This is a genomic window from Pseudomonas sp. GD03875, assembly GCF_029840585.1.
GTDB lineage: Bacteria > Pseudomonadota > Gammaproteobacteria > Pseudomonadales > Pseudomonadaceae > Aquipseudomonas > Aquipseudomonas paralcaligenes.
Window position 1 is genome coordinate 168,555 of record NZ_JAOCCV010000006.1, and the last position, 56,252, is coordinate 224,806.

47 protein-coding genes and 5 tRNA genes (2 of these 52 cut by a window edge) are annotated in these 56,252 nt (G+C 66.6%); 16 read left to right on the forward strand and 36 right to left on the reverse strand.

Annotated features, from left to right (window positions below; translation table 11 throughout):
* From xcpS to N5D30_RS07485, 4 genes are all read right to left on the reverse strand, one after another.
* On the reverse strand, positions 1-231 hold the 5' end (the start) of the coding sequence (xcpS, locus tag N5D30_RS07470) for a GspF family T2SS innner membrane protein variant XcpS (protein WP_220813297.1). It extends 987 nt beyond the left edge of the window; the window shows 231 of its 1,218 coding nt (coding positions 1-231); it begins with the start codon at positions 229-231; the stop codon falls past the left edge of the window.
* Entirely contained in the window at positions 231-1,742 is a 1,512-nt protein-coding gene (gspE, locus tag N5D30_RS07475; protein WP_279908425.1) for a type II secretion system ATPase GspE, read from the reverse strand. Before gspE ends, xcpS begins: the two co-directional genes overlap by 1 nt.
* Positions 1,743-2,078: 336 nt before the next feature.
* Positions 2,079-4,820, reverse strand: coding sequence for a peroxidase family protein (locus N5D30_RS07480; RefSeq protein WP_279908426.1), 2,742 nt, complete (start codon positions 4,818-4,820; stop codon positions 2,079-2,081).
* A 169-nt stretch (positions 4,821-4,989) separates the two neighbouring features.
* Entirely contained in the window at positions 4,990-7,623 is a 2,634-nt protein-coding gene (locus N5D30_RS07485) for a LuxR C-terminal-related transcriptional regulator (protein WP_279908427.1), read from the reverse strand.
* A gap of 276 nt (positions 7,624-7,899) precedes the next feature.
* Between N5D30_RS07485 and N5D30_RS07490 the strand changes: the two genes are divergently transcribed.
* Positions 7,900-8,553 (forward strand): type II secretion system protein N, encoded by a 654-nt coding sequence (locus N5D30_RS07490; RefSeq protein ID WP_279908428.1) that lies wholly within the window; start codon positions 7,900-7,902, stop codon positions 8,551-8,553.
* Positions 8,554-8,558: 5 nt separating this feature from the next.
* Positions 8,559-10,514 carry a type II secretion system secretin GspD gene (gspD, locus tag N5D30_RS07495; RefSeq protein WP_220813302.1) on the forward strand — a complete coding sequence of 652 codons (1,956 nt, stop codon included), beginning with the start codon at positions 8,559-8,561 and terminating at the stop codon, positions 10,512-10,514.
* A 506-nt stretch (positions 10,515-11,020) separates the two neighbouring features.
* On the opposite strand, the gene N5D30_RS07500 is transcribed toward gspD, so the two are convergent.
* The 14 genes from N5D30_RS07500 to leuC all read right to left on the reverse strand — a co-directional run bounded on the left by N5D30_RS07500 (position 11,021) and on the right by leuC (position 27,559).
* Positions 11,021-12,232 carry an O-succinylhomoserine sulfhydrylase gene (locus N5D30_RS07500; protein WP_279908429.1) on the reverse strand — a complete coding sequence of 404 codons (1,212 nt, stop codon included), beginning with the start codon at positions 12,230-12,232 and terminating at the stop codon, positions 11,021-11,023.
* A gap of 94 nt (positions 12,233-12,326) precedes the next feature.
* Positions 12,327-13,832, reverse strand: a complete 1,506-nt coding sequence (gene purF / locus N5D30_RS07505; RefSeq protein WP_279908431.1) for an amidophosphoribosyltransferase — start codon at positions 13,830-13,832, stop codon at positions 12,327-12,329.
* Between the two features lie 32 nt (positions 13,833-13,864).
* On the reverse strand, positions 13,865-14,428 hold the full coding sequence (locus N5D30_RS07510; protein WP_220813305.1) for a CvpA family protein: 564 nt from the start codon (positions 14,426-14,428) through the stop codon (positions 13,865-13,867).
* Between the two features lie 88 nt (positions 14,429-14,516).
* Positions 14,517-15,152 carry an SPOR domain-containing protein gene (locus N5D30_RS07515; RefSeq protein ID WP_279908433.1) on the reverse strand — a complete coding sequence of 212 codons (636 nt, stop codon included), beginning with the start codon at positions 15,150-15,152 and terminating at the stop codon, positions 14,517-14,519.
* Positions 15,136-16,434, reverse strand: a complete 1,299-nt coding sequence (gene folC, locus N5D30_RS07520; protein WP_279908434.1) for a bifunctional tetrahydrofolate synthase/dihydrofolate synthase — start codon at positions 16,432-16,434, stop codon at positions 15,136-15,138. The genes N5D30_RS07515 and folC overlap by 17 nt, the downstream gene beginning before the upstream one ends.
* Positions 16,431-17,333 carry an acetyl-CoA carboxylase, carboxyltransferase subunit beta gene (gene accD, locus N5D30_RS07525; protein ID WP_279908435.1) on the reverse strand — a complete coding sequence of 301 codons (903 nt, stop codon included), beginning with the start codon at positions 17,331-17,333 and terminating at the stop codon, positions 16,431-16,433. The genes folC and accD overlap by 4 nt, the downstream gene beginning before the upstream one ends.
* 131 nt (positions 17,334-17,464) lie before the next feature.
* Positions 17,465-18,085: a phosphoribosylanthranilate isomerase gene (locus N5D30_RS07530; protein ID WP_279908436.1), complete on the reverse strand. Its 621-nt coding sequence runs from the start codon at positions 18,083-18,085 to the stop codon at positions 17,465-17,467.
* Between the two features lie 56 nt (positions 18,086-18,141).
* The gene (gene truA / locus N5D30_RS07535; RefSeq protein ID WP_279908437.1) at positions 18,142-18,999 is read right to left on the reverse strand and encodes a tRNA pseudouridine(38-40) synthase TruA; all 858 of its coding nucleotides are present in this window, start codon (positions 18,997-18,999) and stop codon (positions 18,142-18,144) included.
* 3 nt (positions 19,000-19,002) lie between these two features.
* Positions 19,003-21,891 (reverse strand): FimV/HubP family polar landmark protein, encoded by a 2,889-nt coding sequence (locus tag N5D30_RS07540; protein ID WP_279908438.1) that lies wholly within the window; start codon positions 21,889-21,891, stop codon positions 19,003-19,005.
* Positions 21,892-22,045: 154 nt separating this feature from the next.
* Positions 22,046-23,047, reverse strand: coding sequence for an aspartate-semialdehyde dehydrogenase (locus N5D30_RS07545; RefSeq protein WP_279908439.1), 1,002 nt, complete (start codon positions 23,045-23,047; stop codon positions 22,046-22,048).
* 100 nt (positions 23,048-23,147) lie between these two features.
* On the reverse strand, positions 23,148-24,260 hold the full coding sequence (asd, locus tag N5D30_RS07550) for an aspartate-semialdehyde dehydrogenase (RefSeq protein WP_279902195.1): 1,113 nt from the start codon (positions 24,258-24,260) through the stop codon (positions 23,148-23,150).
* 54 nt (positions 24,261-24,314) lie between these two features.
* Entirely contained in the window at positions 24,315-25,397 is a 1,083-nt protein-coding gene (leuB, locus tag N5D30_RS07555; RefSeq protein WP_220813314.1) for a 3-isopropylmalate dehydrogenase, read from the reverse strand.
* Between the two features lie 74 nt (positions 25,398-25,471).
* Positions 25,472-26,119, reverse strand: coding sequence for a 3-isopropylmalate dehydratase small subunit (gene leuD / locus N5D30_RS07560; protein WP_220813315.1), 648 nt, complete (start codon positions 26,117-26,119; stop codon positions 25,472-25,474).
* A 12-nt stretch (positions 26,120-26,131) separates the two neighbouring features.
* Positions 26,132-27,559, reverse strand: a complete 1,428-nt coding sequence (gene leuC / locus N5D30_RS07565) for a 3-isopropylmalate dehydratase large subunit (protein WP_279908441.1) — start codon at positions 27,557-27,559, stop codon at positions 26,132-26,134.
* Positions 27,560-27,693: 134 nt separating this feature from the next.
* Between leuC and N5D30_RS07570 the strand changes: the two genes are divergently transcribed.
* Both N5D30_RS07570 and N5D30_RS07575 read left to right on the forward strand, forming a co-directional pair.
* Positions 27,694-28,572 carry a LysR family transcriptional regulator gene (locus N5D30_RS07570; RefSeq protein WP_279908442.1) on the forward strand — a complete coding sequence of 293 codons (879 nt, stop codon included), beginning with the start codon at positions 27,694-27,696 and terminating at the stop codon, positions 28,570-28,572.
* A gap of 117 nt (positions 28,573-28,689) precedes the next feature.
* The gene (locus N5D30_RS07575; RefSeq protein WP_279908443.1) at positions 28,690-31,605 is read left to right on the forward strand and encodes a bifunctional diguanylate cyclase/phosphodiesterase; all 2,916 of its coding nucleotides are present in this window, start codon (positions 28,690-28,692) and stop codon (positions 31,603-31,605) included.
* A gap of 52 nt (positions 31,606-31,657) precedes the next feature.
* On the opposite strand, the gene N5D30_RS07580 is transcribed toward N5D30_RS07575, so the two are convergent.
* Positions 31,658-32,113 (reverse strand): Hsp20 family protein, encoded by a 456-nt coding sequence (locus N5D30_RS07580; protein ID WP_279908444.1) that lies wholly within the window; start codon positions 32,111-32,113, stop codon positions 31,658-31,660.
* A gap of 351 nt (positions 32,114-32,464) precedes the next feature.
* Entirely contained in the window at positions 32,465-33,433 is a 969-nt protein-coding gene (locus tag N5D30_RS07585) for a tRNA-dihydrouridine synthase (protein WP_279908445.1), read from the reverse strand.
* Between the two features lie 93 nt (positions 33,434-33,526).
* On the opposite strand from N5D30_RS07585, the gene N5D30_RS07590 reads away from it, so the two are divergent.
* The gene (locus N5D30_RS07590) at positions 33,527-33,952 is read left to right on the forward strand and encodes a hypothetical protein (RefSeq protein ID WP_279908446.1); all 426 of its coding nucleotides are present in this window, start codon (positions 33,527-33,529) and stop codon (positions 33,950-33,952) included.
* On the opposite strand, the gene N5D30_RS07595 is transcribed toward N5D30_RS07590, so the two are convergent.
* From N5D30_RS07595 to N5D30_RS07630, 8 genes are all read right to left on the reverse strand, one after another.
* Positions 33,925-34,359 (reverse strand): thioesterase family protein, encoded by a 435-nt coding sequence (locus tag N5D30_RS07595; protein ID WP_220813322.1) that lies wholly within the window; start codon positions 34,357-34,359, stop codon positions 33,925-33,927. The genes N5D30_RS07590 and N5D30_RS07595 overlap by 28 nt on opposite strands.
* Complete coding sequence (locus N5D30_RS07600) at positions 34,356-35,006, reverse strand: bifunctional 4-hydroxy-2-oxoglutarate aldolase/2-dehydro-3-deoxy-phosphogluconate aldolase (protein ID WP_220813323.1); 651 nt, start codon at positions 35,004-35,006, stop codon at positions 34,356-34,358. Before N5D30_RS07600 ends, N5D30_RS07595 begins: the two co-directional genes overlap by 4 nt.
* Before the next feature lie 279 nt (positions 35,007-35,285).
* Positions 35,286-35,361, reverse strand: a tRNA-Glu gene (locus tag N5D30_RS07605).
* Positions 35,362-35,409: 48 nt separating this feature from the next.
* Positions 35,410-35,485: transfer RNA gene (locus tag N5D30_RS07610), tRNA-Ala, on the reverse strand.
* Between the two features lie 43 nt (positions 35,486-35,528).
* Positions 35,529-35,604 (reverse strand) — tRNA-Glu (locus tag N5D30_RS07615).
* 47 nt (positions 35,605-35,651) lie between these two features.
* A tRNA-Ala gene (locus tag N5D30_RS07620) sits at positions 35,652-35,727 on the reverse strand.
* Positions 35,728-35,882: 155 nt separating this feature from the next.
* Positions 35,883-37,367: a glutamate--tRNA ligase gene (gene gltX / locus N5D30_RS07625; protein WP_279908447.1), complete on the reverse strand. Its 1,485-nt coding sequence runs from the start codon at positions 37,365-37,367 to the stop codon at positions 35,883-35,885.
* Between the two features lie 27 nt (positions 37,368-37,394).
* Positions 37,395-38,309 carry a LysR family transcriptional regulator gene (locus tag N5D30_RS07630; RefSeq protein ID WP_279902203.1) on the reverse strand — a complete coding sequence of 305 codons (915 nt, stop codon included), beginning with the start codon at positions 38,307-38,309 and terminating at the stop codon, positions 37,395-37,397.
* Between the two features lie 107 nt (positions 38,310-38,416).
* On the opposite strand from N5D30_RS07630, the gene N5D30_RS07635 reads away from it, so the two are divergent.
* The 3 genes from N5D30_RS07635 to N5D30_RS07645 are packed head-to-tail and all read left to right on the forward strand — an operon-like array spanning position 38,417 to position 41,930.
* Positions 38,417-39,466 (forward strand): HlyD family secretion protein, encoded by a 1,050-nt coding sequence (locus tag N5D30_RS07635; RefSeq protein ID WP_220813326.1) that lies wholly within the window; start codon positions 38,417-38,419, stop codon positions 39,464-39,466.
* 49 nt (positions 39,467-39,515) lie between these two features.
* Positions 39,516-41,006, forward strand: a complete 1,491-nt coding sequence (locus N5D30_RS07640; RefSeq protein WP_279908469.1) for an MDR family MFS transporter — start codon at positions 39,516-39,518, stop codon at positions 41,004-41,006.
* 30 nt (positions 41,007-41,036) lie between these two features.
* The gene (locus N5D30_RS07645) at positions 41,037-41,930 is read left to right on the forward strand and encodes an EamA family transporter (protein ID WP_279908449.1); all 894 of its coding nucleotides are present in this window, start codon (positions 41,037-41,039) and stop codon (positions 41,928-41,930) included.
* A gap of 120 nt (positions 41,931-42,050) precedes the next feature.
* On the opposite strand, the gene uvrB is transcribed toward N5D30_RS07645, so the two are convergent.
* Complete coding sequence (gene uvrB, locus N5D30_RS07650) at positions 42,051-44,066, reverse strand: excinuclease ABC subunit UvrB (protein ID WP_279908451.1); 2,016 nt, start codon at positions 44,064-44,066, stop codon at positions 42,051-42,053.
* A gap of 187 nt (positions 44,067-44,253) precedes the next feature.
* Here uvrB and N5D30_RS07655 point away from each other — a divergent pair, with 187 nt between their 5' ends.
* Together N5D30_RS07655 and N5D30_RS07660 are read left to right on the forward strand one after the other, a co-directional pair.
* Complete coding sequence (locus tag N5D30_RS07655) at positions 44,254-45,450, forward strand: aspartate/tyrosine/aromatic aminotransferase (RefSeq protein WP_279908452.1); 1,197 nt, start codon at positions 44,254-44,256, stop codon at positions 45,448-45,450.
* A 72-nt stretch (positions 45,451-45,522) separates the two neighbouring features.
* Positions 45,523-45,598, forward strand: a tRNA-Asn gene (locus tag N5D30_RS07660).
* Between the two features lie 230 nt (positions 45,599-45,828).
* Here N5D30_RS07660 and cysB read toward each other — a convergent pair.
* From cysB to N5D30_RS07675, 3 genes are all read right to left on the reverse strand, one after another.
* The gene (gene cysB / locus N5D30_RS07665; protein WP_220813330.1) at positions 45,829-46,803 is read right to left on the reverse strand and encodes an HTH-type transcriptional regulator CysB; all 975 of its coding nucleotides are present in this window, start codon (positions 46,801-46,803) and stop codon (positions 45,829-45,831) included.
* Between the two features lie 138 nt (positions 46,804-46,941).
* Positions 46,942-47,427: a universal stress protein gene (locus tag N5D30_RS07670; protein ID WP_220813331.1), complete on the reverse strand. Its 486-nt coding sequence runs from the start codon at positions 47,425-47,427 to the stop codon at positions 46,942-46,944.
* 72 nt (positions 47,428-47,499) lie between these two features.
* Complete coding sequence (locus N5D30_RS07675; RefSeq protein WP_279908453.1) at positions 47,500-47,874, reverse strand: thioredoxin; 375 nt, start codon at positions 47,872-47,874, stop codon at positions 47,500-47,502.
* 10 nt (positions 47,875-47,884) lie between these two features.
* On the opposite strand from N5D30_RS07675, the gene N5D30_RS07680 reads away from it, so the two are divergent.
* Together N5D30_RS07680 and N5D30_RS07685 are read left to right on the forward strand one after the other, a co-directional pair.
* Positions 47,885-48,304 carry a PilZ domain-containing protein gene (locus N5D30_RS07680; RefSeq protein WP_220813332.1) on the forward strand — a complete coding sequence of 140 codons (420 nt, stop codon included), beginning with the start codon at positions 47,885-47,887 and terminating at the stop codon, positions 48,302-48,304.
* Positions 48,305-48,425: 121 nt separating this feature from the next.
* Entirely contained in the window at positions 48,426-49,502 is a 1,077-nt protein-coding gene (locus N5D30_RS07685) for a 3-deoxy-7-phosphoheptulonate synthase (RefSeq protein ID WP_279908454.1), read from the forward strand.
* A gap of 55 nt (positions 49,503-49,557) precedes the next feature.
* On the opposite strand, the gene N5D30_RS07690 is transcribed toward N5D30_RS07685, so the two are convergent.
* Positions 49,558-49,839, reverse strand: a complete 282-nt coding sequence (locus N5D30_RS07690; protein ID WP_220813334.1) for a GNAT family N-acetyltransferase — start codon at positions 49,837-49,839, stop codon at positions 49,558-49,560.
* Positions 49,840-50,352: 513 nt separating this feature from the next.
* Between N5D30_RS07690 and oprI the strand changes: the two genes are divergently transcribed.
* Positions 50,353-50,604, forward strand: coding sequence for an outer membrane lipoprotei OprI (gene oprI / locus N5D30_RS07695; RefSeq protein ID WP_003448337.1), 252 nt, complete (start codon positions 50,353-50,355; stop codon positions 50,602-50,604).
* Positions 50,605-50,724: 120 nt separating this feature from the next.
* Here oprI and N5D30_RS07700 read toward each other — a convergent pair whose 3' ends face one another.
* The 3 genes from N5D30_RS07700 to N5D30_RS07710 all read right to left on the reverse strand — a co-directional run bounded on the left by N5D30_RS07700 (position 50,725) and on the right by N5D30_RS07710 (position 52,694).
* Complete coding sequence (locus tag N5D30_RS07700; protein WP_279902207.1) at positions 50,725-51,675, reverse strand: L,D-transpeptidase family protein; 951 nt, start codon at positions 51,673-51,675, stop codon at positions 50,725-50,727.
* 76 nt (positions 51,676-51,751) lie between these two features.
* The gene (locus N5D30_RS07705; RefSeq protein ID WP_220813336.1) at positions 51,752-52,033 is read right to left on the reverse strand and encodes a hypothetical protein; all 282 of its coding nucleotides are present in this window, start codon (positions 52,031-52,033) and stop codon (positions 51,752-51,754) included.
* Positions 52,034-52,088: 55 nt separating this feature from the next.
* Positions 52,089-52,694 carry an arylesterase gene (locus tag N5D30_RS07710; RefSeq protein ID WP_279908455.1) on the reverse strand — a complete coding sequence of 202 codons (606 nt, stop codon included), beginning with the start codon at positions 52,692-52,694 and terminating at the stop codon, positions 52,089-52,091.
* Between the two features lie 10 nt (positions 52,695-52,704).
* On the opposite strand from N5D30_RS07710, the gene N5D30_RS07715 reads away from it, so the two are divergent.
* The 3 genes in view from N5D30_RS07715 to greB are tightly spaced (at most 36 nt apart) and all read left to right on the forward strand, a layout consistent with a single transcriptional unit that may run on beyond the window.
* On the forward strand, positions 52,705-53,388 hold the full coding sequence (locus N5D30_RS07715; protein ID WP_279908456.1) for an ABC transporter ATP-binding protein: 684 nt from the start codon (positions 52,705-52,707) through the stop codon (positions 53,386-53,388).
* Positions 53,388-55,880: an ABC transporter permease gene (locus tag N5D30_RS07720; protein ID WP_279908457.1), complete on the forward strand. Its 2,493-nt coding sequence runs from the start codon at positions 53,388-53,390 to the stop codon at positions 55,878-55,880. The genes N5D30_RS07715 and N5D30_RS07720 overlap by 1 nt, the downstream gene beginning before the upstream one ends.
* 36 nt (positions 55,881-55,916) lie before the next feature.
* A protein-coding gene (gene greB / locus N5D30_RS07725) for a transcription elongation factor GreB (RefSeq protein ID WP_279908458.1) crosses the window boundary here: on the forward strand, positions 55,917-56,252 show its 5' portion. 177 nt of this gene lie beyond the right edge of the window; 336 of the gene's 513 nt are visible here — the first part of the coding sequence; the start codon lies at positions 55,917-55,919; its stop codon lies off the right edge, out of view.

Here is a 56,252-nt window from a genome sequence, read left to right on the forward strand (position 1 = left end):
GGTCGCCAGCTGGCGGGTGACCAGGGCCAGGTCGCGGGCCGACAGGCCGCGGCGCAGGCTGAAGCCACCGCCACCCTCGGCCTGCTCCTTGCGGTGCACCGGCTCGACCTGCAGCGGCGCCAGCTGTTTCTCGCGCAGCAGTTGGCGCACCTGGCGCGCGCTGTCGGCCTCCAGTACGCCCTTCTGCTGGCGACCCCGGGGGTCCAGGGCGATGTATTCGAAGGCGGCCATCAGTCTTCCCTAGTGACCCGCAGTACTTCTTCCAGGGTGGTCACCCCTTCCAGCACCTTGCGCCGACCGTCATCACGGATGCTCGGGCCCAGGCTGCGGGCGTGGCGCAGCAGCTCCTGCTCGCCGACGCCGTTGTGCACCAGGGTGCGCATCTTGTCGTCGAAGATCACCAGCTCGTAGATGCCGGTCCGGCCGCGGTAGCCCTGCTGGTGGCATTCCGGGCAGCCCTTGGCGTGGTGGATCAGCGGCCGCTCCCGCGGGTCGAGGCCAAGCAGGCCGCATTCGGCGTCGTCGGCCGGGCGCGCCTCGCGGCAGTGCACGCAGAGCACGCGCACCAGGCGCTGGGCCAGTACGCCGAGCAGGGACGAGGACAGCAGGAAAGGCTCGACGCCCATGTCCACCAGGCGAGTGACCGCGCCCACGGCGCTGTTGGTGTGCAGGGTGGAGAGCACCAGGTGGCCGGTCAGCGAAGCCTGTACCGCGATGTCGGCGGTCTCCTGGTCACGGATCTCGCCGACCATCACCACGTCGGGGTCCTGGCGCAGGATGGCACGCAGGCCGCGGGCGAAGGTCATGTCCACTCGCGGGTTGACCTGGGTCTGGCCGATGCCTTCCAGGTAGTACTCGATGGGGTCTTCCACCGTGAGGATGTTGCGCGAACGGTCGTTGAGGGTGACCAGACCGGCGTACAGGGTGGTGGTCTTGCCCGAGCCGGTCGGCCCGGTGACCAGGATGATGCCGTGGGGCTTGCGCAGGTTGTCGTCGAGCAGGCGGCGGTCGCGCTCGCTCATGCCCAGGTGCTGCAGCGACAGGCGCCCGGCCTGCTTGTCAAGCAGGCGCAGCACCACCCGCTCGCCGTTGGCCGACGGCAACGTGGACACGCGGATGTCCACCTCGCGGCCGCCGACCTTGAGCGAGATGCGCCCGTCCTGCGGCACGCGCTTCTCGGCGATGTCCAGGCGCGCCATGACCTTGACCCGCGACACCAGCAGCGCGGCCAGTTCGCGGCGCGGCTCGATCACTTCGCGCAGGATGCCGTCGACGCGAAAGCGCACGACCAGGCGTTTCTCGAAGGTTTCCAGGTGGATGTCGGAGGCGCCGGCCTTGATCGCCTCGCTGAGAATGGCGTTGATCAGGCGGATGATCGGCGCGTCGTCCTCCTGCTCCAGCAGGTCGCCGGATTCGGGGGTGAGTTCGGCCAGGCTGGCCAGGTCCAGTTCGGCGCCTAGGCCCTCGGCCATCTGCCGCACCTCGGAGGAATCGCGCTGGTAGGCCAGGCTCAGTTCCTGCTCGAAGACCTCGGGCTCCAGCCACTGCAGCGGCAGCACCCGGCCGGCGAAGCGCTGGGCCTCCTGCACGGCGGTCAGGCTGGCGCCGCGACGCACCTGCAGCTGGGCGAGGCCGAATGGCTCGCGCAGCAACACACCGTGGCGCTTGGCGAAGGCGAATGGCAGCGGGCGCAGGGCCGGTTCTGCCGGGGCCGCTAGAGCGGCATGGGTATCGGTAGACATCTGCGGGCACGTTCCTGGAACAGAAAATCCATTTCGCTGTTGTTCTTGTTGTCGTTCTGACGGCACGTCCGAGGCGCCAAGTTAACGGATTTCAAGGGAATCTGCAGTGCAGATTTCGCACGCCCGGACAATGAAGCGACCACGTTAGCGGGGAATTGTTATGGCCGTGGGTCGGAATCCGCAATGTGGAGAAATTCATGGCGATGGCCGAGGTGGCGTGTACCGGCCATACATGGGCTTGCCGGTGCGCACGGCGCACCCTACCCGGAGGTGGATTTAGCGGGCCATAAACGAAGAACCCCGGCGGTTGCCGGGGTTCTCGTCTAGCGGTAGAGCTTACTTGTCTTCGCTGCGCTGGTGCTTGAAGAACACACCGTTGTCACCGAAGGACGAAGCGATGAAGGGCGAGGTCAGCTCCATCTCGCCGATCTTCACCGCGCTGTTGCGACGCTGCTGGGCGTAGCTGCGGTTGGTGGACGGCAGGATCGAGGTCTTGATCTCCATCGAGGTCGCGTAGACGTCATACAGCTTGGTGCCGGCGGCCAAGGTCACGAGATCGTTGCGGAAATCGTGGGCCGAGGTGGAGAACACGTTGCGCAGCTCCGGCTTCGGCACGAAGTAGATCTGCGTCGGCGACTTGACCGAGGATACCGCCTGGCCGGTCTGGGTCACTTCAGCCATGTCGTCGACCCGCAGCAGGGTCGGCTTCAGGCTGACCAGCGAGAACAGCAGCGTGGTGCCCAGGGTGTCGTTGGTCTCCGGCAGGACGAACTGGGAAAGCTCGTTGGCGAAGAAGTTGTGGTTGCTGCCCTGCCCGCTGAGGGTGTAGAGCGCCGACACGTTCTGCGACGGCTTGCCGTCGACGAAGGCCTTCCACGCCAGACCCGGCTGGAAGCCGTTCTTCGCCGGATCACCGGCCACCGACAGGCGCAGCAGGCCGTTCTCCGCGCCCTGGAACAGGCCGGTGTAGGGATGCCCGGCCACGGCGGTGAACTTCACCTTGGCCATCACGCCGTTGGGGTGCATGGCCTTCTCATAGCCGGCCGGCGCCACGTCGGACTTGGTCTGCACCTTCTTCCACAGCACCGAGCTGATCAGGCCGCCGACGTTGACCGGCGGGATGGCCGGCAGTTGGCCTTCGGCGTACTGGGTACGCATGGCGCCGTTGACCCACAGGTTGTCCTGCTTGGCCTTGGCCGGCCAGGTCTCGTAGTCGGCCGGGATGTTCAGCCCCCAGGGCTTGAACGCGTTCTGCACGCCCACCAGGCTGCTTTCCAGCTGCGGGTTGTGACGGCGGATCACGTCGACCATGGTGGTGTTCTCGACCCAGGCCAGGCCCTCGGGGGTGTAAATCTCCGGGCGATAGTCCTTGGTGTAGAAGCGGTCGGTCATCAGGCGACGCGAGGCGTTCATGATGAAGATCTGGAAGGCCGTCTCGCCGAAGGCGAAGCCGTCCGGACGCACGGTCTCGGCCAGCATGCCGACCAGGGTGTCGATCTTCTCGATGTCGTTGCCGTACACGCGCTTGAGGTTGGCCAGGGTGGCCGGGTCCTTGGTCAGGTCCTCGAACTTGGTGATCGGGTTGAGGCCGATCTCGCGGCGGAACTCGTTGTAGCGCGGCACGCCACGCTCGCGGTCACGCAGTACGTCGATGGTCGCCAGGTCGATGTTGCCGACCAGCGGAATCGAGAGATTGCGCAGGAAGTTCGGGTAGTTGTTGAGGGTCAGCGAACCCGGGTTGGTGATACCGAAGGAATACCACATGCGCTCCGGGTGCTCGCCGTTCAGCAGGTTCTCAGCATCGCGGTCACGAGTGTTCTGCAGCTGCACCGAGCGCGAGATGACGTTGGAGCCGATGTCATAGACGTCGACCTTGTCACGCATCAGCGGGTGCATGCGGTACACCGCGACGAACTCCTCGGTCAGCGTGTAAGGCACGCCGTAGTTGTTGGGGTTGGTAGAGCCGACGATACCGGCCAGGGCGTGGTCGATTGCCGAGCTACCAGCCCCGCTGCCGTCGATACCGAGGATGCGCAGGACGAAGGAGTTGGAGCTGGCCAGGTCGGCCTGCAGCATGCGCGCTTCTTCTTGGTACTTGTCGCGGTTCGGGCCGGAGCCCAGCAGGCCCCACCAGTTGGCGTACATGGCACGCTCGGTGACCGGGTTGGCGATCACCGCCGGGGTCCACTCCACGGTATGGATCTTGGCCATCAGCGCCGAGGTGACCAGACGCGCGCGGTCGTACAGCCACTGGTCGTCCTTGTCCGGGTACTTCTGCTTGAGCATGGCCGCGACGGCGTTGTGCTCCTTGGTGAACAGCTGGTGCAGCATGCTCAGGCCGACCCACCAGTTCTCGTTGAAGCCGGTGATCGGCTTGCCGCTGATCAGCTCGGTCGGCAGGGTGCCGTCGGCGTTGATCTTCAGCTTGCCGTCGACGAAGGCGCGCACCTTGTCGTTGGTGGCCTTGTCGCTGCCGTACAGCTGCGAGCCGTCCCACCAGTGGGTGTTGTGGTTGCGGTAGGCGGCCGGCTTGCCGGCTTCCGCCGCGGTGCGGGTCGGGTCGGCCTGGGTGCGGCGCACGGACATGGTGCCGGAGCCGAGCACGTCGCCGGCCGGCAGCGGGATCTGGATCGGGTTGGCCTCGGCGTTGGGGCCGTGCTCCACCCAGTCATGGACCATGAACTGGATCCACGAGGCGGCGATGAAGTTGAGGCTGGGCGCCGGCTTGAACTCGCCGCGGGACATCAGCACGTTACTGACTTCGCGCGGGTTGGGGCTGAGCAGCGTGTCGGCCTCGGTCTCGCCGTGGGTGACGTTCGGATTGACGTTGCGGCCGAAGCGACGGTAGACCGAGCCCTCGGCGGGATTGGAGAGGATGTTGCAGGTGCCATCCTCGGTGCGGGCCACCTGGCTGCGCGCATCGCAGGTGATGGTGGCGTTGGCGGCAGGCAGGTTGTCGACATCGAACAGGTTGTTCTTGAACAGCGCGTCGCGCTCCAGCGCGAGGGTGATCAGACCTGCATAGATGCCCAAGGTACCGAACTTGACCAAGCTCGGCCACGTGACCCAGACGGACATGGCGTATCTCCCGATTATTCTTGTACTAATTACGGTTGGAAGCCGGCGTTTCCGGCTGGCGGGAGATTAGGGATTCGCCGCTCGCCCTCCCCCCTCCTGTGGGAGGGGAAAGGGGAAAAGGGCGCTACCGTCGGTCGGTGCCAGGTCGGGTATCTGCTCAGGTAGCCGGTCAGGCGCCGCGCTGCTGCATGGCGAGGATGGCCTCGGTGCGGCCGGAGAGGTTGAGCTTCGAGTAGATGTTCTTCAGGTGCCACTTGGTGGTGGACAGGGCGATGCCGGTGCTGGCGCTGATCTCGGTGTTGGACAGGCCCTTGAGCAGGCAGGCGAAGATCTCCGCCTCCTTGTCGGTGAGCAGGCTCACCAGGTCCGGCAGCGCCGCCGAGGGCGCCTGGCTTTCAGCCAGGAGGAACTCGGCATAGGCCTCGCTGTAGGCCTCCGGCACCTGCAGCTGGCCGGAGCGCAGCAGGCCGAACACCGCCTCGGCGAAGCCCGGCGCCTCGTCGAACACCGAGCGATTGATGTTGACGATGCCGAAGCGCTCGACCAGCGCCAGCAGCGCCTTGATCTGCTGTTCCGGGCTCTGCTGCGGCGCGCTCAGCACCAGCAGATTGGCCTCCACCACCAGCGCCCGCGCCTTCATCTCGCTCTGCTGCAGCGATTGCGCCAGCACCTTGAGGATGCGGCAGGCGCGCGGCTGGGCGCCACGCATCACCAGCCAATAGACGGCGGCCAGGCCGTAGCGCTCCCAGCACTCGTCGTACGGGCGCACCCGCTCCCACTCGCCGGCCGCCAGCCGCTCCTCGATGCCCAGCCGCTGGGCCAGCGCGTCCAGCGCCGCCGGGCGGCCGTCCAGGTAGGCCTGGCGCATGCTTTCCTGCGCCGCCTGGCTGGCGAAGCGCTCGTAGTTGCCCAGCTGGAGTATCCGCGACAGCTGTTCGAGCAGGCGCCCCGCGCGGCCCTGGGACTGGCGCCGGTAGAGCAGCCGCGACAAGGTGATGTGCACGGTGGCGATGGTCTCGGTGGCCGACGACGAGGTGACCATCGCCATCAGGTCCTCGCACAGCTGCTGGGCCGCCGCCAGCTGGTTCTGCTCGTACAGCGCCACCACCATGGCGGTGGCCCGGTTGAGCCAGGCCGGCGACGAGCGCTCGGTGCGCTGGTAGTCGTGGCAGACGTCCTTGCGCGCGCTGGTGGCGCGCCCGGCGTTGCGGTTGCACAGGGCGATGATCAGGTCGGCGTAGCTCTCCAGGAACAGCTGGCCGGTGCGCGCCAGCAGCGCCTTGGACTCCAGCGCCATCTGGATCGACTGCTCCAGGCGCCCGTGCATCAGGTGGTGGTAGGCGAGGATGGTCAGGGCCAGGGCGCGGATGTCCGAGGCGATGCCCGGCGCCAGCAGCTCCGACCAGCGCTCGCCGGGGTCGAAGGCCAGGTCGTACTGGAACAGTTCGAGGTTGAGCGCAAGCAACTGCCGGGTCGGCGCGTCCAGGCCCGGCCGGTCGCCCTGGGGCAGCGCCAGTTCGTCCAGGCAGTAGCGCGCCTGGTGGAAGCGCCGCGACAGGGTCAGCGACAGGATCATCGGCACCAGCAGGCGCGGCTGGTCGCGCAGGCCGGCCTCGCTGAGCGGCTCCAGCCACTTCAGCACCTCGGCGAAGTGGCCGCTGTGCACCCACTGTTCGCAGGCCTCCTCCAGCAGGTTGCGGAACAGCGCCCGGTCGTCGCTGCGCTGGGCGTGCTGCAGGGCCTGTTCCAGGTCGCCGCGCTGGCTGAAGTGCAGCGCCGCGCGACGATGCAGCACGGCCACCTGCTGCGGCTGGTACATCGCCAGGCGCTTGGCCAGGAAGTCGTGCAGCAGCGCGTGGTAGCGGTAGTAGCCGGGATACTGGTCGACCGGCAGCAGGAACAGCTCGCGGGCGGCCAGTTCCTCCAGCAGCAGCGCCGAGCCGGTGCGCTCGAAGACCTTGTCGCAGAGTTCGCCGTCGAAACGCTCGAAGATCGCGCAGCTGAGCAGGAAGTCGTGCATCTGCGGCGACAGGCGCTTGAGCACCACGTGGCCGAAGTAGTCGACGATCTCCGGCTGGCTGCCGTTGAAGCGCTCCAGCGCCACGGTGCCGAAGCGCGCATAGGCCAGCAGGGCCACCTTCACCCCGGCCATCCAGCCCTCGGTCATCGCCATCAGGCTGTCGACGTAGGCGGGACTGAGGTCGGGCCCGCCCAGGTGGGCGTTGAGCTGCTGGATCTGCGCCGGCGACAGGCGCATGTCGTGCTGGTCGATGCACAGCAGCTTGTTCTCCAGCTTCAGGCGGCTGAGCGAGAAACCGGGGTGGTTGCGGCTGGAGAGGATCACCCGGGTGGTGGCCGTCAGCCGTTCGAGCATGGCCGACAGCACCTCGAGGATGGTGGGCTGGCCGATGAACTGGAAGTCGTCCAGGACGATGTAGAGGCCGCCGTCGATGCGGTTCAGCGCGTCCGCCAGGTACTCGCCCACCACTTCCGGCGCCTGGTACATCTCGGCGGCGAAGGGGTTGAACCAGGATACGTCGAAGTCCTCCACCCGGGCGCGGATGCCCTCGGCGAGGTGACGGAAGAAGCGCACCGGCTCGTTGTCACGCGCCTGCAGTGGAAAATGCACCACACTGCGCGTGAGCCTGCCCGCCTGCCACTGGGCCAGCAGCGTCGACTTGCCGGAACCGGCGGGCGCGAGCAGCACGGTCAGCGGAAACTGCTCGCAGTGGTTGAGCAGTTCCAGCAGTTCTTCACGGGCAAAACCCGCGACTGCCGGGGTAGTCGTCTTGCGATCATCCATTGCAGCGATCCGTCAGGCTTATTTTTATTGTTGAACGGGAAGCATGTGGAGGCCGATGATAGCGACTCGTTCCGAGGAAGTTTCGAAACGTTTCACGCTTCCGACTGCGACACGACGCACGGTAACGACAAGCGGCGTGCAGATGGATCAGACAGGCGCGCCACGCATGGAAGACTTGCGGTATGGTTGGCGGCGCCCGCAGAGTACGGGCCGATGCGATGCGAGCCGCTCAGAGCTTGCACGCCGGAATAAGAAGAAGACCGGGGGATTCATGTCTTGAGCGCTACCAGCATTCGCCCTCCCGCCTGGCTGCAGCGCCATGGGGTGACTCTCGCCTGCCTGCTCGTCGTGCTGCTCATCACCCTGAGCCTGAGCAAACAGAGCGTCGACTACCTGCGCCTGCTGCGCAGCGAGGCACCCGCCGGCACGCCGGCCCCCTCCGTTGCCGACCAGCCGCGGCAGGTGTCCAGCCAGCGGCTGCAGAACCTGTTCGGCGTGCCCGCGCGGCAGGCCGGCGACCAGAACGCGCCGCCCACCAAGCAGCAGATGACCCTGCTGGCCAGCTTCGTCAACCCGGACCCCAAGCGCTCGGCCGCCGTGATCCAGGTCGCCGGCGACAAGCCCAAGCGCATCGCGGTGGGCGACGAGGTCAACGCCAGCACCCGGCTGCAGGCGGTGCACCAGGACCGTGTGGTGCTCGACCGCGGCGGCAGCGAGGAAAGCCTGCGCTTCCCCGCCGTGCGCTCGCCCTCGCTGACGCCATACTCCGCCACGCCCTCGCCGTACGCCCCACAGGAACCCACCGCCCAACAGCTGGAGCAGTTGCAAGACGAGGACGTCCAGGCCCTGCAGCAACGCATCCAGCAACTTCAACAACGCATGGAAGGCGGCGAAGAAGTGCCGCAACCCGAAACCCCGGAAGCCGAATAGAACCCATGATCGACTCCAAATTCCTGTCGCGGAAGCACCTGCCCCTCGTCCTTCTGCTGACCGCGGGCTGCTTCGGCACCGCGTTGCCGCCGGCCTACGCGGCCGAGCCGGCGGCCGCTACCCAGGGTGCGGAAACCTGGACCATCAACATGAAGGACGCCGACATCCGCGACTTCATCGACCAGGTGGCGGAAATCTCCGGCGAGACCTTCGTCGTCGACCCGCGGGTCAAGGGCCAGGTCTCGGTCATCTCCAAGACCCCGCTGGGCCTGGAAGAGGTCTACCAGTTGTTCCTCTCGGTGATGAGCACCCACGGCTTCAGCGTGCTGACCCAGGGCGAGCAGGCGCGCATCGTGCCGATCACTGAGGCCCGCAGCGGCGCCAACAGCGGCCGCCGTGCGCCGGACGACGTGCTCACCGAGCTGATCCAAGTGCAGCACACCTCGGTCAACGAACTGATCCCGCTGATCCGCCCGCTGGTGCCGCAGAACGGCCACCTGGCCGCCGTGGCTGCCTCCAACGCGCTGATCATCAGCGACCGGCGCGCCAACATCGAGCGCATCCGCGAGCTGATCAACCAGCTCGACGCCCAGGGCGGTGGCGACTACAACGTGATCAACCTGCAGCACGCCTGGGTGCTGGACGCCGCCGAAGTGCTGAACAACAGCGTGATGCGCAACGAACGCAAGGACGGCTCGGGCACCCGGGTCATCGCCGACGCCCGCACCAACCGTCTGATCCTGCTCGGCCCGCCCGCTGCCCGCCAGCGCCTGGCCAACCTCGCACGCTCGCTGGACATCCCCAGCACTCGCTCGGCCAACGCCCGGGTGATCCGCCTGCGCCACAGCGATGCCAAGAGCCTGGCCGAGACCCTGGGCGACATCTCCGAAGGCCTGAAGAACCAGGAAGGTGGCGCGGACACCACCAAGAGCAAGCCGCAGAACATCCTGATCCGCGCCGACGAAAGCCTCAACGCCCTGGTCCTGCTGGCCGACCCGGACACGGTGGCGACCCTGGAAGACATCGTGCGCAACCTCGACGTGCCGCGCGCCCAGGTGATGGTCGAGGCGGCCATCGTCGAGATTTCCGGCGACATCAGCGACGCCCTCGGCGTGCAGTGGGCGGTCGACGCCCGCGGTAAGACCGGCGGCGCGGGCGGGGTCAGCTTCGGCAATACCGGCCTCTCCGTGGGCACCGTGCTGCGCGCCATGCAGGACAACGAGATTCCCGACAACCTCAGCCTGCCGGACGGCGCCATCATCGGCATCGGCACGGACAGCTTCGGCGCGCTGATCACCGCCCTCTCCTCCAACAGCAAGAGCAACCTGCTGTCGACCCCGAGCCTGCTGACCCTGGACAACCAGCAGGCGGAAATCCTGGTGGGCCAGAACGTGCCGTTCCAGACCGGCTCCTACACCACCGACGCCTCGGGGGCGAACAACCCTTTCACCACCATCGACCGCAAGGACATCGGCGTGACCCTCAAGGTCACCCCGCACATCAACGACGGCGCCACCCTGCGCCTGGAAGTGGAACAGGAAATCTCCTCCATCGCCCCCAGCACCGGCGTCAACGCCCAGGCGGTGGACCTGGTGACCAACAAGCGCTCGATCAAGAGCGTGATCCTCGCCGACGACGGCCAGGTCATCGTGCTCGGCGGGCTGATCCAGGACGACGTCACCAGCACCGACTCCAAGGTGCCGCTGCTGGGCGACATCCCCCTGCTCGGGCGCCTGTTCCGCTCGACCAAGGACACCCATATCAAACGCAACCTGATGGTGTTCCTGCGCCCGACCGTGATCCGCGACCGCGCCGGCATGGCCAGCCTGTCGGGCAAGAAGTACCGCGACATCAGCGTGCTGGACGGCAACGACGGCGGCAGGAACCTGCTGCCGGGCGACGCCGAGCGCCTGTTCGACAAGCCGGGGGCCGGCGCCATCGACCTGCGTGAGGAGCAATAGCTCCTCTACGAAGGGAGAGATGCGTCAAGGGCCGCAGTGTTTCAGGAATGAAGTTGTCCTCAACACGCTGTCCGTCCTCGGCAGCTGCATGGCCCACTAGGGACTGGAGGGAAGAGCGCGGCCTCAAGGGCGCCTAAGAACCTGCTCACGATCGATCTGGAAAGCGCAAGCCACTCGATCTACCCCAGAAGTACAACGCTTCCAACCTCCGTCATATCAGCGCAGGACGGTATCCAGCTGCCCGCGCGGAGCTGCCTGCAAACGCCCTGGACTCCGGCCTGCGCCGGGGTGACGGGTCCGAAGGATATGTACTGACGGGAAATCGTGCAGCCTGAAAGATTCGCGAACAGGCTCCAGGATCGGCTCTTGATCCTTGTAGCTCGCGAAGCTCCTTAGGGCCTCATTTGCAAGCAGCGTTCGCGCCTACGGGAAGGCACCGGCAGGCGTGCAGCACATTGCGCAGACAGCACCATGAAAAACGCCGCTTGGAAGCGGCGTTGTTCGTTTCACAGTGCGGCCAATCCGCGGGCCAGGTCGGCCTTGAGGTCCGCCAGGTCTTCCAGGCCCACGGCGACGCGGATCAGGTTGTCGCGGATGCCGGCATTGGCTCGCTCCTGCGGCGACAGGCGACCGTGGGAGGTGGTCGCCGGATGGGCGATGGTGGTCTTGGTGTCGCCCAGGTTGGTGGTGATCGAGATCACCCGGGTGGCGTCGATGAAACGCCACGCCGCTTCCTTGCCGCCCTTGACCTCGAAGCTCACCACCGCGCCGAAGGCACTCTGCTGACGTTTAGCCAGCTCGTGCTGCGGGTGGCTCGGCAGGCCGGCATAGTAGACCCGCTCGATGCCCGGCTGGGTCTCCAGCCACTGGGCCAGTTCCAGGGCGCTGGCGCTGTGGGCGTGCATGCGCACGCGCAGGGTCTCCAGGCCCTTGAGGAACATCCAGGCATTGAACGGGCTGAGGGTCGGGCCGGCCGTGCGCAGGAAGCCCACGACCGCCTCCATCTCGGCCTTGCGCCCGACCACCACGCCGCCCAGGCCGCGGCCCTGGCCGTCGATGTACTTGGTCGCCGAGTGCATGACGATGTCCGCGCCCAGCTTCAGCGGCTGCTGCAGCGCCGGCGTGCAGAAGCAGTTGTCCACCACCAGCAGCGCCTTGCGGGCATGGGCGATCTCGGCCAGGGCGGCGATGTCGACCAGCTCGGCCAGCGGGTTGGACGGCGACTCGACGAACAGCAACTTGGTGATCGGCTTGAACGCCGCTTCCCAACCAGCCAGGTCGGCCAGCGGCGGATAGTCCACCTCGATGCCGAAGCGCTTCAGGTACTTCTCGAACAGACTGATGGTCGAGCCGAACACGCTGCGCGACACCAGCACGTGGTCGCCGGCGCTGCACTGGCTCATCACGATGGCCAGGATCGCGGCCATGCCGGAAGCGGTGGCCACCGCCTGCTCGGCGCCTTCCAGCGCGGCGATGCGCTCCTCGAAGGCACGCACGGTGGGGTTGGTGTAGCGCGAGTAGACGTTGCCCGGCACCTCGCCGGCAAAGCGCGCGGCGGCGTCGGCGGCGCTGCGGAACACGTAGCTGGAGGTGAGGAACATGGCCTCGCCGTGCTCGCCCTCCGGCGAACGGTGCTGGCCGGCGCGCACCGCCAGGGTGTCGAAGCCGACGCCTTCGAGATCGCTGTCCAGGCGACCGGCATCCCATTCCTGCGTCATATCGCTACCTCATGAAAAACGTGGCCCGGATGCGCTCCGGGAATCCCGCGCCGCCCTCCCCCGGATCGCCTCCGGGCCAAGGGCCGCCCAGGCATCAGTCGCTGTGCAGATCGATGATGGCGCTGACAGCCGGACCGCCCGCCTTGGCCGCGTCGTTGCGCGCCTGCTCGATCTTGTTCAGGTAGTGCTCGTTGACGTCGCCGGTAACGTACTGGCCGTCGAACACCGCACAGTCGAAATGCTCGATCTTGACCTTGCCACCACCGACGGCCTCCTTCAGGTCGTCGAGGTCCTGGTAGATCAGCCAGTCGGCGCCGATCAGCTCGGCCACTTCCTCGGTGCTGCGACCATGGGCGATCAGCTCGTGGGCGCTCGGCATGTCGATGCCGTACACGTTCGGGTAGCGCACCGCCGGGGCCGCCGAGCAGAAGTAGACGTTCTTGGCGCCGGCCTCGCGGGCCATCTGGATGATCTGCTTGCAGGTGGTGCCGCGGACGATGGAGTCGTCCACCAGCATCACGTTCTTGCCGCGGAACTCCAGTTCGATGGCATTGAGCTTCTGGCGCACCGACTTCTTGCGCGCCGCCTGACCCGGCATGATGAAGGTGCGGCCGATGTAGCGGTTCTTGACGAAGCCCTCGCGGAACTTCACGCCCAGGTGGTTGGCCAGCTCCAGGGCGGAAGTGCGGCTGGTGTCCGGGATCGGGATGACCACGTCGATGTCGTGGTCCGGGCGCTCGCGCTGGATCTTCTCGGCCAGCTTCTCGCCCATGCGCAGGCGCGCCTTGTACACCGACACGCCGTCCATCAGCGAGTCCGGGCGGGCCAGGTAGACGTGCTCGAAGATGCACGGCGAGTACTGCGGGTTCTCCGCGCACTGGCGGGTGTGCAGCTTACCGTCCTCGGTGATGTACACCGCCTCGCCCGGGGCCAGGTCGCGGATCGGGCTGAAGCCCAGCACGTCGAGGGCCACGCTCTCGGAGGCGATCATGTATTCCACGCCCTCGTCGGTGTGGCGCTGGCCGAACACGATCGGGCGGATCGCATGCGGGTCGCGGAAGCCGACCACGCCGTAGCCGGTGATCATCGCCACCACCGCGTAGCCGCCACGGCAGCGGGCATGCACGCCGGCGACGGCGGCGAACACGTCTTCCTCGGTGGGCTGCAGCTTGCCGCGCACCGCCAGCTCGTGGGCGAACACGTTGAGCAGCACTTCCGAGTCGGAATTGGTGTTCACGTGGCGCAGGTCGGATTCGTAGATCTCGCGCGACAGCTGCTCGACGTTGGTCAGGTTGCCGTTGTGCGCCAGAGTGATGCCGTAGGGCGAGTTGACGTAGAACGGCTGCGCCTCGGCGGAACTGGAGCTGCCGGCGGTGGGATAGCGCACGTGGCCGATGCCGACGTTGCCCACCAGGCGCTGCATGTGGCGCTGCTGGAAGACATCGCGCACCAGGCCGTTGTCCTTGCGCAGGAACAGTCGTCCGTCGTGGCTGGTGACGATGCCGGCAGCGTCCTGGCCGCGATGCTGGAGCACGGTAAGCGCGTCGTACAGGGACTGATTGACGTTGGACTTACCGACGATACCGACGATGCCGCACATGTGACGCAACCTCTGTGTTGTGAATCGGAAAACTACAGGCTCTCAGGCAGTTTAGGCTGCGAGAACGCCTCCTTGAACGGCAGCTCGGGCGTATCCGTGATGCCGCTGGCGAGCCACTGACTGGTCAGGCTCAGGATGAGGTTCTTCGACCAGTCCGCCACCATCAGAAAATGCGGCAGCAGGGTCGACTGCTGCCACCACTGATCCTGTTGCACCGGCGCCAGGCTTGCCAGCCCCACCAGTACCACTACCAGCAGGGCCCCGCGCGCCGCGCCGAAGACCATGCCGAGAAAACGATCGGTGCCCGACAGGCCGGTCACCCGGATCAGCTCACCGATGAGGAAATTGATCAGCGCGCCGACCAGCAGGGTCAGCACGAAGAGAATGGCGCAGGCCGCGATGACGCGCATCGACGGCGTCTCGACGAAATCCGTCAGGTGCTGCGACAGGGCGCCGCCGAACATCCAGGCGACCACGCCGGCGACGATCCAGGTCAGCAGTGACAGGGCTTCCTTGAAGAAGCCGCGGCGCAGGCTGATCAAACTGGAAATGGCGATGACGGCGATGATCGCCCAATCGACCCAAGTGAATGCCACGTTGCTGCCTACAGACGGGAAAGGCGGCGAATTCTAGCAGAGCGAACCCGGCCCGGTAAGCCGGGCCGGCATACCGCGATGGAACCGGTCAGCCTTTTTCCGGCTGAAAGCGCACCACGAAACCCTTGAGATTCTGCTGGCGGTTGAGCTGGTCGCGCAGGCGATCGGCCTCGGCGCGCTCGATGACGGGGCCGACGAACACCCGGTTCATCCCGTCGAAGGTGCGGATATAGGCGTTGTAGCCGCCGCTGCGCAGGGTCTGCTGCAGCTTCTCGGCGCCGGCGCGGCTGGACAGGCTGGCCAGCTGCACCGACCAGCTGACCGGCAGATTGCTGGCATCCAGGCCGCTGGCCGGCTTCTGCGCGGCTGGAGCCTGGGCTTGCGCCGGCGCCGGGGTGGCCGCGGGCTGCTGCGGTTGGGCCTGAGGCTGGGCCTTGGGCTCGGCGACGGGCTGGGTCGGCAGTGCGGTGATCGGCTCGCTGGGCGTCTGCGGCACCGGCTCCACCGGCGGCACCTCGTCCTCAGGCACCGGCTCGGGCACCACCACCGGGTCCATCGCCACCTCAGGCATGGCTGGTCTTTCCGGCATCGCCGGCGCGTTCACCGTGACCTGGCGCATCTCGTCTTCACGGGAAAACAGCATGGGCAGGAAGATCACCGCAAGAGCCACCAGCACCAGTGCGCCGACGATACGCTGCTTGAGCCCCTTATCCAGCACTGCCATCGCTTGCCTCCGCCTGTTGGCCGAGCCACTCCAGGGCCTCGGCCACGCAATAGAAAGATCCGAACACGAGGATCTCGTCCCCCTCGCTCGCCCGGCCACACTGTACCAGCAAAGCCTCTGCCACGCAGGCGCAGGCATGCACCTCCGCGCCCAGGTTGCGCAGCGCCGCCTCAAGTTCACCGGCCGGACGCGAACGCGGACTGTCCAGCGGCGCCACCGCCCAGTCCTGCACTTCCAGCTGCAGCGGCGCCAGCACGCCGCCCAGATCCTTGTCGGTCAGCAGGCCGAACACCGCGAGACGCTGCCCTTGCAGCGGACGTGCCGCCAGCCGCGACGCCAGATACTCGGCGGCGTGAGGGTTGTGTCCGACGTCCAGCAGCAGCGTCAGCGCCTTGCCCTGCCAGTTCAGCCGCCGCACATCCAGGCGACCGGTCACCCGGGTACGCTGCAACGCCGCAGCCAGACGCTCCGGCTGCCAGGCCAGGCCCAGCGCCGCATAGGCCTGCAGGGCCAGGGCCGCGTTCTCCATGGGCAGGTCGAGCAGCGGCAGGCCATGCAGCTCCAGCACCTGGCCGGTCGCCGTGAGCCCTCGCCAGTCCCAGCCATCGCCACGCACGGCCAGATCGTAGTCGCGCCCACGCAGAAACAGCGGGCAATCCAGCTCGGCGACCTTCTGCAGCAACGGCAGGGGCGGGTCGAGATCGCCGCACAGGGCGGGCTTGTCCTGGCGCAGGATGCCGGCCTTCTCGAAGGCCACCGACTCGCGGGTATCGCCGAGCCAGTCGGCATGATCGAGGCCGATGCTAGTGACCAGCGCCAGGTCGGCATCGACCAAGTTGACCGCGTCCAGCCGACCGCCCAGGCCGACCTCCAGCACCACCGCATCCAGGGCGGCGCGCTCGAACAGCCAGAAGGCCGCCAGGGTGCCCATCTCGAAATAGGTCAGGGAAATCTCGCCACGCCCGGCTTCGACCACGGCGAACGCCTCGCACAGCTCCTCGTCGGAGGCATCACGGCCCTCGAGCTGGACGCGCTCGTTGTAGCGCAGCAGATGGGGGGAGCTGTAGACGCCGACCCTGAGCCCCTGCTCGCGCAGCAGGGAAGCCACGAAGGCACAGGTGGACCCCTTGCCGTTGGTACCGGTGACCGTGATCACCAGCGGCGCCGGCTTGCCCAGGCCGAGCCGGCGGGCCACCTCGTGCGAACGCTCCAGCCCCATGTCGATGGCGCTGGGGTGCAGCTGCTCCAGGTAGCTCAGCCAGTCGGCGAGGGATCGACTCATGCGCTGGCCGAGACCGGAGCCGCGACCGGGATCGAAGACGGGGTCGGCAGGTGCTGTAGCTGCGCCAGCAGGCGCGCCAGGCGCGGACGCAGCTCGCTGCGGTGGATGATCATGTCGATCGCGCCATGCTCCAGCAGGAACTCGCTGCGCTGGAAGCCTTCCGGCAGCTTCTCGCGCACGGTCTGCTCGATCACCCGCGGGCCGGCGAAGCCGATCAGCGCGCGCGGCTCGGCGACGATCACGTCACCGAGCATGGCCAGGCTGGCGGAAACGCCACCGTAGACCGGGTCGGTCAGCACGGAGATGAAGGGAATCCCCTCCTCGCGCAGGCGCGCCAGCACGGCACTGGTCTTGGCCATCTGCATCAGGGAGATCAGCGCCTCCTGCATGCGCGCACCACCCGAGGCGGCGAAGCACACCAGCGGACAACGCTGTTCCAGGGCGACGTTGGCGGCACGCACGAAGCGCTCGCCGACGATGGCGCCCATGGAGCCGCCCATGAAGCTGAACTCGAAGGCACAGGCCACCACGGGCATGCCCTGCAGCTTGCCGCTCATGGAGATGAGCGCGTCCTTCTCGCCGGTTTCCTTCTGCGCGCCGGCAAGGCGGTCCTTGTACTTCTTGCTGTCGCGGAATTTCAGGCGGTCCACCGGCTCCAGCTCGGCCCCCAGCTCCTCGCGGCCGTCCTCGTCGAGGAACAGGTCCAGGCGGGCGCGGGCATTGATGCGCATGTGGTGGTTGCACTTGGGGCAGACGTCGAGGGTCTTTTCCAGCTCGGGGCGATAGAGCACGGCATCGCAGGACGGACACTTGTGCCAGAGCCCTTCGGGCACCGAGCTCTTCTTGACCTCGGAACGCATGATCGAAGGGATCAGCTTGTCTCTCAACCAGTTGCTCATGCTTGCTCTCCGTAACTGTTGCAGGGCCTTCGGCGGCCCGGGCGAGTCTGATTCAGGCCGTCGGCGGCTGTCGCCGCCCTCCGGCGGGGGCACAATGGCTTATGGACGGCAGGCATCCGGCCGTCGTCACATCAACCGCCGCGCGCCGCGCGAATGAACGCGCCGATCCTTTCCGCATCCTTGATGCCCTTGCTCGCCTCCACCCCGCCGCTGACATCCACCGCATAGGGACGCACCCGGGCCACCGCCGAGGCGACGTTATCGGAATGAAGCCCGCCGGCGAGGATCACCGGCTTGCTCAGCGTCTGCGGCACCAGGGACCAGTCGAAGGCGGCACCGGTTCCGCCCGGCACGCCCTCCACATAGGTGTCCAGCAATATGCCGCTGGCGCCCGGATAGCGATCCACACAGGCGGCGATATCATCGCCCGCCTTCACCCGCAAGGCCTTGATATAGGGACGGTTGAACCCTTCGCATTGTTCGGGCGACTCGTCGCCATGGAACTGCAGCAGGTCGAGCGGCACGCTGGCGAGGAGCCTTTCGAGTTCGGTGCGCTCCATATCGACGAACAGGCCGACCGTGGTCACGAAAGGCGGCAGCGCGGCGATGATCGCCCGCGCCTGCTCGACGTCGACCGCGCGAGGGCTCCTGGCATAGAAAACCAGCCCGATGGCGTCGGCGCCGGCCGCGGCGGCGGCCAGGGCATCCTCGACCCGGGTGATTCCACAGATTTTGACGCGAATGGCTGTCAACCTGCTGGCACCTTCTGAAAAACGGACTTGGATGGTAACAAAGCCTCGGGGCAGTTTCAGCCGAAGTCTTGCGGCAACGCGGAAAGGAAATGCGGCCCCAGGTAGCGCTGCGGCAGCTCGAACTCCTCGGGATATTCGACCTGCACCAGATAGAGGCCATAGGGGTGGGCCGTGATCCCGCCGGCGCGGCGGTCCCGCGCCGCCAGTATGTCGTTCACCCAGGACGGATCGCGCTCGCCCGCGCCTATGGTCATCAGCACCCCGGCGAAATTGCGCACCATGTGATGGAGGAAGGCATTGGCACGCACGTCGATGACGATGAAGCGGCCATGCTCGATCACTTCGAGGTGATGCACCGTCTTCACCGGCGACTTGGCCTGGCACTGCACCGCGCGGAACGAGGTGAAGTCATGGGTGCCGGCCAGCAGACGCGCCGCCTCGCGCATCCGCGCCACCTCCAGCGGGCGGTGATTCCAGGTGACCTCCTGGGCCATATGCGCTGGGCGGATATGGTCGTTGTAGATCACGTAGCGGTAGCGCCGGGCACAGGCCTTGAAGCGGGAATGAAAATGCGCCGGCATGACCCTGGCCCAGGTCACGCTGATATCGGCAGGCAGGTTGGCGTTGGCCCCCATCACCCAGGCCTTGAGCGGACGCTCGGCGCGCGTGTCGAAATGGGCCACCTGGCCGCTGGCATGCACACCGGCATCGGTACGCCCAGCGCACATCAGGCCGATCGGCTCGTCTGCAACCTGGGACAGGGCCTTTTCCAGCGACTCCTGCACCGTCGGCACGCCATTATCCTGGCGCTGCCAGCCACGGTAGCGGGTGCCCTTGTATTCCACGCCAAGGGCGATTCTGAAAACGCCAGGGGCGGCCACTTCGGCCGCCCCTGAGGGTATTGCTTCGGACATGGATCAGCTCAGTTTGGCGATCAGCTCGCGCGCTTCCTGCTGCTGGCCGTCGCTGCCCTCGGCGATCACTTCGTCGAGGATGTCGCGGGCGCCTTCACTGTCGCCCATGTCGATGTAGGCCCGCGCCAGGTCCAATTTGGTGGCGGTTTCGTCGGTGCCCGAGAGGAAGTCGAAATCGTCGTCCACATCCAGCCCTGCTGCGGTAGAGGAGGCTTCCGGCTGGGCGGCCGGCAGATCGGCGGAGAGGTCGCTGCTCAGGTCGTCCAGTTCGGCGGACACTTCGTCCAGTTGCGCGGCGAAGCTGTCTTCGGCCGGCGCGACCGGCGCCTCGTCGGCCAACGACAGGTCGAAGTCGGCCGGCATGTCCAGATCGGTCGCCGCACCCGGCGCCTCGGAAACCAGCGGCTCGTCGTCCAGGCTCAGCATGAAGTCGTCCTCGGGGGCGGCCACGGACGGCTTGCTTTCGGCCTCCAGATCCAGGCTGAAGTCGGCCAGATCATCGTCGAGCGAGAGGCTGTCGCTGGTGCTCGCGCTGTCACCGCCCAGGTCGAGATCGAAGTCCATGTCGCTGCCGGCAGTGGAGCTTGCCGGGGCGGACGGCGCATCGAGGCCGAAGCTGGAATCCAGCTCCAGGTCGTCGAAGCCGGTTTCGGCGAGCGGAGCAGCAGGAGCGGCCGGCTCGTCGAGAGCGACATCGAGGTCGTCCAGGCTCAGGTCGAAGGAGTCATCCGCGGCGGCAGGCTTGGCAGCCGGCTCGTCCAGGGTCAGATCGTCCAGGCTGAAGTCATCCAGCGCGTCGGCAGCGGCGACGCCACCTGCAGCTGCGGCAGCGGCCAGCGCCATGGCCGGGTAGCGGGCCTTCAGCTGATCGATGGCACCGGCGGAGCCGCCGATCTCGCGCAGCTCCTGCTCCTGGCGGGCAAAGCCTTCACGGTCGCCCAGCTCGGCGTAGACTTCCATGAGTTTCAGGCGCAAGTCGCTGCGATGCGGCTCATCGTTGATGGCGTTGTGCAGCAGCTCGGCGGCCTGGCTGAACTTGCCGTAGGCGATATAGATGTCCGCCTCGCCCAGTGCATCGGCGGTCTGCGGTGCAACGCGCTCTTCGGCCTGATCGCGCAGCGTGGCGTCGCTGGCGGTATCGTCCAGACCGGCGAAGCTGTCGTCCGGCAGGTCCATTTCGTTGGCGAAGGTGGGGCTATCGTCCTGCGGCGCGAGGCTGTTCTGCAGTTCCGCTTCCTTCATCGCGTTGCGACGAGAAAGCATCATCAGCCCCAGCAGCAGCACCAGCAGCGCACCGCCACCGATGGCGCCGAGCAGCATGGGGTTGCCCAGCACTTCGTCGAGCATGCTTTGTGGCGCGGGCGTCTGAGCCACCGGCGCGGCAGGCTTCGGCGCCTGGGCAGGCTTGGCGGGCGGGGCCGGCTGAGGTGCAACCGCCGGAGTGGCCGGCTGGGTGGCAGGCGCCTGGGCAGCCGGCTCAGCCGGCGTGGGCTTTGGGGCCGATTCCTCGTAGTTGAAGTCCGGGCTCGCCGGCTTCTCGGTCGGGATCGCATCCGCAGGCGCGGGCTCCGCCGGCTTGGCTTCGGCCGGTGGGACTTCCGCGGGCTTGGGCTCTACGACCGGCGCGACCGGTGCTGCCGGAGCCTCGGCCGCCGGCTGGGACGGGACGGCGGGAGCGGCAGGCTGTGCCGGCGTCGCGGCGGCATTGTTCTGCTGTGCCAGATCGGCCTGCAGCTTGGCCAGCTGGCTGTCCTTGAGTTCGATCAGACGCTGGGCCTTGTCCAACTGGCTCTGCAGATCGGACAGGCGCCCCTTCAGCTCTTCGCTCTCGCGACGGCTGGAGTCCAGGCTTTCCTTGGTAACGGCCAGCTGGTCGCTGAGCGCCTTGCTGTTGCCGGTTCCGGCGTCGCTGCCCGCGGTAGACTTGCCGCCGTCGGCGGCAACCAGTTTCAGATTGTCCTTCGCGTCGGCCTTGGCCGGAGCGGCACCGGCGGTATCGCGCTTGGTGGCATCCAGCTGGCGAGCACCGCCGGCTGCGACGCTACGCCCTTCGCGCCAGGCATTGTTCTGCTCGGAGACCTGGGCCAGGGCTTCCGACTGGCTGCGGCTCTTGACCTGGGCATCGGTCGGCAGGCGCAGCACCTGGCCGCTCTTCAGGCGGTTGATGTTGCCGCCGAGGAACGCATCCGGGTTCAGGTCCTGAATGGCCAGCATGGCCTGGTGAACGGAGCCACCCTGGCGGCTGCGCTGGGCGATTTCCCAGAGGGTATCGTTGGAGGTGGTCTTGTACTGGTCACCGTCGATCCGGGCGGCGGGGGCTGCAGCCGGCGCCGGAGCGGCAGCCGCGGCAGGGGCCGGAGGAGCGGCCGGGCGAACCGGGGCGCTGGCGGAAGGGGTTACGGGGCGCGGCACGGGTGCGGCGGCCTGCGGACGCGGTGCGGGAGCGGCCGCCACCGGCAGGCGCGGCGCGGTCAGCACCGGCGACGGCGAGTACATCGGCGGGTCGAGCAGCAGGGTGTATTCGCGCAGCAGGCGGCCATTGGGCCACAGCACTTCGACCAGGAAGTTGACGTAGGGCTCGCGCACCGGCTTGGTCGAGGTGATGCGAATCACGCTCCTGCCGTTGGGCTTGATGATCGGCGTGAACTTGAGGTCGGTCAGGAAATACTGACGCTCGACGCCCGCCTTGTTGAATTCATCCGGCGATGCGAGGCTGGGTTTCACCTCCGCCTGAGACAGATCACGCACCTCCAGCAGCTCGATCTCCGCCACCAGTGGCTGGCTCAGCGAGGACTGCAGGTCGATCTCCCCTAGCCCCAGCGCATGTGCCGTACCCGAGGTCAGCGCGGAAGCAGCTGCGATTGCCAGCACCAGTTTGCGAACCCGAACCATAGCGTAATCCCTTGTTTTATCTTTTTTTCTCGTCAAACGAGACGATTCTGAAGCCCGCTGCCTGCACCCGCCTGAGCCGGTTCCCCGCCAGCGAAACTACCAAAACAGTATTGCCAAGCTAGAATAATTCTTCAAATTTGGGGCTAAGTATCTTTTACAGATAGTGTTTTATCAACAACTCGCCAATTTGCACAGCATTGAGCGCCGAGCCTTTTCGCACATTATCTGACGCAATCCACAAATTGAGCTCCGCGGGATCGTCGAGGCCGGCGCGCAGGCGACCAACATACAGTTCATCCTGCCCCACCGCATCTCCCACGACGGTCGGATAGTCGCCACTCTCCACCAATTCGATGCCCGGCTGTCGCTCCAGCCGCTGCGCCACCGCCGCCAGGTCCACCGGTTCGTCCGTCTGCACGGACACCGCCAGGCTGTCGCCGAAGAAGACCGGGGCGACGCAGCAGGTGACGGATACCTTCAGGCCATCGACGGCCAGCACCTGTTTCAGCTCCGCCGCGATCCGCCGCTCCAGATGCGCATGACCGCCCTCCTCCTCACCGATCCGGGCCAGCAGGTTGAAGGCGACCTGGCGATCGAACATCTGCGGCTCCAGCGGGCGCATGTTGAGCAGCTCGGTGGTCTGCCGGGCCAGTTCGCTGACACCAGCGCGCCCCAGGCTGGAAACCGCCAGGGCCGCCGTCAGGGTGATCCTGCGCAGGCCGAGCGCGGAGCGCAATGGCGCCAGTACCGCGGCCAGGGCGGTCGCGGCCGGTGCCGGGCTGGCCAACAGATAAGGAGCGTTCGCGCCGACCAGCGCCTCGGCATTGGCTTCCGGCACCACGGGCAGCGCCTGCTCCAGACCACCGCTAAGGTCGATTATGGAACAGCCAGCGGCATGCGCCCTGGCACCGTATTGCCGAGAAACGTCCTCGCCCGCCGCGAAGAACGCCAGCTGTACCTGGGCGAAATCAAAATCGGTCAGTTCCCGCACCCGCAGGTTCTTGCCGCGGAACGCCATGGCCTGGCCGGCTGAGGCATTGCCGGCCAGCAGATGCAGGGTGGCGACCGGAAATCCGCGCTCTTCCAGCAGTTGCACCAGGGTTTCGCCGACGGTGCCAGTGGCGCCGATGACGGCTATATCGAAGGTCTTGGACATCGGAAAGCCTTGAACAGAAAAGCGGACCGGCACTCTACCCGGCCCGCCGGACAAACGAAAAGGGCCGGTCTATGACCGGCCCTTTGCGCCACGGCGACTATCAGCGCTCCAGCAGGATACGCAGCATGCGGCGCAGCGGCTCGGCCGCACCCCACAGCAGTTGGTCGCCGACGGTGAAGGCGCCGAGGTACTGCGAGCCCATGTTGAGCTTGCGCAGACGACCGACCGGAACGCTCAGGGTGCCGGTGACGGCGGTCGGGCCGAGGTCGCGGATGCTGGCTTCGCGGGTGTTCGGCACCAGCTTGACCCAGGGGTTGTGCTGGCTGATCAGGCCTTCGATGTCGCCCATCGGCACATCCTTGTTCAGCTTGATGGTCAGCGCCTGGCTGTGGCAGCGCATGGCGCCAATGCGCACGCACAGGCCGTCCACCGGGATCGGGTTCTTGAAGCGACCGAGGATCTTGTTGGTCTCCGCCTGGCCCTTCCACTCTTCGCGGCTCTGGCCGTTGGGCAGCTCCTTGTCGATGTAGGGAATCAGGCTGCCGGCCAGCGGCACGCCGAAGTTGTCCACCGGGAAAGCCTCGCCGCGCATGGTCTCGGCGACCTTGCGGTCGATGTCGAGGATGGCGCTGGCCGGGTCGGCCAGGTCATCGGCCACGGAAGCATTGATCGCGCCCATCTGCCTGATCAGCTCGCGCATGTTCTGCGCGCCGGCGCCGGAGGCCGCCTGGTAGGTCATGGCGCTCATCCACTCGACCAGGCCGGCCTCGTACAGGCCGCCCAGGGCCATCAGCATCAGGCTGACGGTGCAGTTGCCGCCGATGTAGTTCTTGGTGCCAGCGTCCAGCGACTGGTCGATCACCCGGCGGTTGACCGGGTCGAGCACGATCACCGAGTCGTCGGCCATGCGCAGGCTGGAGGCCGCGTCGATCCAGTAGCCGTTCCAGCCGGCTTCGCGCAGCTTGGGGAAGACTTCGCTGGTGTAGTCGCCGCCCTGGCAGGTCAGGATCACGTCGAGGGTCTTCAGCTCGTCGATGCTGTAGGCATCCTTCAGCGGGGCGACGTCCTTGCCAATCGCCGGCCCCTGGCCGCCAACATTGGAGGTGGTGAAGAACACCGGCTCGATCAGGTCGAAGTCGCGCTCTTCCAGCATGCGCTGCATGAGCACGGAACCAACCATACCGCGCCAACCGATCAGACCTACGCGTTTCATAACGACTACACCCTATGGAGAAGTGGGGCCGCTGCTCGCAGCGGGCCCGACAGATTACAGATTACGCAGCGCTTCGACTACCGCGTCGCCCATGGCGGCGGTGCCGACCCGGGTCTTGCCCTCGGACCAGATGTCGCCGGTGCGCAGGCCCTGGTCCAGCACCTTGCTCACGGCCAGTTCGATGGCGTCGGCCGCCGCGGCCTGGCCGAAGCTGTAGCGCAGCATCATCGAGACCGAGAGGATGGTCGCCAGCGGGTTGGCGATGCCCTGGCCGGCGATGTCCGGCGCGGAGCCGTGGCACGGCTCGTACATGCCCTTGTTGTTGGCGTCCAGCGAGGCGGACGGCAGCATGCCGATGGAGCCGGTGAGCATGGAAGCCTCGTCCGACAGGATGTCGCCGAACATGTTGTCGGTGACGATCACGTCGAACTGCTTGGGCGCGCGCACCAGTTGCATGGCGGCGTTGTCGACGTACATGTGCGACAGCTCGACGTCCGGGTAGTCCTTGGCCACTTCCTCGACCACGGCGCGCCACAGCTGGCTGGAGGCCAGCACGTTGGCCTTGTCCACCGAGCACAGCTTCTTGCCGCGCACGCGGGCCATGTCGAAGCCGACCTTGGCGATGCGGCGAATCTCGCTCTCGCTGTACGGCAGGGTGTCGTAGGCCATGCGCTCGCCGTTCTCCAGTACCTTGCTCTCGCGCGGCTGGCCGAAGTAGATACCGCCGGTCAGCTCGCGGACGATGAGGATGTCCAGGCCGGCGACCACTTCCGGCTTGAGGCTGGAGGCCTCGGCCAGTTGCGGGTAGAGGATGGCCGGACGCAGGTTGCCGAACAGGCCGAGCTGCGAGCGGATCTTCAGCAGGCCGCGCTCGGGGCGGATGGCCGGGTCGATCTTGTCCCACTTCGGTCCGCCGACGGCGCCGAGCAGCACCGCATCGGCGGCGCGGGCGCGATCCAGGGTCTCGTCGGCCAGCGGCACGCCGTACTTGTCCACGGCGGCGCCGCCCAGATCGTCGAAGGACAGCTCGAAGCCCAGGCTGTATTTGTCATTGGCCAGGTTCAGGACCTTGACCGCCTCGGCCATGATTTCCGGGCCGATGCCGTCGCCGGGGAGAACCAGAATCTGCTTGCTCATCACATCCTCATACGCCGTAGGGTGCGCCATGCGCACCGTGCAAATGGTCAGTCGGTCGGTGCGCGCAGCGCACCCTACTTGATCGCGCCGAACAGCCAGGGGCTGTTCTGCTGGTGTTTGGCCTCGAACGCCTTGATCGCTTCCTGGTCCTGCAGGGTCAGGCCGATGTCGTCCAGGCCGTTGAGCAGGCAGTGCTTGCGGAAGGCGTCGACCTCGAAGCCGTACTGCTTGCCGTCCGGACGGGTCACGGTCTGCGCCGCCAGGTCGACGGTCAGCTGGTAGCCCTCGGTGGCCTCGGCCTGCTGGAACAGCTCGTCGACTTCCGCGTCGGTCAGGATGATCGGCAGCAGGCCGTTCTTGAAGCTGTTGTTGAAAAAGATGTCGGCGTAGCTCGGCGCGATGATGGTGCGGAAGCCGTACTCTTCCAGCGCCCAGGGCGCGTGCTCGCGGGAAGAGCCGCAGCCGAAGTTCTCGCGGGCCAGCAGCACGCTGGCGCCCTGGTAGCGCGGGAAGTTCAGGACGAAGTCCTGGTTCACCGGGCGCTTGGAGTTGTCCTGGTTGGGCTGGCCCACGTCCAGGTAGCGCCACTCGTCGAACAGGTTGGGGCCGAAGCCGCTGCGCTTGATCGACTTGAGGAACTGCTTGGGAATGATCTGATCGGTGTCGACGTTGGCACGATCGAGCGGGCAGACCAGGCCGGTGTGTTGGGTGAAGGCTTTCATCTATCTAACTCCTCAGGCCTGGATCAGTTCGCGCACGTCGACGAAGCGACCGGTCACCGCCGCAGCCGCGGCCATGGCCGGGCTGACCAGGTGGGTACGCCCACCGGCGCCCTGGCGACCCTCGAAGTTGCGGTTGGAGGTCGAGGCGCAATGCTCGCCGCTGCCCAGCTTGTCCGGGTTCATCGCCAGGCACATGGAGCAGCCCGGTTCACGCCATTCGAAGCCGGCCTCGATGAAGATCTTGTCCAGGCCTTCCTGTTCGGCCTGCGCCTTGACCAGGCCGGAGCCCGGCACGACCATCGCCTGCTTGACGGTGGCGGCGACCTTGCGGCCCCTGGCCACCTCGGCGGCGGCGCGCAGGTCCTCGATCCGCGAGTTGGTGCAGGAACCGATGAACACGCGGTCCAGCTGGATATCGGTGATCGGCTGGTTGGCCTGCAGACCCATGTACCTGAGGGCGCGGACGATGGAGTCGCGCTTGACCGGGTCGGCCTCGACGGCCGGGTCCGGCACGTTCTGGTCGACGGCCAGGACCATCTCCGGCGAGGTGCCCCAGCTGACCTGCGGCTTGATGTCCTCGGCCCGCAGCTCGACCACGGTATCGAAATGCGCATCGGCATCCGACACCAGTTCGCGCCACTGCGCCACGGCCTGTTCCCACTGCTCGCCCTGCGGCGAGAACGGACGGCCCTTGACGTACTCGATGGTCTTCTCGTCCACTGCCACCATGCCCACGCGGGCACCGGCCTCGATCGACATGTTGCAGATGGTCATACGGCCTTCCAGCGACAGGTCGCGGATCGCGCTGCCGGCGAACTCCAGGGCATGGCCGTTGCCGCCGGCGGTGCCGATCTTGCCGATCACGGCGAGCACGATGTCCTTGGCGGTGACGCCGAACGGCAGCTTGCCCTCGACGCGCACCTGCATGTTCTTCATCTTCTTGGCCACCAGGCACTGGGTAGCGAGCACGTGCTCGACCTCGGAAGTACCGATGCCGTGGGCCAGTGCGCCGAAGGCGCCATGGGTGGAGGTGTGCGAGTCGCCGCAGACCACGGTCATGCCCGGCAGGGTAGCGCCCTGCTCCGGGCCGACCACGTGGACGATGCCCTGGCGTACGTCGTTCATCTTGAATTCGAGGATGCCGAAATCGTCGCAGTTCTCGTCGAGGGTCTGCACCTGGATGCGCGACACCTCGTCGACGATGGCTTCCAGACCGCCCTGGCGCTCGGCGCGGGTGGTCGGCACGTTGTGGTCCGGGGTGGCGATGTTGGCGTCGATGCGCCACGGCTGACGCCCGGCCAGGCGCAGGCCCTCGAAGGCCTGGGGCGAGGTCACCTCGTGGAGAATGTGACGATCGATGTAGATCAGCGACGAGCCATCGTCGCGGCGCTTCACCTCGTGCATGTCCCAGAGCTTGTCGTAGAGCGTCTTGCCGGCCATCGAAAGGGTCCTCATCAGCGGTGCGGGAGGTGAAGGATCTATAGCCCTTCTACCGATGTGGAGATGCTAAGGACTTGCCTTGAATAACTCAAATTCATATTTTTCATCCATTGCATAACCGATTGGAATTCGATATGGACCTGGCCAACCTGAGCGCCTTCATCGCCATCGCCGAGGCCGGCAGCTTTTCCGAGGCCGCCGAACGCCTGCACCTGACCCAGCCGGCCGTGAGCAAGCGCATCGCCGGCCTGGAGCAGCAGCTCGGCGTACGCCTGTTCGACCGCCTGGGCCGCGAAGTAAGCCTGACCGAGGCCGGCCGCGCCCTGCTGCCACGGGCCTACCAGATCCTCAACGTACTGGACGACACCCGCCGCGCCTTGACCAACCTCAACGGCGAGATCAGCGGCCGCCTGACCCTGGCCACCAGCCACCACATCGGCCTGCACCGCCTGCCGCCCCTGCTGCGCACCTTCACCCGCGCCTATCCGCAGGTGGCGCTGGACATCCAGTTCCTCGATTCCGAGGTGGCCTACGAGGAAATCCTCCACGGCCGCGCCGAACTGGCGGTGATCACCCTGGCCCCGGAGACCCGCGAGCCGGTGCACGCGGTGCCGGTGTGGAACGATCCGCTGGACTTCGTCGCCGCCCCCGAGCACCCGCTGGCGCGCAACGGCGCCGTGACCCTGGCCGACGTGGCGCCGCACCCGGCGGTGTTCCCCGGCGGCAACACCTTCACCCACCACATCGTCAACAACCTGTTCGCCGCCCAGGGCCTGACGCCGAACATCGGCATGAGCACCAACTACCTGGAGACGATCAAGATGATGGTCTCCATCGGCCTGGCCTGGAGCGTGCTGCCACGCACCATGCTCGACGACCAGGTGGTACGCCTGCCCCTGCCGGGCATCCAGCTGCAACGGCGGCTCGGCTACATCCTGCACAAGGAACGTACCCTGTCCAACGCGGCCAAAGCCTTCATGGCCCTGCTCGACGAAAGCCGTCGCTTGCCTTGAGGCGTGATCAGCGGCTAACGTGGGGGCATAACGATAAGAAAAAGCCGCTTGCACGCCTCTATCACGCCTCTTCCCACCAGGCGGCCGTGTCGTGCCGAGCGCCGGACGAGAAACGCGATGTCCAGACCTCCCAAGCAGCCGCCCTTCCCCTACATACCGGCCATGGACCCCGCCGAGTTCGAAAAGACCTGGCAGGATGCCCCGCGCCTGCTCGCCGCGCTCACCGGCGCGCACCTGGGCGCCTGGTACTGGGACATCGGCAGCGGCAAGGTCAGCTGGTCGCGCGGCGCCCAGGCCTTGTTCGGCCTTGACCCGCGCAATCCCCTGGAACACCGGGTCGACTACATCGAGCTGATCCCCGAGGAAGACCGGGTCATGGTCCAGCGCCTGTTCCAGCAGGTGCTGGAGGGCAAGCCCATCGCCGAGGCCATGCGCCACCGCATCCGCTGGCCGGACGGCAGCCTGCGCTGGCTGGAGATCAGCGGCCGGCCGCAGCCCGACGAACACGGCCGCCCCCAGGTGTTCGGCGTGATCCGCGACATCACCCAGCAGTGCGAGCAGGAACAGGCCCTGCGCGACAGCCAGGAGCGCCTGACCCTCGCGCTCGAGTCGGCCAACCTGGGCACCTGGGACTGGCACATCCCCAGCAACATGCTCTACGGCTCGGAGCGTGCCGCCAGCCTCCATGGCCTGCCGCCCGAGCCCTACCACGGCGAGTTCGCCCACTTCTTCCAGCACGTGCCCGAGGCCGACCGCAGCATCATGCGCAAGGCCTACCGCGATGCGGTGGAAGGCGTCCAGCGGCAGTACCAGGTGACCTACCGCACCCGCCTGGGCAACGGCGAGATGCGCTACCTGGAGAGCACCGCCAAGCTGTACCGCGACAACCGGGGCGAACCGCTGCGCATGACCGGCATCCTCATGGACATCACCGAGCGGGTCCAGCGCGAGCAACGCCTGGCCTCCTCCGAGGAGAAGTTCGTCACCCTGTTCCAGGCCAGCCCTGAGCCCATCTGCGTCTCCCGGGTCCGCGACGGCACGTTCATAGAGGTCAACCCGAGCTTCTGCCAGACCTTCGGCTGGCAGCCCCAGGAAATCGTCGGCCACAGCGCGCCGGACCTCGGCTTCTGGGTCGACGAGAGCCAGCGCCTCCAGCTGTTCGCCAAGCTCGCCGAGGACCAGAGCCTGAGCAACGAAATCGCACGCTTCCACACCAAGGAAGGCCGCGAGCTGAGCTGCGTCGTCTCCAGCCGCTTCATCCGCGTCGACCGCCAGCTGTGCATCACCACCACCTTCCGCGACATCACCGAGCGCCAGGCCGCCGAGGCGGCGCTCAAGGCCAGCCAGGAGAAGTTCGCCAAGGCGTTCCACTCCAGCCCCGACGCCATCACCATCAGCGAGCTCGACAGCGGCCGCTACATCGAGGTCAACGAAGGCTTCTGCCGGCTCACCGGCTACCGCCCCGAAGAGGTCATAGGCCGCAACTCCCTCGAACTGAACGTCTGGGCCTACCCGGAAGAGCGCGAGCGCATGGTCGAACTGGTCCGCAGCGAGGGCCGCGCCTACCACCTGGAAATGCACGGCCAGCATCGCGACGGCAGCATCCGCCTGGTGGAAGTGTCGGTAGAGCCCATCGAGCTCAACGACACGCCCTGCCTGCTGCTCAACGCCCGCGACATCAGCGAGCTCAAGGAAGCCCAGGCCCAGGTGCGCCACCTGGCCTACCACGACCCGCTGACCAACCTGCCCAACCGCGCCCTGCTGATGGACCGCCTGACCCAGCAGATCGCCCTACTCAAGCGCCATAACCTGCACGGTGCCCTGCTGTTCCTCGACCTGGACCACTTCAAGCACATCAACGACTCCCTCGGCCACCCGGTGGGCGATGCGGTGCTGAAGATGGTCACCGCGCGCCTGGAAGCCAGCGTGCGCCTGGAGGACACGGTGGCCCGCCTGGGCGGCGACGAATTCGTGGTGCTGATCTCCGGCCTGGAAGGCAGCCGCACCGAGGTCAATCGCCAGGTCCGCCAGGTGGCGGAGAAACTGCGCGGCCTGCTGGCCGAGCCGATGCTGCTGGACGGCCATCGCCTGCAGGTCACGCCCAGCATCGGCATCGCCCTGGTACCGGCCCACGGCGACAACCCCACCGACCTGCTCAAGCGCGCGGACATCGCCCTGTACCGGGCCAAGGACTCCGGGCGCAACACCATCCAGGTCTTCCGTCGCTCCATGCAGGAAGCCGCCAGCGAGCGCCTGCGCCTGGAAAGCGACCTGCGCCTGGCCCTGGCCCGCGGCGAGTTCGAGCTGTACTTCCAGCCCCAGGTGGACGCCCGCGACGGCAACGTGATCGGCAGCGAGGCGCTGCTGCGCTGGAGCCACCCGACCCTCGGCCCGCAGTCGCCGGCGCAGTTCATCCAGGTGCTGGAAGAGAGCGGCCTGATCCTCGAGGTCGGCGCCTGGGTGCTGAGCGAGGCCTGCCACGCCAGCGCCCGCATGATGCGCGACGGCCTGGTCGGCCGCGACGCCTTCCAGCTGTGCGTCAACATCAGTCCTCGGCAATTCCGCCAGAACGATTTCGTCGAGCGAGTGGAACGCTGCCTGGCGCAGAGCCAGCTGCCGGCCAGCATGCTCAAGCTGGAGATCACCGAAGGCATCGTCATCCACAACCTGGACGACACCATCGCCAAGATGCGCCGCCTGAAGAAGCTCGGCCTGAGTTTCGCCATGGACGACTTCGGCACGGGCTACAGCTCGCTGACCTACCTCAAGCGGCTGCCGGTGGACGTGCTGAAGATCGACCAGTCGTTCGTCCGCGACGCCACCAGCGACCCCAACGACGCGGAGATCGTGCGCGCCATCGTCGCCATGGCCAGGAGCCTCAACCTCGAGGTGATCGCCGAAGGCGTGGAACAGCAGGAGCAGCTGGATTTCCTCCTGCAACAGGGCTGCCACCAGTACCAGGGCTACCTGTTCAGCCGGCCGGTGCCCCTGCAGGAATTCCACCAGCTGCTGATGACCAGCCGCCGCGCCTGAAACGAAGAAGGGCACCCGTAGGTGCCCTTCTCTTCCCTCCACTACCGCGCCATCAGCCTTCCAGCGCCGGCTTCTCGCCGCCGATGGGGATGCGCTTGGGCTTGGCCTCTTCCGGCACGATGCGCACCAGGTCGATGTTCAGCAGGCCATGGGCCAGTGCGGCGGCCCTGACCTCGATATGGTCGGCCAGGCGGAAGGACAGCTTGAAGCCGCGCTGGGCGATGCCCTGGTGCAGGAAGGTGACTTCGCCCGCGCCCGGCTCGCGCTCGCGACGGCCGCCGGTGACGGTGAGCACGCCGCGCTCGACCTGCAGCTCGAGGTCGTCTTCACGGAAGCCGGCGGCCGCGACCACGATGCGGTACTGGTCGTCGCCATGCTTCTCGACGTTGTAGGGAGGGTAGGAACTGCCGCTCTCGCTGCTGCGCAGCGCCGATTCGAACAGGTCGTTGAAACGGTCGAAACCGACGGACTGGCGGAACAGGGGGGCCAGGGAAAGTACGTTGCTCATGTTGCGTCTCCTGAATAATCAGCAAGTGTTTCACCGCGGGACCCGACTTCGGCATCCCGCAATCCATAGATGGGAGCCCTGGTTTCGATTTCAAGGGGAGACATTCGCGATGAACCGGATCATGCCGATCACCAGCGTCCGGTGAAGCCCGGCGCCGAGGCCGAATATCCGGCCCGGCCAGGCTAAGTAAACGCTGAAAACCCTCACCGTCACTCCCGCGCAGGCGGGAGCCCAGGTGCTGCGGAGTGTCTGGGTTCCCGCCTACGCGGGAATGACGATTATTTCCAGCTCCCAGCCAACAGGCCGCCAGGCAGTGCGCCGCACGCACCGAAAACGACTCTGCGCCGGCCGCTAGACGCTTTCCGCCAGCGCTGTCCATGGTGCGCCCAGCAGGCGATCGATGCATTCGCAGTCGCTCTCCCGGCGCACCTCAGCGAACAGCACCACCGCCTCCGGGTAGCTGCGGGTGAGCATGGCCAGCCACTGCTTGAGGCGCCCCGGCGCATAGCGCGGCGCCAGTTTGCGCCGGGCCTGTCGCCAGAAGTCGCGGAGCAGCGGCAGCAGCTCGTCCCAAGTCATGGGCAGCACCTCGCGACCGGCGCAGGCCGCGGCGATCTGCCGGGCCAGGTCGGGCCGCGACACCAGGCCACGGCCGAGCATGATGTCCTCGGCGCCGCTGACCTCGCGGCAGCGCCGCCAGTCGTCGACCGTCCATATCTCACCGTTGGCGTACACCGGCACGGCGACCGCCTCCTGCACCCGCGCTACCCACTCCCAATGAGCCGGAGGTTTGTAGCCGTCGGCCTTGGTCCGCGCATGCACCACCAGTTGCGCGGCACCGCCCTCGGCCAGGGCGCGGGCGCAATCCAGGGCACCGTCCGGGCTGTCGAAGCCCAGGCGCATCTTGGCGGTCACCGGGACCTCTGCCGGCACGGCGCGGCGCACCTCGCGGAGGATGGCATGCAGCAGTTCCGGCTCCTTGAGCAGCACCGCGCCGCCGCGCGACTTGTTCACCGTCTTGGCCGGGCAGCCGAAGTTGAGGTCGATCACCGGCGCGCCCAGGGTACAGGCGAAGGCCGCATTGTCCGCCAGGCAGGCCGGGTCGGAGCCAAGCAGCTGCACGCGCATCGGCGTGCCGGCGCGGGTCCGCGCGGCGTCCGCCAGTTCGGGGGCGAGCTTGTGGTAGGCGGCCTCGGGCAGCAGCCGGTCGCTGACGCGGATGAATTCGGTGACGCACCAGTCGATGCCGCCGACACGGGTCAGCACATCGCGCAGGATCTCGTCGACCAGTCCCTCCATGGGGGCCAGGGCGATTTGCATGGAACGGTCCGGGGAAACGGGGCGCACAGTTTAAGGGGACACTCCCGCGACACAAGATGGTCAACACTCCTGAAGACGAAAGGGAGAACCCTCATGCTGCGCAGCTCGCTACTCGCCATCTGCCTGACCGGCGGCCTCGCGCAGGCGGCCGAGACCCTGCCCTCCGGCGTACAGCACCAACCACCTGCCCCGGCGCCGGACGCGCCGGGACGCCTGATCGTCAGCCGCGACAAGGACGCGCCGAACGCCTGCGACGTGGAGCTCTACGTGAACCGGGAGATCGTGGCGACATTGGGGCCGGGCGACCGCACCAGCCTCGACCTGCCCAGCGGCCAGCTCAGCCTGGCGGTGGCCATATCTTCCGCCGGCTATTGCGGCGGGCAGGGGCCGGAGACGGAGCAGTCGGTGCTGCTGCTTCCGGGGGAGGCCAGGCAGTTCGCGGTGAAGGTGGAACCGGACCAGGTGTTCCTCGCCCCGCTACTCGATGAGGATCAGGACTCCAGCAAGGCCTGGCCGTAGCCCTCGATGAACTCCGGCGGCATGCGCCGGGGCTTGCCCGTGGACAGCTCGATGCAGACGAAGGTGGTGCGCGCCCGCAGCAGGGTGCAGGCGTCGGCCGGGCGCCACAGCTGGAAGTGGCGGCTCATCTTCAGCTTGTGATCCGACTCGACGATCCAGGTGGCCATCTGCAATTCCTCGCCCTCGTAGGCGCTGGCCAGGTAGTCGACCTCGTGACGCACCACCGCCATGGCGCGATCCAGGCGGCGGTACTCGGCCAGGTCCAGCCCGAGGCTCTGGGAATGCCGCCAGGCGCAGCGCTCCAGCCAGCTGACGTAGACCGCGTTGTTGGCGTGGCCCAGGCCGTCGATGTCCTCGGCGACCACTTGCAGATCGATGACGAAGGGTTGCGGCAGGTCCCAGCTCACTGCTTGACCTCCAGGCTGGCGGCGAGCGCGCGGGCCTCGCTGGCCAGCTGGGTGATCTGGTCCCAGGCGCGGGCGCGGATCAGGTTGTCCGGCGCGATCCAGGTGCCGCCGACGCAGGCGACGTTGGGCAGGCGCAGGAAGCTCAGCAGGTTATCTGCGGTGATGCCCCCGGTCGGGCAGAAGCGGATGCCGGTGAAGGGACCCTTGAAGCTCTTGAGCATCTTCACGCTGGTGGCGCCGTTGGCCGGGAACAGCTTGAGCGAACGATAGCCGTACTCCAGCGCCAGCAGCACCTCGGACGGCGTCATCACCGCCGGCAGGTAGGGCAACCCGGAATCCTCCGCGGCGGCGGCCAGGCGCTCGGTGCAACCGGGACTGACGGCGAACTGGGCGCCGGCATCGCGGGCCTCCTGGAACTGCTCGGCGTGGATCACCGTGCCGGCACCGACCAGCAGTTCCGGCAGCGCCTTGCGGATCGCCGACAGGGCATCCAAGGCGCGGGGCGTGCGCAGGGTCACTTCTAGGACGCTGACACCACCGGCATGCAGCGCGCGGGCCATGTCCACCGCCAGCTCGCAATCCTCGATCACCAGCACCGGCAGCACCGGGCGCGCCCGCTGCAGCACCGCTTCCATCGTCAGGCTCATGTCATTTCCCCCTCATCGAGATTCCGACACCAAACGGCATAGGCAGCTATGACGGCGCCGAGCCGGACCGGAGCACAACTCCGGCCCGCCGAGAACAATGGAGAGGGAGTGTAGCGGTTTAGAACAACCGGCAGCGCCTCGTGTTCCGCGTGGAAGCGGCCCGGATGGCCTCGGGATCAACCTCCCGGATTGCATCCGGGCTACGGAAGCAGACCGCAGAAAAACAAAAGGGCCATTCCGAAGAATGACCCTTGAAGTCCGCAAAACGCGGAAAGAAAGTGGCGTCCCCTAGGGGACTCGAACCCCTGTTACCGCCGTGAAAGGGCGGTGTCCTAGGCCACTAGACGAAGGGGACAGAACCTTCGAAGAACAAGGCCAGCACGCGGCTGGCCCTGTCAGTGTTTGGTGGAGCTAGACGGGATCGAACCGTCGACCTCTTGCATGCCATGCAAGCGCTCTCCCAGCTGAGCTATAGCCCCGGATTTTGCGTCTCTCGACGTGCAGTGCGAGCACTGCGTGAAGTGGCGTCCCCTAGGGGACTCGAACCCCTGTTACCGCCGTGAAAGGGCGGTGTCCTAGGCCACTAGACGAAGGGGACGAAACCTTCATTCACTCGAACGCGCTGGAATTCGTTCGGTGGCAATTTGGTGGAGCTAGACGGGATCGAACCGTCGACCTCTTGCATGCCATGCAAGCGCTCTCCCAGCTGAGCTATAGCCCCGTCGCTTGGACGGGGCGCATATTAGGGGCGAGGTATTTGCCTGTCAACACAATTTTTTATCGGGCCCGAAAAAATTCTGGAGGCAGAACAATCACTTACCCCGAGAGGCTGGCCAAGTCACGCCTTCGCGAGGCGATGACCGGCGCCCTCCCCGCTCAGCCGCGGAAACCCTCCAGCAACTTCTTCCACTCCTTAGTCTCGCCGTTGCTGACGCCGCCGAGCAGTTCGATGGCCTGGCGCAGGCGGAAGCGCGACAGGTCGGCACCTAGGATTTCCATCGCGTCCAGCACCGAGACCGAACTGGCCTTGCCGGTGATGGCCGGGAAGATCAGCGGCATCAGGTCGCGCAGCTTGAGGCCGAGGCCCTCGCAGACGAACTGGATGCAGGCGGTGATCTTCTCCTTGTCCCACTGGCGCAGCGCTTCCAGCTCCCACAGCACCAGCTGCAGGGCCTGGCGTACCTGGTCCGGCGACAGCTTCTTGTGCACCAGCAGCGCGGGGTCCAGCTGCACGCCGCCGCTGAAGAAGAAGCTGGAGAGCGGCGCGATGTCGCTGAAGGTCTCGACCCGCTGCTGCACATGGGGCGCGATCTGCATCAGGTACTGGGTGTTGAAGGCCCACTCCTGCACGCGCTGGGCGAACTGTTCCACCGGCAGCTCGCGTAGCCACTGGCCGTTGAGCCAGGACAGCTTCTCGATATCGAAGATCGGCCCACCCAGGGAAACACGCGACAGGTCGAAGTGCTCGATCATCTCGGCCAGGGAGAACTTCTCGCGCTCGTCCGGCATCGACCAGCCCATGCGGCCCAGGTAGTTGAGCAGCGCCTCGGGCATGAAGCCCATGCGCTCGTAGAAGGTGATGCAGGTGGGGTTCTTGCGCTTGGACAGCTTGGACTTGTCCGGATTGCGCAGCAGCGGCATGTAGCAGAGCTTGGGCTGTTCCCAGCCGAAGTACTCGTACAGCTTGATCAGCTTGGGCGCCGACGGCAGCCACTCCTCGCCACGCAGGACGTGGGTGATTTCCATCAGGTGGTCGTCGACCACGTTGGCCAGGAAGTAGGTGGGCAGGCCGTCGGCCTTCATCAGCACCTGCATGTCCATGCGATCCCACGGGATTTCCACGTCGCCACGGAGCATGTCCGGCACCACGCACACGCCCTCGCTCGGCACCTTCATGCGCACCACGTGGGACTCGCCGGCGGCGATGCGCTTCTGCGCGTCCTCGGGGGCGAGATGCATGCAGTGGCCGTCGTAGCGTGGGGTTTCCTTCTTCGCCATCTGCTCGGCGCGCACCTGGTCCAGGCGCTCGGCGGAGCAGAAGCACGGGAACGCGTGGCCCTTGGCGACCAGTTCGTCCGAATACTTCTTGTAGATCGCGCCGCGCTCGCTCTGCCGGTACGGGCCGTGCGGACCGCCGACATCCGGGCCTTCGTTCCACTCGATGCCCAGCCAGCGCAGGGCGTCGAAGATCTGCTGCTCGGACTCGCGGGTCGAGCGCAGCTGGTCGGTGTCCTCGATGCGCAGGATGAACTCGCCGCCGTGCTGGCGGGCAAAGCACAGGTTGAACAGGGCGATGTAGGCAGTACCGACGTGCGGGTCGCCGGTCGGCGACGGTGCAATGCGGGTGCGGACTTTGGTCATGACAAGTCTCGGGAACAGAAGGGTTGGCTAAGGGCGCGATGTTATCAGGCCGGCCACTGCCGGCTCCAGCAGCGCGGTCTGGCGCAGGCTGGACATGAGGAAGTCGAGGAAGGTCTTGACCTTCATCGCCTGGAAGCGCCGGGACGGGTAGACGGCATACAGCTCCCCCACCGGCAGGCGCGCGTCCGGCAACAGCTCCACCAGACGGCCGTTGCCCAGCGCCTCCTCGGAGATCATCACCGGCAGCCCGGCGACGCCGGCGCCGGCCAGCGCCGCTTCGCGCGCCAGGGTGATGTTGTTGCAGGACAGCACGCGCTGGCACGGCACCTGCTCGCCGAGCAGCGGCCAGTAGCGCGGCGAATCCTGGGGCAGAAGGATCGCCCGGTGGCCGGCCAGCTCATGGATGGTCCGCGGCGCGCCGTGCTGGGCCAGGTACTCGGGACTGGCGCACAGGCAACGGCGGCTCTCGAACAGTTTGCGGGCGATCAGGGTGGAGTCGCGCGGCTGGCCGACCTGGATGGCGATGTCGATGCCCTCCTCCAGCGGGTCCACGTCCCGCGAGGTCAGCTCCACCTCCGCGCTGATCTGCGGGTACTGGCGCATGAAGTGGCCCAGCACGCTGCCGAGGAAGAACTGGCCGAACTCGATGGGCGCGGTGATGCGCAGCAGCCCCGAGGGCGCCTGCTGCAACTGCATCACCGCCTGCTCGGCCTCGGCGAAGTCCAGCATGATCTGCCGGCAGCGCTCGTAGTAGGCCTGGCCGACCTCGGTCAGGCGCAGTTTGCGCGTGGTGCGGTTGAGCAGGCGCACGCCGAGGCGCTCCTCGAGCAAAGCGATGCGCCGGCTGACCGTGGACTTCTGCATGCTCAGGCTCTGCGCGGCCTGGGTGAAGCTGTGGCACTCCACCACCCGGGTGAAGATCAACGCGTCATCGAGCCCCATGACTGTTCCTCAGGCGCAACAAAGTTTGCGAATTCTACCGGCTACAGCTTTGGCGGCAACATTGTTAAATTCGCTTACATTTTTCGCCCGCTGTTCGAGCCCCTGCCATGCCTGCCCAGTTGCAACGCCGTCTGTCCATCTTCGCCATCGTGCTCGTGCTGATCGCCCTGGGGCTGTTCGGGCACTGGCTGCTGGTCGGACGCTTTCACGAAAGCACCGACAACGCCTATGTCCAGGGCGAGATCACCCGGGTCTCCAGCCAGTTGGGCGCCCGTATCGAGAAGGTGCTGGTGACCGACAACCAGCAGGTGGAAAAGGGCCAGCTGCTGCTGACCCTGGAAGCCGCCGACTTCCGCCTGGAGCTGGAGCGCGCCCGCGCCGCCCTGGCCACCCGCGAGGCCGAACTGGCCCAGGCGCAGAGCCGGCTGGACCAGCAGGGCAGCCTGATCGCCGCCAGCCGGGCCGATGTGGCGGCCGGCCAGGCAACCCTCAGCCGGACCCAGATCGACCTGTCCCGCGCCCAGGCCCTGCGCAAGCCGGGCTTCGTCTCCGAGGAACGGGTCACCACCCTCTCCGCCGACAGCCGGGTGGCCCGCTCGCAGCTGTCCAAGGCCGAGGCCGACCTGGCCGCCCAGCATCAGCAGGTCGATGCCCTGCAGGCCGACATCAAGCGCCTGAACGCGCAGATCGCCAACGCCCGCGCCGATATCGAACAGGCCGAACTGAACCTCAGGCGCACCGAGATCCACGCCCCGATCAGCGGGGTGATCGGCCAGCGCTCGGCGCGTAGCGGCCAGGTGGTGCAGGCCGGCGCCTACCTGCTGTCGATCGTGCCCAGCGACGATATCTGGGTGCAGGCCAACTTCAAGGAGACCCAGATCGGCCGCATGCAGCCGGGCCAGGTCGCCGAGCTGACGTTCGACGCCTACCCGGACACCCCCATCGAGGGCCGCATCGACAGTCTGTTCGCCGCCTCCGGCGCGCAGTTCAGCCTGCTGCCGCCGGACAACGCCACCGGCAACTTCACCAAGGTGGTCCAGCGCATCCCGGTGAAACTCACCTTCGCCGCCGATAACCCTCTCAAGGGCAGGATCCGCCCCGGCATGTCGGTGGAAGTGAACGTGGACATCTCCAGCGACGCCCAGCATGGCGGCTGACGCCCTGCTGCGCCCGGTCGGCGAGCCGACCCGGCGCGACTGGATCGCGGTGATGAGCGCCATGCTCGGCGCGTTCATGGCGGTGCTGGACATCCAGATCACCAACTCCTCGCTGAAGGACATTCAGGGCGCGCTGTCGGCGACCCTGGAGGAAGGCTCGTGGATCTCCACCTCCTACCTGGTGGCCGAGATCATCATGATCCCGCTCACCGCCTGGCTGGTGCAGCTGCTCTCGGCGCGGCGCCTGGCGGTGTGGGTCTCGCTGGGCTTCCTCGCCTCCTCCCTGCTCTGCTCGTTCGCCTGGAGCCTGGAGAGCATGATCGTGTTCCGCGCCCTGCAGGGTTTCACCGGCGGCGCGCTGATTCCCCTGGCCTTCACCCTGACCCTGATCAAGCTGCCCGAGCACCACCGGGCCAAGGGCATGGCGCTGTTCGCCATCACCGCCACCTTCGCCCCCTCCATCGGCCCGACCCTGGGCGGCTGGCTGACCGAGAACTGGGGCTGGGAATACATCTTCTATATCAACGTGCCGCCGGGCCTGCTGATGATCGCCGGCCTGATGTACGGCCTGGAGAAGAAGGCACCGCACTGGGAACTGCTGAAAAGCACCGACTACGCCGGCATCGTCACCCTCGGCCTGGGCCTCGGCTGCCTGCAGGTGTTCCTCGAAGAAGGCCATCGCAAGGACTGGCTGGAATCCCAGCTGATCGTCGGCCTGGGCAGCGTGGCGGTGGTCAGCCTGATCCTGTTCGTCATCCTGCAGCTGTCGCGGGACAACCCGCTGATCAACCTGCGCATCCTGCGCGAACGCAACTTCGGCCTCACCAGCATCGCCAGCCTGGGCATGGGCCTCGGCCTCTACGGCTCGATCTACCTGCTGCCGCTGTACCTGGCGCAGATCCAGGGCTACAACGCCCTGCAGATCGGCGAGGTGATCATGTGGATGGGCCTGCCGCAGTTGTTCATCATCCCGCTGGTGCCGAAACTGATGAAGGTGATCTCGCCGAAGTGGCTGTGCGCCGGGGGCTTCGCCCTGTTCGGCATCTCCAGCTTCTTCTCCGGGGTGCTCAACCCGGACTTCGCCGGCGAGCAGTTCAACCATATCCAGATCATCCGCGCCCTGGGCCAGCCGATGATCATGGTGACCATCTCGCTGATCGCCACCGCCTATATCCAGCCGCAGGACGCCGGCTCCGCCTCGAGCCTGTTCAACATCCTGCGCAACCTCGGCGGCGCCATCGGCATCGCCCTCCTCGCCACCCTGCTCGACAGCCGCGCCAAGACCTACTTCGACTACCTGCGCGAAGCCGTGGTGCCGGGCAACCCGCAAGTGGACGAGCGCCTGGCACTGCTCGCCGAACAGCTCGGCAGCCAGCAGGCCGCGCTGGGCAAGCTCAGCGAGATCACCCACCAGCAGGCCGCCATCATGGCCTACAATGACGCCTTCCACTTCGTCGGCCTGGCCCTGGCCATCAGCATGTTCGCCGTGCTGCTGACCCGCGCCCTGCCCGCCGGCGCCACTGGTGGCGCGGCTCACTGAGCCCGCCACCTCCCGCTTTCTGGTTTCGACATGCCCGCCTCGCGTTACCGCTCCTTCCTGTTGGTCGGCGCCTTCCTGGTCATCTATGTCGGCTGGGGCACCACCTACCTGGCCAACCACTTCCTCCTGCGCGAGCTGCCGCCCTTCGTCATCGGCACCCTGCGCTTCTGCCTGGCGGGCCTGTTGGCGCTGCTCTGGGTGGCCGTGCAGGGCGGGCCGAAGGTGCAGCGCAGCGACTGGGGCGCCGCCCTGATCGGCGGCCTGCTGCTGATCGCGGTCGGCCAGGGCGCGCTGATCTATGCCAACCAGCACCTGCCCACCGGCATGCTGGCGATGCTCTACACCACCCTGCCGCTGTGGAGCGTGGCCCTGGAGTGGCTGCTGGACGAACGCCCGCCGGTCTGGGTGCTGCTCGGCCTGGCCGTCGCCAGCGGCGGCATCGTGCTGCTGATGGGCGGCGGCCTGGGCGAAGGCGCCGGCCTGCTGCAATGGTTCTCCGGCGCGCTGGTGCTGCTGGCCACCCTGCTCTGGGCGATCGGTGCCTGGTGGTTGCGCCAGCGTCCGCCGCTACGCTCGCCGGCCACCGGCCTGGGCCTGCAGATGCTGGTGGGGGCGCTGGTGCTGGCCGGTTTCGGCCTCTGGCATGGTGACTGGCAGGGATTGCGACTGGACCAGCTGAGCACCTCCGGCTGGCTCTGGCTGGCCTACCTGGTGCTGCCGGTGAGCCTGGGCGTGTATCCGGCCTATTTCTGGCTGCTGCGCGAGGTGCGGCCGAGCCTGGTGTCGACCTTCGCCTTCGTCAACCCGGTGGTGGCCCTGCTGCTGGGCTACCTGATCCTCGACGAGCGCCTCGGCCTGTCCGCCGGGCTCGCCAGCCTGGCGGTCCTGGCCGGGGTATCGATGATCATCTTCGGCCGGCGCTGAGTTCTCCTCTTCGTAGGAGCAGCCTTTTTATGGGAGCGGCCTATTTGTGGGAGCGGCCTTGGCCGCGATGCTCTTGGGCGGCCCTTATCGCGACCAAGGCCGCCCCCACAAAGGCGCGTGTCAGACCTGCAGCAACCGGTCGCGCAGTTTCTGGATCTCGTCACGCAACTGCGCGGCGGCCTCGAACTCCAGGTCGCGGGCCAGCTGGTACATCTTCTCTTCCAGTTGGCGGATGCGTTTGGTGATCTCGTTCGGCGATCGCAGTTCGGCCTCGTAGCGGGCGCTGTCCTCCGCCGCCTTGGCCGCGGCCTTGCGCTTGTTGCTGCGCGCCCCCGGCACCACGGCGCCTTCGAGGATGTCCTTGATGTCCTTCTGCACCCCTTTCGGCACGATGCCATGGGCCTGGTTGAAGGCCACCTGCTTCTCGCGGCGCCGCTCGGTTTCGCCGATCGCCCGCTGCATCGAGCCGGTCATGTTGTCGGCGTAGAGGATCGCCTTGCCGTGCAGGTTGCGCGCGGCGCGGCCGATGGTCTGGATCAGCGAGCGCTCGCTGCGCAGAAAGCCTTCCTTGTCCGCGTCGAGGATCGCCACCAGCGACACCTCGGGCATGTCCAGGCCCTCGCGCAGCAGGTTGATGCCCACCAGCACGTCGAAAGCGCCGGTGCGCAGGTCGCGGATGATCTCCACGCGCTCCACCGTCTCGATGTCCGAGTGCAGATAGCGCACCTTGACGTCGTGGTCGGCCAGGTAGTCGGTCAGGTCCTCGGCCATGCGCTTGGTCAGGGTGGTGACCAGCACCCGCTGTTCGGCGGCCACCCGCTTGCGGATTTCCGAAAGCAGGTCGTCGACCTGGGTGCGCGCCGGGCGCACCTCCACTTCCGGGTCGACCAGGCCGGTGGGACGCACCACCTGCTCGATCACCCGGCCGGCATGCTCGGCCTCGTAGGGCCCCGGCGTGGCGGAGACGAAGATGGTCTGCGGGCAGGCTGCCTCCCATTCCTCGAAGCGCATGGGCCGGTTATCCAGCGCCGAGGGCAGGCGGAAGCCGTACTCGACCAGAGTCTCCTTGCGCGAGCGGTCGCCCTTGTACATGGCGCCGACCTGCGGCACCGAGACGTGGGACTCGTCGATCACCAGCAAGGCTTCGTCCGGCAGGTAGTCGTACAGGGTAGGCGGCGGTGCGCCGGCAGGACGGCCGGACAGGTAGCGCGAGTAGTTCTCGATACCGTTGCAGTAGCCCAGCTCGAGGATCATCTCCAGGTCGAAGCGGGTGCGCTGCTCCAGGCGCTGGGCCTCCACCAGCTTGTTGGCGCCGCGCAGGTAGTCCAGGCGTTCCTTGAGTTCCACCTTGATCTGCTCGACCGCCTCCAGCAGCGTCTCGCGCGGAGTGACGTAGTGGCTCTTGGGGTAGAAGGTGAAGCGCGGCAGCTTCTGGATCACCTCGCCGGTGAGTGGGTCAAAGGCGCTGATGCTCTCCACCTCGTCGTCGAACAGCTCGACGCGGATCGCCTCCAGATCGGATTCCGCCGGGAAGATGTCGATCACGTCGCCACGCACGCGGAAGGTGGCGCGGGCGAAGTCCATGTCGTTGCGGGTGTACTGCAGCTCGGCCAGGCGACGCAGCAGGGCGCGCTGGTCCATCTTGTCGCCCCGGTCGAGGTGCAGCACCATCTTCAGGTACTCCTCGGGGCTGCCCAGACCGTAGATGGAGGACACGGTGCAGACCACGATCACGTCCTGCCGCTCGATCAGCGCCTTGGTCGCCGACAGGCGCATCTGCTCGATATGGTCGTTGATCGACGCATCCTTCTCGATGAAGGTGTCGGAGGACGGGACGTAGGCCTCAGGCTGGTAGTAGTCGTAGTAGGAAACGAAGTACTCCACCGCGTTGTTCGGGAAGAAGCTCTTGAACTCGCCGTAGAGCTGCGCGGCCAGGGTCTTGTTCGGCGCCAGCACCAGCGTCGGGCGCTGCACCTGGGCAATCACGTTGGCGATGCTGAAGGTCTTGCCCGAGCCGGTCACCCCCAGCAGGGTCTGGTGCGAGAGGCCGGCTTCCAGCCCCTCGACCATCTGGCGGATAGCCTCCGGCTGGTCGCCGGCGGGCTTGAAACGGGTGACGAGCTGGAAATCCGACATGATGCGACCTCGCGATGACACTGTGACGCGGCTCAACGGCCGGCGTCATAGCTTCTGAATGAGCGCTGGCGCTGTCGCCGCGCACAGACTGGGCCGCTATACTAGCGACCCGTTTATGCAACCCCAAGCCCGATTCCGTGCCGGGAGTTGCCGGTTCCCACCCTCTCCTCTCGAGACCGCCGCAATCATGAGTCTGTTCTCCGCCGTCGAGCTGGCGCCGCGCGACCCGATCCTGGGCCTGAATGAAGCCTTCAACGCCGATACCCGCAGCACCAAGGTCAACCTGGGCGTGGGGGTGTACTACAACGAGGAAGGCCGAATTCCCCTGCTGCGCGCCGTCGCCGAGGCCGAGAAGGCCCGCATCGAGGCCCACGCGCCGCGCGGCTACCTGCCGATCGAGGGCATCGCCGCCTACGACAGCGCCGTGCAGAAGCTGCTGTTCGGCGAAGGCTCGGCCCTGCTGGCCGAAGGCCGCGTGGTCACCACCCAGGCTGTCGGCGGCACCGGCGCCCTGAAGACCGGCGCCGACTTCCTCAAGCGCCTGCTGCCGAACGCCCTGGTCGCCATCAGCGACCCGAGCTGGGAAAACCACCGCGCGCTGTTCGAATCCGCCGGCTTCCCGGTGCGCAACTACCGCTACTACGACGCCGACACCCACGGTGTGAACCGCGCCGGCCTGCTGGAAGACCTCAAGGCCCTGCCGGACCGCTCGATCGTCGTGCTGCACGCCTGCTGCCACAACCCGACCGGCGTCGACCTCTCTCTGGATGACTGGAAAGCCGTGCTGGAAGTTCTGCGCGAGCGCGAGCACGTGCCCTTCCTCGACATCGCCTACCAGGGCTTCGGCGAGGGCATCGACCAGGACGCCTTCGCCGTGCGCCTGTTCGCCGAGTCCGGCATGCCGTTCTTCGTCTCCAGCTCCTTCTCCAAGTCCTTCTCGCTGTATGGCGAGCGGGTCGGCGCCCTGTCCATCGTCACCGCCGACAAGGACGAGGCTGGCCGCGTGCTGTCCCAGGCCAAGCGCGTGATCCGCACCAACTACTCCAACCCGCCTACCCACGGCGCCACCGTAGTGTCCAGCGTGCTCAACAGCCCCGAGCTGCGCGCCCTGTGGGAAGAGGAACTGGGCGAGATGCGCACCCGCATCCGCGACATGCGCCTGGCCATGGTCGAGCAGCTGGCGGCCCTAGGCGCCAAGCGCGACTTCGGCTTCGTCGCCCGCCAGCGCGGCATGTTCTCCTACTCCGGCCTGACCGCCGAGCAGGTGGAGCGTCTGCGCACCGAGTTCGGCATCTACGCCGTCAGCACCGGCCGCATCTGCGTCGCCGCGCTTAATCGCAACAACCTGGACGCCGTCACCCGGGCCATCGTTCAGGTGCTCTGAGACGAATCGGGGGAAAAAGCGCCTCACAGGTGTTGACTTCCCCTTTTTAATCAGTAGGATACGCACCGCTGTTCCGCGATAGCTCAGTCGGTAGAGCAAATGACTGTTAATCATTGGGTCCCTGGTTCGAGTCCAGGTCGCGGAGCCAAATTCAGAAGCCCCAGGTGAAAACCTGGGGCTTTTTTGTTTTCAGCCAGACGCTCTCGGCTGTTCGCCGAATCCCTGAGCACGGTAGGGTGCGCCGTGCGCACCAGAAGAGTCCTTGCCGGCTTTCGGCGCGCACGGCACACCCTACAACAGCAGATCGCTGCTCCCCACAATGCAAAACGCCCGACGCAATAGGTCGGGCGCTCTGCAGCCTGGGAGGACTGGCTCCGGCTAGTGCACCGGCAGTTCGACCCCGTCGAACAATTCATCCAGTTCGGCCTTGGTGTGGCATTGCACGGCCTTGGCCAGTACATCGCGGGTCAGGTGCGGGGCGAATTTCTCGATGAAGTCGCACATGAAGCCGCGCAGGAAGGTGCCGCGGCGGAAGCCGATCTTGGTGATACTGGCCTCGAACAGCTCGCTGGCATCGAGGATAACCAGATCGTTGTCCAGCTTGGTGTCGACCGCCATGCGCGCGACGATGCCAACGCCCAGGCCCAGGCGAACGTAGGTCTTGATCACGTCGGCGTCGGCCGCGGTGAAAACCACCTTGGGCGTCAGGCCCTTGTGGCTGAAGGCCTCATCCAGCTTGGAGCGACCGGTAAAGCCGAACACGTAGGTGACGATCGGATGCTCGGCCAGGGCCTCCAGCGTTAGCTTCGGCAGCTTGGTCAGCGGGTGCCCCTGGGGCACGATCACGCAGCGATTCCAGCGGTAGCAGGGCATCATCACCAGGTCGTTGAACAGCTCCAGACCCTCGGTGGCGATGGCGAAGTCCACGGTGCCGTCGGCGGCCATCTCGGCGATCTGCATGGGCGTGCCCTGGTGCATGTGCAGGGCCACTTCCGGGTATTGCTTGATGAAGCCGCTGATCACCCCGGGTAGCGCATAGCGTGCCTGGGTATGGGTGGTGGCGATGGACAGGGTGCCCTTCTTCTCGTTGGAGAATTCCTGGGCGATCTGCTTGATGCTCTCCACCTTGCGCAGGATTTCCCCCGCGGTAGTGATGATGCGCTCACCTGCGGGGGTGACACGGGTCAGGTGCTTGCCGCTACGGGCGAAGACCTCGACCCCCAGCTCGTCCTCCAACAGGCGGATCTGCTTGCTGATACCGGGTTGTGAGGTATAGAGGCTCTGCGCGGTCGCGGAGACATTGAGGTCATGGTGCGCCACCTCCCAGATGTAGCGCAGTTGCTGCAGCTTCATAGATATCCCTCAAAGCAGATAGGCGCTGCCCGAATGTGCCAATGCAGCGATATAACCATATTAACGGTTTGATGATTAAATCTAGACGTTTTTTTGATTCATGTATGCCGTTCGTCTAACGGTTGGCGATAAGGGCCGCTAGCGATGCTGCAGCATCGGCACCAGATAGACGGGAGTCTCCGCCAGCTGCAACAGGCGCGCGGCCGTCCTGCCCAAGGGGATATCCTGCGCTGCACCATGGCTGTGACTGCCTACGACCAGCAGATCAACCCCGAGTTTCCGGGCCTCCTCGAGAATCACCTGGGCCGGGTCGCCTTGCGCCACCCGCACGCTGCGGATCATCTGCATATCCTGCTGCGCCTCGCCCACCTCGTCGCGGAAGCCCTCCAGCACCCGCTGCTCGATGCTCGCCATGACCGTCGTCAGGCCTTTGCTGCGCAGCTCTTCAAGGGTCTTCTCGTCCAGATAGGTGTTCAGCACCGACTCGGCGAACAGCCCCAGCGGCTCCACCGCATGCACCACGTGCAGCTCCGCCTGAAAAGCCCTGGCCAGAGAGAGGGCGTGCTGCAGGACATAGGGCGCATAGAGCCCCAGATCGGTGGCGTAGAGAATCGAACGCAACATGCGGCCTCCTGACTTCTGACTGGGACCTGTCTGGAGATTAGCAGCGATCGGTAGCCACCCCTGGCAAGCCGATCAGGGCAGCTCTTCCGGCTCTCGGGCCAGGCCCTCGGCGATCACTGCAGAAAGCACGATCGGGTCAAGGCGGGATTGCAAACTGCCCAGGAACTCGCCATCGCGAACGAGGAACAGGCTGGGCAGGTGAAACACGCCATAGCGCTGGACCAGTCCACCGTTGACGCCCGCGTCCACCCAGCACAAGCGATCCACGGGCAATGCCATGCCGGGCAGTTCGCAACGAGCCCAACGGCAACTGGCACAGCCTGTGCTGGTGAATATAAGCAGGGAGATGCCCGGCAGCGCCAATAACCGCTTGTCCGCGTCGAAGTCGGTCAGCTCCAGATCGGGCACTATACTGCCTTCGTGTGATATCAAATGGATGGCACCCAAAGTGGTAACAATGCGTCGTTTCCTGCGTCACCCGACCGACATGCCGGTGGAACTGGTTCAGCGTCGGCACGCCTTCCTGCCCCGACAGCGACTCAACAACATCAGCCTGGGCGGAGTGGCCTGCAACTCCGGCAAGGGATTCCGCAAAGGCACGGCCGTGGAACTACGCATCCCCCTGTTCGGCGATCAGGCCCGCTATCCGGGCGTCGTGGCCTGGTGCCGCAAACAGGCGGAAGGCTATCTGGTCGGCATCGCCTTCATCGACGAAGACACCCTGTTCCGGGCTCGCATGGTAGAGCAGGTCTGCCAGATCGAACATTACCGCCATCAGCGCGAACAGGAGCTGGGCGCGCAGCTGGAAGTCGAATCGGTCGCCCGCGAGTGGATAGCCCTGCATGCCGCCGAGTTTCCCGGCGCGCAAATCCACTGAAACCGCACGGTTTCTCCCATTGTCTAGGCAGCCCCGAAAGCGTTAAGGTTCCTCTCCCCCGCTGCGCCCCCTGATTCCGCCTGACGAGGCGCTCGGCTCCCGTGACCTGACGAGTACCACGATGGCTGATCTACCGATTGACGATCTCAACGTTTCATCCAATGAAACCCTGATCACTCCGGCGCAACTCAAGCGCGAAATCCCCCTCACCGCAGCCGCCCAGCGCACCGTCGCCCAGGGCCGCGAGGTGATCCGCAATATTCTCGACGGCAAGGATCATCGCCTGTTCGTGGTGGTGGGCCCCTGCTCCATCCATGACATCAAGGCCGCCCACGAGTATGCCGAGCGCCTCAAGGTGCTGGCCGCCGAGGTCTCCGACAGCCTCTACCTGGTCATGCGCGTGTATTTCGAGAAGCCGCGCACCACGGTCGGCTGGAAGGGGCTGATCAACGATCCGTACCTGGACGACTCGTTCAAGATCCAGGACGGCCTGCACATCGGCCGGCAGCTGCTGCGCGACCTGGCCGAGATGGGCCTGCCCACCGCCACCGAGGCGCTCGACCCGATCTCCCCGCAGTATCTGCAGGACCTGATCAGCTGGTCGGCCATCGGCGCCCGCACCACCGAATCGCAGACCCACCGCGAGATGGCTTCCGGCCTGTCCTCGGCGGTCGGCTTCAAGAACGGCACCGACGGCGGCCTGACCGTGGCCATCAACGCCCTGCAGTCGGTTTCCAGCCCGCACCGTTTCCTCGGCATCAATCAGGAAGGCGGCGTCTCCATCGTCACCACCAAGGGCAACGCCTACGGCCATGTCGTGCTGCGCGGCGGCAACGGCAAGCCCAACTATGATTCGGTCAGCGTGGCCGTCTGCGAGCAGGAACTGGCCAAGGCCAAGATCAGCCCGAACATCATGGTCGACTGCAGCCACGCCAACTCCAACAAGGACCCGGCCCTGCAGTCCCTGGTCATGGAGAACGTGGCCAACCAGATCCTCGAAGGCAACAACTCCATCGTCGGCCTGATGGTGGAAAGTCATCTGGGCTGGGGCAACCAGTCGATTCCGAAGAATCTCTCCGACCTCAAGTACGGCGTTTCCATCACTGATGCCTGCATCGACTGGGAAACCACCGAGAAGACCCTGCGCAGCATGCACACCAAACTCAAGAATGTGCTGCCAAAGCGCCAGCGCGGCTGATCCTGCGCACCAACGAAAACGCCGGGCATTGCCCGGCGTTTTCGTTTCGATCCATTCAGTGCTTCAAGCGCTGCCGCTGGCGACGCTCCAGGTAGCGCTCCACGTAGGAGCAGGACGGAATCACCGTGTAGCCCATCGACTCCGCATAGACCAGCGCCTGCTCGGTCAGCGCCGCGGCGATGCCACGCCCACGCAGCGCGTTCGGCACGAAGGTGCGATAGATGTCGAGCGTCTGCTTGCCCAGATCCATATAGGCCAGATAGGCGCGGTGGCCGTCGATCACGGCCTCGAACTGATGACCCGCCTGGTCATGGTGGATGGACAGCCCTTCGCTCATTTCAACTCCTCAGTGGAACCTCGCAACGGTCCCTACCTTAATCGATATTCTGCAGATGAAGAAACACCCGGGCCGACGCTGCGAACCTTGCCAAGGACTTCATCCACCATGGACATACGCACTCTACTGTAGCCGCTGCCAAAGGCAGTGGACAGGTCCCACCGGGCAGCTTCGAGGCCGAACACTTGGACGGGAAACAGCAACGCCGACACTACAACGCAGTTGCGAACGGGAAAATTACGACAGTGGGCCGGTATCGAAGTTGCGCCAAGATGCCCCGGCCAATACAAGCGAAGAACTAGAGACAGACAGTAAGAGTGTCGGGGCTTTCCTAGCAGCCAAGCGAACTGTATGTTTTTTAAACAAAAAAGCTTGAACCGTTATGAAATTTTTTTGCTCTACCCTATTGCCGCTCATTTTACTTGCCCAGAGTAACGGGTAGTATGTGGCTCGGCTAATTTCCCAAGCTCGGGGAATTGCTTTTCATGGAAAGTCCACCTTAAGGGGAACACGATGAACAACGTTCTGAAATTCTCTGCTCTGGCCCTGGCCGCCGTTCTGGCAACTGGTTGCAGCAGCGTATCCAAAGAAACCGAAGCCCGTCTGACCGCTACCGAAGACGCCGCCGCTCGCGCCCAGGCTCGTGCTGACGAAGCCTACCGCAAAGCCGACGAAGCTCTGGCCGCTGCTCAGAAGGCTCAGCAGACCGCTGACGAAGCCAACGAGCGCGCTCTGCGCATGCTGGAAAAAGCCAGCCGCAAGTAATTCTTGCCAAGGCTTTGAAAAAGCCGATCCGGTTACCCGGATCGGCTTTTTTATTGACTGTCTTTCGGAAAGAGAAGCCCGCAGTTACTTCACCGCCAGGCTCTCTTTAAATAGGAAGGACTAGAAGGCCGGTGCCTCTTCATGAGTGGCGACGGCCTGGTCGGGAATGGCGATCTCGATCGGAATGCCATCCTCGGAAGCCACCACTTCGCGCACCATGTCCCAGTCCAGACGCATGCTGCCGCCCATGGCCTCGTTCTTCAGCAGCGCGTTGATCACCGCCGTGTGCTTGTCGACCACGGACGGTTCGCCTTCGTCGGTCAGCGGTGCATGGGCCTCGAGATAGACCTTTCCACCACTGACGCCGAACTTGTAGGGCTCGTTGATGATGCGCACCGAAGTTCCAACCGGCGCCATCCTGGCGAGTTCCAGCACGTTGTTGTTGAGCATGCGGAAACAGCCGTGGCTGACGCGCATGCCGATGCCGAACTTCTTGTTCGAACCGTGGATGAGGTAGCCGGGCGTGCCCAGGGTGAACTTGAACGGCCCCAGCGGATTGTCCGGGCCCGGCGGCACGTAGGCCGGCAGCGGATCGCCATCGGCCGCGTGCTCGGCGCGGATCGACGCCGGCGGCGTCCAGCCCGGGTTCGGCGTCTTGGCGGTGATGGTGGTGTGGGCGATCGGCGAACCCCAGCCCTCGCGGCCGATGCCCAGCGGGAAGGTGTGCACCACGTCCTGCCCCTTGGGGAAGTAGTACATGCGGTACTCGGCCAGGTTGATCACGATGCCTTCGCGCGGGCCCGGCGGCAGGATGTAGCGGGTCGGCAGGATGATCTCGCTGCCCTCGCCCGGCAGCCACGGGTCGACACCCGGGTTGGCGGCCACCATCTCCAGATAGCCCAGGTCGCTCGCCGTGGCGATGTCGGCGAAGGTGTCCTCGTAGCGGGCCTTGATCACCTGGACCTGGCCGACGATATCTTCGCCCGGGGGCGGCAGGGGCAACTCGAGCGCGGCGGCGGGGCCGACGACGGCCAGGCTGGCGAGGCTCAGCGAGCGGGCGAGCGACAACATCCGTTAATCCTTGGGGTAAATGGCTGATGGAGAAAGTCGGAATTGTACATGGGCGCCGGGCCGGCCGGGAGAGACATCAGGCGCCGGACCAGGGCAGCCGCTCGCCGCGCCGTTCGGCATCCAGCACCTCGCGGCAGGCCGGGCACAGACGCCTGTCGCGCAGGCCGGCCTTGTCCACCGCGCGCATCACGGGCAGCGCCGGTAACAAACCGCCACACAATGTGCGATCGGCGAAGCCGCCCAGTTCCAGTTGTCGCGCCACCAGATGCACCTTCGCCTCGCGGCAGGCGAACAGGTCGAGCTGTTCGTCGGGCACGATCAGTTGGTAGGCGTACAGGGACCAGGCGGGACGCGGCATTCGGGGCTCCGAGGCGGGCCGCCAAGATAGCCGAAAGCCCGCAGCCGGGGAAGGCTCAGAGCAGCGGTTTCAGGGTCGGCCAGACGTTGTCCAGCAGCTTGCCCTGAGCCGCCACGGCGGGATGGATGCCGTCGGCCTGCATCATGCCGGGCACGCCACCGACACCGTCGAGCAGGAAGGGCACCAGGGGCACCTGCTTGTCCTGCGCCACGTCCGCGAAAGTCCGGGCGAAGGCTTCCGTGTAGCGCTGGCCGTAGTTGGGCGGCAGGCGCATGCCGAGCAGCAGCACACCAGCCCCGGCCTCCTTGGACAGATCCACCATGCGGGCAAGATTCTGTTGCAATTGCGCGGCGGGCTGCCCGCGCAGGCCATCGTTGCCGCCCAGCTCGATGATCACCAGCTGCGGCCGATGCTGCGAAAGCAGCGCCGGCAGCCGCGCCAGGCCACCCGAGGTGGTGTCGCCGCTGATCGAGGCATTCACCACCTGGTGCTCGAAACCACCCTCCCGCAGCCGTTCCTGCAGCAGGGAGACCCAGCCCTGGCGGGTATCCAGGCCCAAAGCGGCGCTGATACTATCGCCGACCACCAGCACGGTGCCGGCCAGGGCGCCCTGCGCCCACAGCAGCAGGCTCAGCGCACCGCTCATCCACAATGCACGCATCGGACTCTCCATGAGCGCAAGCATTCTCACTGCGCGGCACCTTAGCAAAGTGGTTCCCAGCACGGAAGGCGATCTGGTCATCCTCCACGATCTCTCCCTCGACCTCGCCCGCGGCGACAGCCTGGCCATCGTCGGCAGCTCCGGCTCGGGCAAATCCACCCTCCTCGGCCTGCTGGCCGGACTCGACCTGCCCAGTACCGGCGAAGTCGAACTGGCCGGCAACGCCCTGCAATCGCTGGACGAGGACCGCCGCGCGCGGGTCCGCGCCGAGCACGTGGGCTTCGTGTTCCAGTCCTTCCAGCTGCTGGACAACCTCAACGCCCTGGAGAACGTCATGCTGCCGCTGGAACTGGAAGGCCGCAGCGACGCTCGCCAGCGCGCCGCCACCCTGCTGGAGCGCGTCGGCCTCGGCCAGCGCTTCACCCACTACCCGCGCCAGCTCTCCGGCGGCGAGCAGCAACGCGTCGCCATCGCCCGGGCCTTCGCCGCCGAACCGGCGATCCTGTTCGCCGACGAGCCCACGGGCAACCTGGACAGCCACACCGGCGAGCGTATCAGCGACCTGCTGTTCGAGCTGAACCAGGAACGGGGCGCCACCCTGGTCCTGGTGACCCACGACGAGCGTCTGGCACACCGCTGCCGCCGCCTGATCCGCCTGGAAGCCGGGCATCTGGTCGACAGCGTGGAACCCTGATGGTCGCCCGCCTGTTCGTCCTCGCCTGGCGCCAACTGCTGCGCGACGCCCGCGCCGGCGAGCTGCGCGTGCTGTTCTTCGCCCTGCTGGTCGCGGTGGCCGCCAGCACCGCCATCGGCTATTTCGGCGCGCGCCTGAACGGAGCGATGATGCTGCGCGCCACGGAATTCCTCGGCGCCGACCTGGTGTTGGGCGGCAGCGCCCCGGCGACGCCGCAACAGATAGAAGCGGGCCGCCGGCTGGGCCTGGAACATGCCCAGGTGGTGGAGTTCACCAGCGTGATCGCCGGCGACCAGGGCATACAGCTGTCCAGCGTCAAGGCCGCCAGTGCCGGCTATCCGCTGCGTGGCGAGCTGAAGAGCGCCGCCGAACCCTACGGCGCCGAAGAGACCGGCGGCGGCCCCGCCCCGGGCGAGGCCTGGGCGGAAGCGCGGCTGTTCGCCGCGCTCGACCTGAAGATCGGCCAGGACATCGAGGTCGGCAACCGGCAGCTGCGCCTGACCCGTGTGCTGACCCACGAGCCGGATCGCGCCGGCGACTTCTATAGCCTCACCCCGCGCGTCCTGATGCATCTGGACGACCTGGCCTCCACCGGCGTGGTCCAGCCAGGCAGCCGGGTGCGCTACCGCGAGCTGTGGCGCGGGGAAAGCACGGCGCTGGCCAGCTACCGCGCCGAGGTGAAGAGCGGCCTGGAGCCGAGCCAGCGGCTGGAGGATGCCCGCGACGGCAACCGCCAGATCGGCGGCGCCCTTGGCCGTGCCGAGCGCTACCTGAACCTGGCGAGCCTGGCCGCCGTGCTGCTGGCCGGTGTCGCCGTCGCCCTGTCGGCGGCGCGCTTCGCCGCCCGCCGCTTCGACGCCAGCGCGCTGCTGCGCTGCCTGGGTCTGTCGCGCCGCGAAGCACTGGCCCTGTTCGGCCTGCAGCTGGCCATGCTCGGCCTGTTCGCCAGCCTGGCCGGTGCCCTGCTCGGCTGGGGCGGCCAGTTGATCCTGTTCAAGCTGCTGCAGGGATTGCTGCCGTCGGGCGTTCCACCGGGCGGGTTGCTGCCGGCCCTCGCCGGTATCGCCACCGGCCTGGTGGCCCTGGCGGGCTTCGCCCTGCCGCCGCTGGCCGCCCTGGGGCGGGTGCCGCCGCTGCGGGTGCTGCGCCGCGACCTGCTGCCGGTGCCGCCCAGTTCCTGGCTGGTGTATGGCGCCGCGCTGCTGGCACTGGGTCTGATCATGTGGCGCCTGAGTCTGGACCTGAAGCTGACCCTCGGCCTGCTCGGTGGCGGCCTGCTCGCCGCCCTGCTGCTCGGTGGCGCGCTGCTGCTGGGCCTGAACGCCCTGCGCCGCCTGCTGGCCCGCGCCTCCCTGCCCTGGCGCCTGGGCCTCGGCCAGTTGCTGCGCCACCCGCTCGCCGCCGCCGGCCAGTCGCTGGCCTTCGGCCTGATCCTGCTGGCCATGGCCCTGATCGCGCTGCTGCGCGGCGAGCTGCTCGACACCTGGCAGGAGCAGCTGCCGGAGCAGGCACCCAACCATTTCGCCCTCAATGTGCTGCCCGCCGAACGCGACGCCTTCGCCGCCCGCCTCCAGCAGCTGTCGCCCCATCCGATGCCGCTCTACCCGATCGTCGCCGGGCGCCTGACCCAGATCAACGGCGAGCCGGTGCGCAGCCATGTGAGCAAGGACAGCCAGGGCGAACGGGCCGTCCGCCGCGACCTAAGCCTGACCTGGGCCGCCGAGCTGCCGGAAGGCAACCAGGTGGTGGAAGGCCAGTGGTGGCAACCCGGGCCTGAGGGCGACATGCCCGGCGTCTCGGTGGAGTCCAAGCTGGCCGAGAGCCTGGGGCTCAAGCTCGGCGACGCCCTCACCTTCAACGTCGGCGGCCTGGAGAAGCAGGCGCGGGTCGCCAGCCTGCGCGAAGTCGAGTGGGACAGCTTCCAGCCCAACTTCTACATGGTCTTCGAGCCCGGCACCCTGCAGGACCTGCCGGCCACCTACCTGACCAGCTTCTACCTGCCGCCGCAGAGCGAGAAGCAGCTGGTGGCGCTGGCACGGGAATTCCCCGCCGTCACCCTGCTGCAGGTCGAGGCGCTGCTGGAGCAGCTGCGCAGCATCATGGCCCAGGTCAGCCTGGCGGTGGAGTACGTGCTGCTGTTCGTCCTCGCCGCCGGCCTCACGGTGCTGTTCGCCGGCCTGCAGGCGACGCTCGACGAGCGCCTGCGCCAGGGTGCGCTGCTGCGTGCGCTCGGCGCCGAGCGGCGGTTGCTGATGAGCGCGCGCCGCGCCGAGTTCGGCCTGCTCGGCGCGGCCAGTGGCCTGCTGGCGGCGCTCGGCTGTGAGCTGGTGAGCTTCCTGCTGTACCGCTACGCCCTTGACCTGCAATGGCAGCCGCATCCCTGGCTTCTGCTGCTACCAATCATCGGGGCGCTGCTGGTAGGGACGGCCGGCGTCTGGGGCACGCGGCGTGCGCTGAATGCCTCGCCGCTGACGGTGCTGCGCGAAGTCTGAGATAGAATCGCCCGATCCCGAGACTTCGCGAGCACCATGAGCCGTTATCGTCCGCCCCGCACCGCCGGCACTCCGCTGATCACCCCCGAAGGCGAGGCGCGCCTGCGCGCCGAGCTGCACGAACTCTGGCACGTGCGCCGGCCCCAGGTGACCCAGGCGGTCAGCGAGGCAGCCGCCCTCGGCGACCGCTCGGAGAACGCCGAGTACATCTATGGCAAGAAGATGCTGCGCGAGATCGACGGCCGCGTACGCTTCCTGACCAAGCGCCTAGAGAACCTGAAGGTGGTGGACAGCCGCCCCGCCGATCCGAACAAGGTCTATTTCGGCGCCTGGGTGACGCTGGAGGACGACGACGGCGCCGAGTCGCGCTAC

Excerpts from the sequence above, each read along its gene's own strand:
- N5D30_RS07705 (WP_220813336.1), bottom strand. The coding sequence starts at position 52,033 with ATGCCGCGTCCCGCCTGGTCCCTGTACGCCTACCAACTGATCGTGCCC.
- N5D30_RS07655 (WP_279908452.1), top strand. The coding sequence starts at position 44,254 with ATGAGTCTGTTCTCCGCCGTCGAGCTGGCGCCGCGCGACCCGATCCTG.
- truA (WP_279908437.1), bottom strand. The coding sequence starts at position 18,999 with ATGTCCGAAGCAATACCCTCAGGGGCGGCCGAAGTGGCCGCCCCTGGC.
- N5D30_RS07685 (WP_279908454.1), top strand. The coding sequence starts at position 48,426 with ATGGCTGATCTACCGATTGACGATCTCAACGTTTCATCCAATGAAACC.
- N5D30_RS07480 (WP_279908426.1), bottom strand. The coding sequence starts at position 4,820 with ATGTCCGTCTGGGTCACGTGGCCGAGCTTGGTCAAGTTCGGTACCTTG.
- N5D30_RS07715 (WP_279908456.1), top strand. The coding sequence starts at position 52,705 with ATGAGCGCAAGCATTCTCACTGCGCGGCACCTTAGCAAAGTGGTTCCC.
- leuB (WP_220813314.1), bottom strand. The coding sequence starts at position 25,397 with ATGAGCAAGCAGATTCTGGTTCTCCCCGGCGACGGCATCGGCCCGGAA.
- asd (WP_279902195.1), bottom strand. The coding sequence starts at position 24,260 with ATGAAACGCGTAGGTCTGATCGGTTGGCGCGGTATGGTTGGTTCCGTG.
- gltX (WP_279908447.1), bottom strand. The coding sequence starts at position 37,367 with ATGACCAAAGTCCGCACCCGCATTGCACCGTCGCCGACCGGCGACCCG.
- N5D30_RS07500 (WP_279908429.1), bottom strand. The coding sequence starts at position 12,232 with ATGACGCAGGAATGGGATGCCGGTCGCCTGGACAGCGATCTCGAAGGC.
- N5D30_RS07485 (WP_279908427.1), bottom strand. The coding sequence starts at position 7,623 with ATGGATGATCGCAAGACGACTACCCCGGCAGTCGCGGGTTTTGCCCGT.
- gspE (WP_279908425.1), bottom strand. The coding sequence starts at position 1,742 with ATGTCTACCGATACCCATGCCGCTCTAGCGGCCCCGGCAGAACCGGCC.
- N5D30_RS07670 (WP_220813331.1), bottom strand. The coding sequence starts at position 47,427 with ATGTTGCGTTCGATTCTCTACGCCACCGATCTGGGGCTCTATGCGCCC.
- N5D30_RS07700 (WP_279902207.1), bottom strand. The coding sequence starts at position 51,675 with ATGTTGTCGCTCGCCCGCTCGCTGAGCCTCGCCAGCCTGGCCGTCGTC.
- N5D30_RS07590 (WP_279908446.1), top strand. The coding sequence starts at position 33,527 with ATGCTGCGCAGCTCGCTACTCGCCATCTGCCTGACCGGCGGCCTCGCG.
- N5D30_RS07545 (WP_279908439.1), bottom strand. The coding sequence starts at position 23,047 with ATGTCCAAGACCTTCGATATAGCCGTCATCGGCGCCACTGGCACCGTC.
- N5D30_RS07570 (WP_279908442.1), top strand. The coding sequence starts at position 27,694 with ATGGACCTGGCCAACCTGAGCGCCTTCATCGCCATCGCCGAGGCCGGC.
- N5D30_RS07585 (WP_279908445.1), bottom strand. The coding sequence starts at position 33,433 with ATGCAAATCGCCCTGGCCCCCATGGAGGGACTGGTCGACGAGATCCTG.
- oprI (WP_003448337.1), top strand. The coding sequence starts at position 50,353 with ATGAACAACGTTCTGAAATTCTCTGCTCTGGCCCTGGCCGCCGTTCTG.
- N5D30_RS07540 (WP_279908438.1), bottom strand. The coding sequence starts at position 21,891 with ATGGTTCGGGTTCGCAAACTGGTGCTGGCAATCGCAGCTGCTTCCGCG.
- uvrB (WP_279908451.1), bottom strand. The coding sequence starts at position 44,066 with ATGTCGGATTTCCAGCTCGTCACCCGTTTCAAGCCCGCCGGCGACCAG.
- leuC (WP_279908441.1), bottom strand. The coding sequence starts at position 27,559 with ATGGCCGGCAAGACGCTCTACGACAAGCTCTGGGACATGCACGAGGTG.
- accD (WP_279908435.1), bottom strand. The coding sequence starts at position 17,333 with ATGAGCAACTGGTTGAGAGACAAGCTGATCCCTTCGATCATGCGTTCC.
- gspD (WP_220813302.1), top strand. The coding sequence starts at position 8,559 with ATGATCGACTCCAAATTCCTGTCGCGGAAGCACCTGCCCCTCGTCCTT.
- leuD (WP_220813315.1), bottom strand. The coding sequence starts at position 26,119 with ATGAAAGCCTTCACCCAACACACCGGCCTGGTCTGCCCGCTCGATCGT.
- purF (WP_279908431.1), bottom strand. The coding sequence starts at position 13,832 with ATGTGCGGCATCGTCGGTATCGTCGGTAAGTCCAACGTCAATCAGTCC.
- folC (WP_279908434.1), bottom strand. The coding sequence starts at position 16,434 with ATGAGTCGATCCCTCGCCGACTGGCTGAGCTACCTGGAGCAGCTGCAC.
- cysB (WP_220813330.1), bottom strand. The coding sequence starts at position 46,803 with ATGAAGCTGCAGCAACTGCGCTACATCTGGGAGGTGGCGCACCATGAC.
- N5D30_RS07690 (WP_220813334.1), bottom strand. The coding sequence starts at position 49,839 with ATGAGCGAAGGGCTGTCCATCCACCATGACCAGGCGGGTCATCAGTTC.
- N5D30_RS07600 (WP_220813323.1), bottom strand. The coding sequence starts at position 35,006 with ATGAGCCTGACGATGGAAGCGGTGCTGCAGCGGGCGCGCCCGGTGCTG.
- N5D30_RS07645 (WP_279908449.1), top strand. The coding sequence starts at position 41,037 with ATGCCCGCCTCGCGTTACCGCTCCTTCCTGTTGGTCGGCGCCTTCCTG.
- N5D30_RS07680 (WP_220813332.1), top strand. The coding sequence starts at position 47,885 with ATGCGTCGTTTCCTGCGTCACCCGACCGACATGCCGGTGGAACTGGTT.
- N5D30_RS07515 (WP_279908433.1), bottom strand. The coding sequence starts at position 15,152 with ATGGCAGTGCTGGATAAGGGGCTCAAGCAGCGTATCGTCGGCGCACTG.
- N5D30_RS07635 (WP_220813326.1), top strand. The coding sequence starts at position 38,417 with ATGCCTGCCCAGTTGCAACGCCGTCTGTCCATCTTCGCCATCGTGCTC.
- N5D30_RS07575 (WP_279908443.1), top strand. The coding sequence starts at position 28,690 with ATGTCCAGACCTCCCAAGCAGCCGCCCTTCCCCTACATACCGGCCATG.
- N5D30_RS07630 (WP_279902203.1), bottom strand. The coding sequence starts at position 38,309 with ATGGGGCTCGATGACGCGTTGATCTTCACCCGGGTGGTGGAGTGCCAC.
- N5D30_RS07710 (WP_279908455.1), bottom strand. The coding sequence starts at position 52,694 with ATGCGTGCATTGTGGATGAGCGGTGCGCTGAGCCTGCTGCTGTGGGCG.
- N5D30_RS07720 (WP_279908457.1), top strand. The coding sequence starts at position 53,388 with ATGGTCGCCCGCCTGTTCGTCCTCGCCTGGCGCCAACTGCTGCGCGAC.
- N5D30_RS07580 (WP_279908444.1), bottom strand. The coding sequence starts at position 32,113 with ATGAGCAACGTACTTTCCCTGGCCCCCCTGTTCCGCCAGTCCGTCGGT.